Genomic DNA, 56,094 nt, shown 5'->3' on the forward strand with positions numbered 1-56,094 from the left:
GCGCCCCGCCGCGCTCGCGATGTCGTAGGGGGCGCGGCAATACGTGATCTGGCACGAGACCGTGTCGAACAGCACGAACGACGCCGAGGGATCGCCGTCGCGGGGCTGACCGACCGAACCGAGCACGGCCAGCCATTGCCGCCCGCGCAGCAGCTGGACGGGGACGTCGGTCTTCGGCACGAAGCTCGTCATCTTCGCCGTCACCGACATCGAATAGAGCGCCGGACGGTGGATGTGGCCGCAGAAGGTGACATGGGCGGGTGTCGAGATCAGGCTCTTGGCGGCATCCGCCGTCGATCGGACATAGTGCCAGCGCTGCGGGCTGGAGGCCTCCGAATGCACGAACAGGCGGTCGCTGTCCTCCACCAGCATCGGCAACTCGGCCAGGAATCGCCGCTGCGCAGCATCGAGCCGGCCGCGGGTCCATTCGATTGCGATCTGCGCCTCGGCGTTCATGGTCTCCGTCGACGAATTGACCGCCTGGTCGTGATTGCCGCGCACCGCGACGGCCCCCTGCGCGACCAGCTCCATTGCGGTATCCACCACCCATTCCGGATCGGCGCCATAGCCGACGAAGTCGCCGAGCAGGACGAACCGCTCCGCCCCCTTGGCGCGGGCAACCTTCAGGCAGGCCTCGAACGCCTGCCGGTTGCCATGGATATCCGAGAAAACAGCGAGAAGCACGCACCCTCCACCCTCGAATTCTTATTGGAGGCCGATAAGGCCAAATTGAGGGAGGTCAAGAAGATGCGCCAGCGCTGCGCCGTTTACCAGCGTAGCCCTGCGGTGATGGTGAAAGCCTATTGCTCGTCCTTGGGCGGCATTCGGGGCGGCGGAATCGGGGTGAACACCGCGCCTTGTGCGCCGGCAGGCGGAGCATTGAATTCGCCGGTCGAGGAATCGCCGCCGCTCGTCTCCAGGATCGCCTTTGGTGTCACATATTCCCGGACCATGTCGATGAGGCTGCCGTCGCCACCGCCGAAATCGGCGGCGCGGCCGCCTTGCGGATGTCCGAGCGCGATCTCGTTCTCCGCGGCGTGGGTCTTGTCGGCGAGGCTGTCGTTGTAGGGCACACGAAAGGCGCGCGGGATGCCGCTCGGGCGATTGTCCTCATCGAGCTGCTCGACCCAGAGGTAGATCGAGCCGGGATCACCGTCCAGCGAATGCGGCTCGACGATGCGGGACTTCAGCAGTTTGAAGTTAGCAGGCAGCCGGTCGGAACTAGCCCAGCCGAGCAGCCCTCGCATTTCCGTGAAGCTGACGATATAGAAGGCGCTGGTGACGACCACCGCCACCGCCTTCAGCGACCAATGCAGGCGCGCATAGACCAGCACGACCAGCAGCAGCGCGCCGATGACGGCATAGGCGACCGACAGCGTCGCGATGACCGTCTGCAGGTTACTCACGGCGAATCCTCACAGGGTTCCTGCTCACGCCGGTCTTCGGATCGACATCGGCGCCGTTGCGCCAGCTGCTGCGGAACGTCTCCAGCAGCGATTTCGGCCGTTGATCGACATTGACGACCTTGCCTTCCGCATCGATGCGGAATCGCACCGCGGTCTTCTCGTCGCCGGTGTGGTCGAGCGTGAACTTGTTGTCGAAGATCACCTGCGCGGTCGGATTGAGCTTCTGCACCTTCACATTGGCCGTCACCGGCTCGCCGGTGGTGGCGACGAAATGCGAGACATTCACCGTGTATTCGCCGGCGAGGATGCCGCGCACTGTGACGATCTCCTCGCGGATCGGCGAAGCGATCTTCTTGCCAGCGACCATGATGAAGTCGTTGGCCCCGCCACGGTCGTCGCGGTCGAGCGTGAGGAAGCCGGCCTCGCGGTGACGATACCAGGCGATGTTGCCGGCGGGATCCTGCACGAACAGGTCGAGGTCGTCGGGGTGGTTGTCCGGCCAGTCCAGCGTGATGATGAACTCGGCCTTGGAATCGATCTTGCCGTCCTTGGCATCGGGCGAGATCGCGAGCAGCGCGAGGAAGAACAGGAAGGCGATCACCTGGAGCGCCTTGAACAGCATCACGCCCAGGGGATCGAACGGCTCCTCGCGCGGATAGAGACCGAAATCATCCATCATGGCGGGGTTCCGGCACCCTTGATTGCAGCACCCTTGCGTTCCAAAACCGGCGTCACATAGGTCTCGGTCAGCACCACCGCATCCGAGAACACCCGCTGGGTCGCGGCATCCAGCATGTAGTACTGGATGCGGACCAGGATCGAGCCGACGAGGCCGGCCAGCGTCGTGTACATCGCGACCGCCATGCCGTCGCTCATCAAGCCCATCGAGGAGCGCATCGCGACCTTGTCGGCGGCATCCAGCCCCGCGATTGGTGCCAGCATGATGATGAAGCCGATGATGGTGCCGAGCAGGCCGAGCTTCATCAGCGTATCCGAAACGAAGGCGCCGAACCCGTTGGAGCCGCGCAGCCGGTCGGCCAGCGTTCGCAGCAGCAGCGTCTGGTCCACGGGGCGGTAATCCTGCGCCGCAGCCTTCGTCACCAGGCTCTCGATGTGATCGCGCACCAGCCCGCGCGGCAGCATCGCCGCGCGCGCATCCAGCGCCTTGCCGCCGTCAGGCGCGGCGAGCGCCGCCCGGCAGCGCCGCGCCGCCGCGCCTTCCCGCGCGATCGCCCGTGTACGCAGGAAGCAATGGCCGCAGGTGACGATGTAGAGCAGCGCGATGACGCTCGAAATGTAGGTGCGGTCCGAGGTCAGCATCAGATGGATCAGGCCGAAGCGCCACAGCAGCACGACGGCGAAGATCGACAGCCCGGTGAAGATCATCCAGAACAGCAGCGCGCTGCGTTCGGATGGATCCGCCGCAGACCCGGCGATCGGTCCAATCGTCATCGAGCTCATGCTGCACCGCTCCTCGCCCGTAACGATGGGCCTCTGAAGATTCCATCCCGATTAGACCAAAGCCGCGTATCAGGTCCAAAGACCCATGCCCAATCCGGCTTGGGAAATTTGCCCGAGCTGCAATCCTGCCACACCCCGCAATTGGCAAGGCGCGGCGGCGTTGTTAGGCTGACCTTACCAAACGTCGGGGGTGATCGCATGCGCCTCGTGCTTCAGCTTGTTGCCCGCCTGCTGCTCATCGTGGCGCTATGCCTGGGCGCCGCCACCGTATGGGCCACTTTCGACGCCTATCGCAGCATTGACCGGGCGACTGCCGCCTCGGCGCAGCGCGTCGCGCAGGCGCTCCAGGCGCTATACTGGCACGAGCTGTTGTTGCGCAGCAGCAGAGCGCGCGAGCACCTGCTGCCAGTTCCGGAATGGCGCACGCTGGAGACCATGAAGCTGATCTCGCCCGGGGTCTGCGTCGAGTTCCAGCCGGCGACCGCATTCGAGAAGCCGCTCTGCGGCCAGAGCGAGGGACTGGGCAAGACCCCTCCGCGCTGGTTCGCTTCGATCGTGCCGACCTTCCTGGGCAGCCATGCCGAGGTGGTACGGCCGGTCAGTCCGCGCGCCGCTGCCGCCGGCACGGTGGTGGCGACGCCCGATGCGGCTGCCGCGATTTCGCTCGCCTGGGAATACGTCCTCAACGTCATCGACGTCGCGCTGCTGATGGCCGCGGCGATCGCCCTGCTCGCCTCGCTCGCGATCGCTCACGCGCTCGCGCCGGCGCGCGCGATCGTCACCGCGCTCCAGCGCATGGCGCGCGGACAGTATCGCACAAGATTGCCGCGCTTCCGCTCGATGGAGCTCGCGATGATCGGCAGCGCCGTCGGCGAGCTCGGCGGCCGGCTGGAGGAAGCAACCGAACAGCGCGCGGCGCTGACCCGGCGCCTGATCGAGATCCGCGACGACGAGCGCCGCGCGCTCGCCCGCGAGCTGCACGACGAGTTCGGGCAGAACCTGTCCGCCATCCTCGCCTTCGCCAACACCATCGAGACGGCGAGCGCGAAGCAGAACAAGGACGATGGGATCGCACAGGACGCGCGCATGATCTCGCAGGCCACGCATCATCTGATGGCCTCGCTGCGCGATGCACTGAAGCGGCTGCGCAATCCGCTGCCCGAGGAGCTCGGGCTCGAGGCCAGCCTCGTCAATCTCGTCGACAGCTGGCGCTCGCAGAGTGCGGCGCGGCCGACCATCCAGCTCGACCTCAGGGGCGACCTCACCGACATCAGCGGCCCGGCCGCCACCACCGCCTATCGTGTTGCCCAGGAATGCCTGACCAACGCGCTGCGCCACAGCGCGGCGCGCGAGATCAGCTTGCGCGTCGAGCGGCGCGCGGGCGAGGACGATGCGCTCGTGATCCGTGTCGAGGACGACGGCGGCGGCGATGCCGCGCGCGTCGCGCAGTCGGCCGGCTTCGGTCTCACCGGCATTCGCGAACGCGTCGCGGCGGCCGGCGGATCGCTGTCGATCCTGCCTGCATCCCGCGGCCTCAGCGTCGCCGCCACCATCCCGCTCGCCGCATGAGGCCGACATGAGCGATGTCGCGGCAACAGGCGTCTCGGTGCTGCTGGTCGACGATCATCCGATCGTCCGCCAGGGCTACCGGCGCTTGCTGGAGAGCCAGGGCGACCTGCATGTCGTGGCCGAAGCCGACAACGCCGCGGATGCCTACGGCGCCTTCAAGGCGCACGACCCCGATGTCGTCGTGCTCGACATCTCGATGCCCGGCGCCAGCGGACTGGAGGCGATCCGCAACATCCGCGCCCGCAGCCCGCGGGCGCGCATCCTCGTCTTCACCATGCACAACGAGGCCGTGCTGGTGAAAGCGGCCTTCAGCGCCGGCGCCTCCGGCTTCGTCACCAAGAGCAGCGAGCCGTCCGTGGTCGTCAATGCGATCCGCAGCGTCGCCCGCGGCGAGCGCGCCATGAGCGACGACATCGCGCATATTCTGGCCGAGGACAGTTTGTCGACGGGCTCGGTGCTGGACCAACTCGGCGAGCGCGAGATCGAAATCCTGCGCCAGTTCGCCGGCGGCGCCACCACCGAAGAGATCGCCGCGCATCTCAATCTCAGTGTGAAGACGGTCCAGAACTATCACTACCTGATCAAGACCAAGACCGGCGCGCGCACGGACGCGCAGCTGGTGCGGCTCGCCGCGACGTGCGGCTTGACTAAGATCTAGCAGTGGGGCTGCCGGATTCCTCCATCGACGGGCGCTCGTGAATCTGCCGCGCGGGATGGAACGGAGGCCATCCGGCTCCGGTTAGGAGTGGAGTGGAGGAGTACATCGCCATGAGTAAGGCTCATCACAAGGCAATCGACCATCCCCCGATCATTACCGTAGGCGAGCTCATCGACGAACTTTGCCGCCTGCCCGATACGGCCGTCGTCCACTTCCGCTGCCCCATGCTCGAGCAGGAGCTGACCTTCTACCGTCTTCGGAAGCGGTCGAAAGATACAGTCGAGATCGCGGTCAATACATATCCGGAGAGCCCGCCGGTCGTGCCGGCGGCGAACGGCGCGTTTCACCCGCGCGGGCACGGAACCACTTCGCCCTCTGTTCGCGAGGGCGCCCTTCTCCACAAGGCAAGAGGCTAGATCAGGCGTCGCGGTCTAACAGGACTTCAACCCACGCAGCACCAGCGCGAGCGCCGCATCGACGCGCGCCGGTAGATCGGCGTCCTTCCATTCGTCGGCATGGGCTGGATGATGGAAGCGGCAGGTTGCATCGAAGATCGCGCGCGCGGTCACCTTGACGTCGCCCACGGCGAATACGCCCTGGCTCACGCCATCGGTCAGAATCGCCGCGATCTGGTCGATCATCGTGTCCTTGTGGCACTTGACGGCCGCACAGGCCTCGCGCGCCAGGGTCAGATAGGTCTCGAACATCTCGGGGTCGTCGAGCACGCGCGAACGCTTGGCCGCGAACAGCGTGCGCAGCCAGCGATCGAGCCGGTCAGGCGCCGGCCCCTGCTCCCTGGCGATCGCCAGGAGCGGGGCGTCGATGCGGTCGAGCCAGCGTTTGGCAACGGCCTCGCGCAGCGATGCCTTGCTCGGGAAATGGCGATAGACGCTGCCGTGGCTCACATCGAGCGCACGGGCAACGTCAACCACGGTGGCCTTGGCAAGTCCGTAGCGCCGCAAGACGTCCTCGGTGACTTCGAGGATCCGCTCCGGCGTCAGGATCACGGCTTCATTCATGCCAGCACCTTGTTCCCGTTCAGGGTTCACCCGGCGACGGCGCTGATTCCGAAGCGCCCTTCACCGGTCGTTTCGGAAAGCTCTCGCCTTAATGAGGCAGTTTTGCAGCCTGCGCCGCGATCTGGCGCGCCACCAGCAAATTGAGCCAATGCCCAATCGTTCCGGTGAAATTGAGGATTTCGGTCGTCATAGCCTTAAGTCTCCATTCGTCCACGGCGCCCACCTCCAAATTACGCCCCTGAATCCGTAGTTGTTTCGGACCTGGGGCTCCCCGGGTGGAAATAGCCGCGGGACGCCCAATCGGAGCGTCCGGAGACGGATATACACGTCTCGCTGACAGATTTCAATATCTGTCAGTCAATGATCCGTGATTGACGGTTAATATTTGCGACCTGGCGGCGCCACTCCCTGCCGGCGGGCTCGGTGGATAGCTGGGCGATCCCCCTCTCGCGGAGCCCAGACCGTTTGTTTCGCCCTGCCCGCTCTGTTAAATCACGGCGTAAAAAGCATTTTGGCCGGCGCCGCCCCTCAAGGCCGCCCGCCCACCTTCCTGGAGCCGTCAGATGATCCCCCGCTATACCCGTCCCGAAATGGCCTCGATCTGGGAGCCGCAGACCCGGTTCAAGATCTGGTTCGAGATCGAGGCGCACGCGGCGGACGCCCTCGCCGAGCTTGGGACCATCCCCAAGGAGGCCGCCAAAACGGTCTGGGCCAAGGCCAAGGACGCCACCTTCGACGTCGCCCGCATCGACGAGATCGAGCGCGAGACCAAGCACGACGTCATCGCCTTCCTCACCCACCTCGCCGAGATCGTCGGCCCCGAAGCGCGCTTCGTGCACCAGGGCATGACCTCCTCCGACGTGCTCGACACCTGCCTCAACGTCCAGCTCACCCGCGCCGCCGACCTGTTGCTCGCCGACCTCGACAAGGTGCTGGCCGCGCTGAAGAAGCGCGCCTTCGAGCACAAGATGACGCCGACCATCGGCCGCAGCCACGGCATCCATGCCGAGCCCGTCACCTTCGGCCTCAAGCTCGCCTATGCCTATGCCGAGTTCACGCGCGCCAAGGAGCGCCTGATCGCGGCACGGAGGGAAGTCGCGACCTGCGCCATCTCCGGCGCCGTCGGCACCTTCGCGCAGATCGACCCCCGCGTCGAAGAGCATGTCGCCAAGGCCATGGGTCTCGTGCCCGAGCCGATCTCGACCCAGGTGATCCCGCGCGACCGCCACGCCATGTATTTCTCGACGCTGGGCGTGATCGCCTCCTCGATAGAGCGCATCGCGGTCGAGATCCGCCACATGCAGCGCACCGAGGTGCTGGAGGCCGAAGAGTTCTTCTCCGAAGGGCAGAAGGGTTCGTCCGCGATGCCGCACAAGCGCAACCCGGTGCTGTCGGAGAACCTCACCGGCCTCTCCCGCATGGTGCGCGCCTATGTGACACCGGCGCTGGAGAACGTCGTGCTCTGGCACGAGCGCGACATCTCGCACTCCTCGGCCGAGCGCATGATGGGCCCGGATGCGACCGTCACGCTCGACTTCGCGCTGGTGCGCCTCGCCGGCCTGATCGACAAGCTCCTGGTCTATCCCGCCAACATGCAGAAGAACCTCGACCGCCTCGGCGGCCTCGTGCATTCGCAGCGCGTGCTGCTGGCGCTGACCCAGAAGGGCGCAAGCCGCGAGGACGCCTACAAGCTGGTGCAGCGCAACGCCATGCCGGTCTGGCGCGGCGAAGGCGACTTCCTTCAACTCCTGAAAAAGGACGCGGAGGTGAAGAAGTATCTCACCGATGCCGAGATCGAGGAGCAGTTCGACCTCGGCTATCACCTCAAGCACGTCGACACGATCTTCAAGCGCGTGTTCGGGGAGAGCTGAACTTCCGTCATTCCGGCGCACGCGAAGCGTGAACGATGGTGCGCGATTGCGCACCTGAGAATTTCGAGATTCCGGGTTCGATGCTTCGCATCGCCCCGGAGTGACGACAAAGCCCACAAGAAACGGATCCCCCATGCCCATCGTCAACCGCATCGCCGCCCTCTCCGACGAAATGGCCGCCTGGCGCCATGACTTCCACGAGAACCCGGAGCTGCTCTACGAAGTCCACCGCACCGCCGGCATCGTTGCCGACAAGCTGCGCGAGTTCGGCTGCGACGAGGTGGTGACGGGCATAGGCCGCACCGGCGTGGTCGGCGTGATCCGCGGCCGCAAGTCGGCTTCCGGCAAGACCATTGGCCTGCGCGCCGACATGGACGCGCTGCCGATCATGGAAACCTCGGGCGTGCCCTACGCCTCGAAGGTGCCCGGCAAGATGCACGCCTGCGGCCATGACGGCCACACCGCCATGCTGCTCGGCGCCGCCAAATATCTCGCCGAGACGCGCAATTTCGACGGCACCGCGATCATGATCTTCCAGCCCGCCGAGGAAGGCGGCGGTGGCGGCAAAGCCATGGTCGAGGACGGGCTGATGACGCGCTGGAACATCCAGGAGGTCTATGGCATGCACAACATGCCGGGCCTTCCCGAAGGCCATTTCGCCACCACGCCCGGCGCGATGCTCGCCTCCTCCGACAATATCCAGATCACCGTCCGCGGCAAGGGCGGCCATGCCGGCGCAGGTCCGCACAAATCGGTCGACAGCGTGCTGATCGGCTCGCAGATCGTCAATGCGCTGCAGTCGATCGTGGCGCGCAACGTCGATCCGCTGAAATCGGCCGTCATCTCGATCACGCAATTCCACTCCGGCACCGCCTTCAACATCATCCCCGAAGTCGCCGAGCTCGCCGGCACCGTGCGCACGCTCGATCCCGAAGTGCGCGATCTCGTCGAGCGCCGCATCAGTGAGGTCGCCGACAGCGTCGCCCGCGCCTATGGCGGCTCGGCCGAGACGAAATACACGCGGATGTATCCGGTGACGATGAACCATGCGCGCGAGGCCGGCCTTGCTGCCGACGTCGCCCGCGACATCGTCGGCACCGATCGCGTCAACGACAAGTTCATCCCGATGATGGGCGCCGAGGACTTCTCGTTCATGCTCGAAGCGCGGCCCGGCGCCATGGTGCTGGTCGGCATGGGTGACGGCAACGAGTGCCACCACCCGGCCTATGTCTTCAACGACAACATCCTCGGCCACGGCGCCTCGTTCTGGGTGCGCATGATCGAAACGCGGATGCCGGCGTAACCGACACATTTGCAGCCGCGTAACCGCAAAAGAACAGGTTACGCGGCCCCCGTCAGCGGGCCACAGAGCGCCGGCCCGTCGGCTCATCCGCCTCCAACAGGCGGGATGTGGCCTCGTCCGAGGCGAGAGGCAGGGTGAACTGAAAGACGGCGCCCCGAGGCTCGTTTGCGCCGGCCCACATCTGTCCGCCATGCGCCTCGATGATCGAGCGGCAGATGGCGAGGCCCATTCCCATGCCCGTCGGCTTGGTGGTGTAGAAGGCCTCGAACAGGGACTCGACATTCTTCGGATCCAGTCCCGGACCGGAATCCCGCAATGTGACGTGCACGCCGCTCGATACATCCCGATCGGTGCTGATCAGCAATTCGCGTTCCTCCTCGCCAACCGCGGTCATCGCTTCGATCGCGTTGACAATCAGGTTGAGCACCACTTGCTGGAGTTGAACCCGATCTGCCGGAACGGTGGGCAAGCCATCCGCAAGCTGCGTTCGTACCGAGACGCGGTTCTTGAACGCTTCGCTGCGGGTCAGCGCGATGACCTCGAGCACCGTCTGGTTGATGTCCATATCCTCCTTTTGCGGCGGCGCTTTCCTTATCAGCGCCCGGATCCGGCCGATGATGTCGCCGGCTCGAGTGCCATCGCCGGTGATCCAGCCGAACGTCTGTCGAACCCGCTCCAGATTTGGCGGCTGAGCCTCCAGCCAATTCAGTCCAGCCTCGGCGTTCGCCACGATCGCGGCGATCGGCTGGTTGACCTCATGGGCAATCGAGGCCGTGAGCTGCCCCATCGTGGTGACGCGATTTGCGTGCGCGAGCTCCATCAAGGCTTCGCGGTAAAGCCGCTCGTGTTCGCGCGCTTCGGCCTCTGCCCGCTTGAGGGCGGTCAGATCGAGGACAAAGCCGACGCCTTGATCTCCACCCTGTGCAAACATCGTCCCGCCGATCAGCACGGAGACACGGCTTCCATCCTTCCGCACATACTCCTTCTCGAACGGCTGAGCCGTCCCGACCCGTTTCAATTCCGCCACGGTTTTTGCGTCGCGGTCGCGCCATTCCGGCGGCGTGAGGTCGAAGCGATGCAGGCGCCCGGCGGCGAGATCGTCCCGGTCGTATCCGACGATGCGCAGGAACGCGTCATTCGCCTCGAGAATGCGCCCCTCGACTTCCCAGATGATGATCCCGATGATGTTGGCGTCGAACAGGCGCCGGATCTTGATATCTTGCGCTGCAAGATCGCTCTGCAGTTGAATGTTCTCCTCGGTCGCCTGTCTCCGACGCTTCGCTTCGAGCCGCGCGAGCGCCAACGCCGCTCCCGCCAGCGCGACGACGAGGACAACGGCGCCGGCAATCAGCCAGGTCCAGCGCTGCTCGAATGCTTCGGCATGCGTCTCCCGGTCGGCGAGCCGAAAGCGCTCGTGATCCACCATCTGATCGATTTGCGAGCGGATCTCGTCCATGCTGCGGATCATCGCCAGCGCCGCCTGGCCGGACGTACCGGCGGTCTTCACCATCTCGTCGATCTCACGCAGCTTTGCCGAAACGGTCAGCGCCAGATGTTGCGCGCGCAGACTCTGCAACGGGTCGTCCGCGACCAGCACGAGCAGCGCCTGCGCCTCGCGCCGCACACCTTCGTCGGAGACGCCGTAGGCTTTGAGATAGGTGGGATCGAGGGTCATTAGATACCCGCGCCGTTCGGTCTCGAGCTCGGCAGTGATCGAACGCAACCGATCGAGTGTTTCGAGGACCTGCCGGCTATGCCCAAGCAGGTTATGGGCGGCCTGCCGCTCCTGCTGATATTGCACGCCGAGAAACGCCGTCGCAGCGAACAGCGTCAGAAGCGCCACGACCGCCACGATCAGCGGACGAGCCAGCCATCGCAAAGACGGGACCACAGCAGGGACTGACATCGGCCTTGGGTCTTCTATGCTCGTGTGACCGCGCGTCTTCTGGTGTCGACGCCAGAGCATGATAGAATAATAGCATGGTTAGATGGGGTGAGAACTCGACATTCTCGCCCCAAGGTTACACCGGTTTGGCCGTCAGTCGTCGCGCTAGGGCCGCACATCACCGGTATGGCTCGTGTTGCGAATGACTGCCCGTCGCAGGGAGAGCCAACATGACGTACGCACAGAGCAGTCGAATTCGGACCAGCCGTCGCAGCTTCGTTCGGGGACTGGGGGCGGCGGGCGCTGTCTTGCCGACGCTGGCGGCGCTGCCGCGCTGGAGCTTCGCCGAGGATCGCGCGGCGACCTACGCCAACGCGAACATCGATTGGAAGCAGTTTGCGGGACAGACGATCTCTCTTTCGGGTGCGATCCATCCCTGGTCGAATGCGATCACGCCGTTGCTGCCGGAGTTCACCAGGCTCACCGGCATCAACGTCGCCATCGATTTCCAGCTCGAAACCACATTCCTCGGCGCCTTGGCGATCAAACTCGCCCGCGGCAGCGCGACGCCCGACGTCTTCATGTTCACGACCTATGGCCAGGGCATCTCAGGAGGATGGCTCGAGCCGCTGAACGGCTATTATTCCAACAGATCGCTGACCGATCTCGGCTGGTACGACGAGAACGACCTGCTCAAGACGGCACGGGCCTTCCCGCTGTGGTCCGACGGCGAACGGTACGCCATGCCGATCACCTCCGAAGCGATGACCATGTTCATCAACGCCGACGCGCTGGCTGCCAAGAGCCTGCCGGTTCCGCAGACGTTCGAAGAGCTGCTTGCGACCGCTAAAGCGCTCAAGTCCGGCGAGATGTCGGGGATCGCTATGCGGGCCCAGGCCAGCGGCAATTCCTCCCCGCCGGCCATGGGCTTCGTGTTCTCTTACGGCGGCGCCATGGTCAAGGACAACAAGGCCGTCTTCGCAAGCGCCGAAGCGATTGCGGCCGTCGAGATGTACGGACGCCTGCTCAGCCAGGCCGGGCCCGCCGGCGTCGGCAGCTATGAATGGTACCACGTGCTGGACGACTTCCTGCAGGGACGGACTGCAGTCGCGATCGACAGCAGCAATTTCGCGACCGACATCTCCAATCCCGCCAGGAGTCGCGTCGCGAAGCAGGCGGCGTTTGCGGTCTTTCCGCATCACCCGGGTCGCGCCCCAGTGCCCTTCATGTCGCACTGGCAGGCCTGCATCAATTCAAAGTCACGAAACAAGCGGGCAGCTTTCCTGTTCCTGCTCTGGGCGACAAGCAAACCGACATCGCTGCAGACTGCCGCAGCGGGACTTGCGACGACACGCGTGTCGGCGTGGTCCAGCGAGGGGTTCAAGACGGCGTTCGGCTCGCAAGCCGCCGAGGCGGCGCTGACCAACCTGCAAAATGCCGATGTCGAACGCGCCAAGGCGATTCTCTTCCATCCGCAATCGAGATCGATCCTGGATGCCTTCATGATCGGCGTCAATGAAGTGGTCAACGGCGAGAAGACGGCAAACGATGCTATGACTGGCGCCGCCGCGCAGGCCAATGCGGCGATCCGCGGCTAGCGGCAAAGCGTCGCCCAATCGGAACGGCCGGTCGACGGACAAATCACCAACTCAACCTTGCGCGGCGTTCATCCCTGATATTGCAACACGTGCATGCCGGCGTTCCAGTCGGAGACGAACATCAGCCCGTCGGGCCGGACATAGGCGTCGCAGGTCTTGGCTGCGAGGGCGATATTCGGGCGGGGGTCGACGAGCTTCTTCGGCGTCGGCGGCACCCAGTACGCGATCTCCTTCGGCGCAAAGGCATCCTTGAGGTCGAACACCCTGACGCCGGCATTGTTGTAGGTCGCGAAGATCGTCTCCTCGCTCTGGAACGAGCCCGGGCGGTTCTCGTGCAGATTATGCGGGCCGAACGTGCCGATCGTGCAGAAGTCGCGCTCGCGCGGGGTCGGCAAGGTTGCGATCGGCACCGGGTTCTCGGGCGCGCGCACGTCCAGTACGAAAGTGTGGAACAGGCCCTTGGCGCATTTCTCCGCATTCGCTTCGTCCGCGACGACCGCGAGCTGTCGCTTCGGCAGCGGCAGCGGCGTATGCGTGCCGCCGGCGAAGGGCGGCGACCAGTTGATGTGGGACAGCAGCTTTGGATTTGCGGGATCGCTGATGTCGTGGATGGTGAAGCCGCCGTCGCGCCAGGCGGCATAGCCGCGATCGCCCGCCGTTATCATGTGATGGAGCGCAAAGCGCTTGCCCTTCGGCGTCGGCGGCTCACCGGCCGCGCGGTTCATGCCCGGCAGCCACCACTTCGCAATGACTTCAGGCTTGGTGATGGTCTTGAGATCGACCACGCAGAGGATGTGGTCGGTGAAGCCGTCGAAATGCGCCGATACATAGGCATAGCGGCCGCCCGGCCACCACAGCCGGTTGATGCCGAAGCCCGGCATTTCGAGGAACGCGATCTCGCGCATCTCGCCGGGTTTCGAGATGTCATGGATCGACAGGCCGGAGCGGAATTTCTTCGCCTTGGTGATGCTGTCGACCAGGGTGTTCTCGAAATAGCCGCGCATGTTGTCGTAGGACTGCATCGCGACGATGTTGGCGCCGTTCGCAACCAGCAGCAGGTCCTCCGCCGCCTGCAAATGGTGGGTGCGGGTGTATTGCCCCGCGGTGAAGAAGTTCACCGGCTTCAGCGCACGGGGATCGGACGCGTCCAGGATCGTCACGCCGTCGCTGAACATATGTCCGACATAGACGTGCTGCCGGTTGAACATCACCTGCACACTGTCGGGGCGGCCGCCAATGTCGCTGTAGGAGATGTGCTGGATGCCTTTGCCGATGCCTTCCGGCGGAACGTCCGCCTCTGAAGCCGAGGTGGGCCTCGACCAGGCGGACAGCGCTGCGGCCCCGACCACGCCCGACAATTGCTGAAGGTGGCGGCGGCGAGAGACTTGAGGCATCGATTTCCCCCCATTTTTTGGAGGGATGATGCTCGCTTGCGCCGAGGCAAGCAAGCCTCTCGCGTCCTCAGCTACACCTGCACCACCTCGTGCCGCATCACGAACGGGGCGAGCAGCGTATGCACCTCGCCGGCGACGACCTCGCGCTGGTCCGCCGGCAAGCCCGCGAGCGTCACGGTGGCGATCGAGCCGTGGCTGCCATGCGCACCGACCTTCACCTTGCAATCGATGCCCCGCTCGGCCAGCGGGGCCAGCACCGTGGTGAACACGCGCTGAGCGGCATCCCATCGCAGTTGCGGCTTGAACACCTTGCCAACGCCCGTCACCGGCATCGGATCGATCGGGATGACTTGCACCGGAACCGCGGCACGCTCCGGCGTACGCTCGCGCACCCACGTCTCCAATTCGCCCGGCGCGACGCTGGCGCCCGGCTTCAGCTGCACGTAGCCCACGGGCAGTTCGCCCGCGTAAGCGTCGGGCTGGCCGACCACCGCGGCAAAACCCACGGCGGGATGGCGGAACATGATCTCCTCGATCGGCGCCGGATCGATGTTGTGGCCGCCGCGGATCACGAGATCCTTGGCGCGGCCGGTGATCCAGAGATAGCCGTCGGCATCGAGCCGGCCGAGATCGCCGGAATTGACCCAGACCTCGTCGACGAAGGCGCCCTTGTTGTGCTCGTCGTTGAGATAGCCGCCGAACACGCCGGGCCCGGCCATGATGACGACGCCGATCTCGTCCGGCGCACAGTCGCGGATCAGGCGGCCGTCGGCATCGAGCTGCACGATGCGCACGCGCGCGTAAGGCATGGGAAGACCGACCGAGCCGAGCCGGATCGGCCGCCCCGGATAAGCCAGCGTGTGCACGCTCGAGGTCTCGGTCATGCCGTAGACCTCGACCACGGGCAGCTTCAGCTTGTCCTGGATCGCCGAGCCCACGGCGACGGGGATCGCCGAGCCGCCGCCGGCCGCATATTTCAGGCTGGAGATGTCGGCATTGCCGGGCGGCACCGCGAGCGCGGCCGCCAGCACCGTCGGCACGCTCGAGAGCGCCTCGGGCTTGTAGCGCTCGACCAGGGCCCAGATGTTCCTCACCGAATTCGGATTGCGCCAGCCACTCGGCGACAGCACGACGAGCGAGCCGCCGGTCGACAGAGTCAGCAGCACCTGGGTCAACGATCCCCCGACGTGAAACAGCGGCATGCCGAACAGCATGTTGGCGCCGGGTTTCGACTTCAGCAACAGACCGAGCGCCCAGGCCTGGTAGACTTGGTTGGCATGGGTGTGCCGGACCAGCTTCGGCGTGCCGGTGGTGCCGCCGGTGTGGAAATAGGCGGCGATGTCGGCACTGGAAATCCTGCGCCCGCTGATAAGCCGATCCGACGGCTGCTGCTTGATCAGGTCATTGAAGGCGTAGATGCTTTTGGCCGGATCGCCGCCGCCAAACACCTGCACGATCGCCTTGAGGTGCTTCAGCTGCGGGCGGATCTGCTCGACTTTCTGCCAGATGTCGGTGCCGGGCATCGGCCCGAGCGCGACCAGGATCTTGGTGTTCGCAGCTTCCAGGATCTCGACGATCTGGTGCGGCTCCAGCAGCGGATTGACGGGATTGGCGATGCCGGCGGCCTCTGCACCGAACAGCGTCACGAAGGCATCAGGCACCAGCGGCAGCATGAAGCTGATGACATCGCCCTTCTCCGCGCCGAGCGCGTGAAACATGTTGGCGGCTTGCGTGACGCGCGCGATGAAGTCGCGGTAACTGACCACGACCGGTGTGTCGGACGGATCGGCATTCTGCAGAAACTGGATCGCCGCGCCATCGGGATTGCGCGCCGCACCAAGCTTGATGGCGTCATAAGTGCTCTCGGCCGCGACGCGGTCCGCGTAGGGAACCTGCTCGAAGGCCCGGACCTCATCGTCGGTCAAAAGCTCCGGATAGTCATTGCCGATCAGCCGATCGAGCGCATGGATGCCCGCCATGAATTTCATCCTCCCTTGGATTTCCCCGCCCCCTTGTCTTTTGACATTTTGGTTGGCGCGACCCGACCGATGGCCGGCCGAGCGGGAACACAATGAGGGATGATTTGGCGTTCGTCCATCGCCTGCGGCTGCGCCGACACGGCCCGGGGGGCGGACGTAATTTGAACCTCCATGCCCGATCCGGGGACCAAGAACTGGCGCCAGTTTCGCCCGCCAGCGTCCTGCCGCAAGACTCAAGGTGACCATGACCACGCCCCCGCGGAATCGCATTGCACCGCTGATCCTCGCGCTCGCGATGGCCGCGACGGTCCCCCTGCCCCGCGCGGCGCTCGCCGTGGACGGCCAGTTCGAGAAGATGCGCGCCAAGATCGCGGCCTTCATCGGCGACAAGATGGAGAAGCTGGGCGGCTCGCGCATCGTTTACAAAGTGGACGCCGATGGCTTGCGCGAGAGTGCCCTCACGGACCTCCGCGACGACGTCTACAAGACCGTGCGCGAGGGCAAGATCGCCTTCTCGGGCCTTGTGATCCGCGACGGTGGCGTCGAGGTCAAGATTGCGGACGCCAAAGGCCGCGAGGAACTGAAACGCAAGCTCGCGGCGGCTGCGGAGGGGTTGCCTGCGCACGCCCTCGCCGTGACCGACGGCGGCGACGGGCTGGTCAGGCTCAAGCCGACCGACGCTGCATCCGCCGCTGCACTGCACGACCTCGTCGAAGATTCCATCGCCATGATCGAGCAGCGCCTCAAGGACGCCGGCATCAAGCTCGCCAGCGCCCAGCCCGATGGCACCGACCGCATCCGCATCTTCGTCCCGGGGATGATGGAGCCCGAGCGTGTCACCGCGATCTTCGCCACGAAGGTCAAGGTCAGCTTCCGCATGGTCGATCTCTCTATGCCGGCGGAGCAGGCGCAATCCGGCACACCGCCCGCGAGCGCGGAAGTCCTGCTCGGCTTCAAGGACAACCGCCCTTATCTTGTTGCCAAGGACAGCGCGCTCGACGGCAACGACATCAGCTATGCGGGCCCGGGTTTCGCGAGCAGCACGAACGAGCCGATCGCCACGTTCCGCTTCAACGGCCGCGGCACGCGGCGTTTCGCCCACATCACGGAAGAGAACATCGGAAAGCCCTTTGCCATCGTGCTCGACGGCAAGGTGCTCTCCGCCCCGGTGATCCGCGAGCCGATCACCGGCGGCTCCGGCCAGATCTCGGGCAATTTCACTCTGGAGGAAGCAAGCAGCGTTGCCATGTTGCTGCGCGCCGGGTCGCTGCCGGGACGCCTTGGTCTCGTCGAACAGCAGGTGATCCAGCCCGCCGCCAAGCCCTGAGGCGGAAGTCGCCCCGCCTCCCCGGGGGCGCCCAGGTCCGTCCACGACGCCCAGGGCCCGTCCCCGGTCGCCCCGAATCACGGGCGCGCCGCAGCCATACGCGCAACCAACGGGCAATTGCCGAAACGCCCGATCAGGCTAAATTTGCCTCTTGCGGCATGACGGCCGAAGGCTTCATTCAAGCGGTCGTCATTCGATTTCGGCTATACGAAGACCGAGCAGGACTGAAGGCCTTACGCGGGGTTAGTACCATGCCGTCCGGCAGTGCAGACATTTCCTCGATCCTCGACCGCATCCTCGACGCGGCTACGGACAACCTCAGGATCGCCAAGATCCTGGTCCAGATGGGTCTCGATCCGAACAACGTCACCTACGACGCGATCTTCAACCGGCTGCTGGAGATCTTTGTTCACAACATCACGTTCGCCAATCTGTTCGCCGCGGTCGGCGCCGGCTTCTTCGTCGCCACCCTGCTGATGCGGACCATGGTGCCCCTGCGGGTGGCCAACATGATCGGCTGCGCGTTCTTCGCCGTGTTCGGCGCACTCTCCGCCAATGTCTCGACGTTCCTGCTTTATCTGCTGCTGCTTCCGATCAACGCGCTTCGCTTGCGGCAGATGCTCAAGCTGGTCAAGAAGGCCCGCCATGCGGCCGAGGGCGACATGTCGATCGAGTGGCTCAAGCCGTTCATGACCGAGCGCAAATATCGCCGCGGCGACACGCTGTTCAAGCTGGGCGACCCGGCCAAGGAGATGCTGCTCACCGTCACCGGCAAATTCCTGGTCAAGGAGATCAACGTCGAGATCCTGCCGGGCGCGCTGATGGGCGAGCTCGGCTTCCTGACGCCGGACAACCGCCGCACCGGAACGATCGAATGCATCGAGGACGGACAGGTGCTGACGATCACCTATGACCGGCTGCTCGAGATCTACTTCCAGGACCCGCAGTTCGGCTATTACTTCCTGGTGCTGACCAGCCAGCGCCTCCTGCAGAATATCGATCGCCTGCAGAATCAGCTGGCGACCGCACGCGCGGCAACCACGAACAAAATCGCCTGATCCGCGCTCAGCGCAGCAACAGCTCCATGCCCGGATCGCCCTTCTCCATCGCGCGCCGGTAGGCGGGACGCGCACCAATGCGGCCGAGATATTTGACCACGTTCGGACAACACGACAGATCGTAGGGCTGGAAGTAGCGCATCGTGGTGAGCGAGAACACCGTCATGATGTCGGCCGTGGTGAAGGCGCTGCCCGCCAAATATTCGGACTCGCGAAGCCGTGCGTCGAGAAGATCGTAGGCGCGGTCGAGGCGTCCCTTCATCGCGAGCAGGGTCGGGTCGTCCGCGGCGAGATCGAGCCGGCTTAGGATCATCATCCGCCCCATGCCGGGCTGCAAGGTGCCGTTGGCGAAATGAAGCCAATACAGAAACTGCGCGAAGGCGGGATCGTTGGGACCGAGCACGAGCCGGCCGTTGCCGTATTTTGCAACGATGTAGTCGACGACGGCGCCGGATTCCGCGAGCACCAGCTCGCCGTCGATCATGACCGGCGCCGTGCCGGCAGGATGCAGCGCCTTGTACTCGGCCGGCGCCAGCATGGTCATGGCATCACGCGTGTAGCGCTTCAACTCATAGGGAATTTCGAGCTCCTCGCAGAGCCAGACAATGCGTTCGGATTGCGATTTCCCGAGATGGTGGACTGTGAGCATGTTGCTTTCCCTGCGGTATCGCCTGCCGGCGAGACGCCGCCTTGTTCCGCGGCTTGGGTGAGCTGTCAACCTGCGCGTGGATGCCCGCTTGCCGCTTCTGCACCCCGATGGCGACTATCGCATGAAGCTGGAAATCCGGCGTTCCGACCTGCGATACCCAGCCCCCCGCCGCAAAATCGCCCCAAAAACCGAATGGTAACCATGACGGGCTAGGGTAGTGACGTGACCAATTCCCCGACGATCCTGGTATTCGATTCCGGCCTTGGCGGGCTCACGGTACTCCGTGAGGTCGTGGCCGCGCGCCCGGACGTCCATTACGTCTACGTCGCCGACGACGCCTTCTTTCCATATGGCCACCACAGCGAGGACGAGATCATCGCCCGCGTCGTGCCGCTGATGGGGGAGCTGATCGGCACGCACGATCCGGACCTCATCGTCATCGCCTGCAACACGGCATCCACCCTGGTCCTATCGCACTTACGCGCCGCCTATTCCCTGCCTTTCGTCGGCACGGTGCCGGCGATCAAGCCGGCCTGCGCGCAGTCGAAGACCCGCCGCGTCTCGGTGCTCGGCACCAAGGGCACGGTGAAGCGGGAATACACCAAGGCGCTGATCCGCGATTTCGCGCAAGGCTGCGAGGTGACGCTGGTCGGCTCGCCCGAGCTCGCCTCGCTGGCTGAAGCCGAGCTGAGTGGCACGTCCGTCAGTGACGACGCCATCCGCGCCGAACTCGCGCCCTGCTTCGTCGGCGATGCCGAGGATGCGAGTACCCGCACCGACACCGTGGTCCTGGCCTGCACGCATTATCCGCTGTTGCTCGATCGGTTGACCAGGCTCGCGCCCTGGCCGGTCGACTGGATCGACTCGGCACCGGCGATCGCGCGCCGCGTCTCGGACCTGCTGGGCGCGCCGATCCGTGGCATCGCGGAGGCCGGCGCAGAGATGATCTTCACCTCGAACCGCGTGCATGGCCTTTCCGCCACGCTGACGCCGTTCTTCGGCGGCCGCGCACTGGCCTGATCTTGCGCCGCGGCGACGCGCTGCTAGGCTCCGCCGTCGTCATTGCCGCGCAGGTCATCACATGTCGGTCCCCGCCAAGCCGCTCAATCGCCTTCGCCAATTGTGGAGCGAGGGCCGCCCCGCCTTCGGCGCGATCGCGACCATCCCGAGCGTGCAGATGGTGCAGATCATGGCGCGCTCACTCGACTGGATCATCGTCGATCTCGAGCACGGACCGATCGGCCTCACCGAAGCGCATGCGATGATCGCGGCGACGACGGGCACGCCGTGCACGCCGCTGGTGCGGATCGCGGCGAACGAGCCGTGGCTTGCCAAGGCGCCGATGGACATCGGCGCCTTCGGCATCAACTTCCCGATGATCACCAATCGCGCCGAGGCCGAGAAGGCCGTGCGCAGCGTGCGCTACCCGCCGCGCGGCGACCGGCTCTGGGGACCGTTCCATGCGCCCTTCCGCTGGGGCCAGTCGATGCCTGATTACATGGCCTCTGCCGACGACGAGATGATCTGCATGGTCACCATCGAGCATGTCGAGGCCGTCAACCGCATCGATGAGATCATGGCGACACCCGGCATCGACGTCGCGGTGATCGGCCCCGGCGATCTCGCCACCTCTATCAACAAGCGCGGCCAGATGGACGATCCGGACTTGCTGGCGCTGATCGCGCGAGCAGAGGCCGGCATCCTCAGAAGTGGCGTGCCGATCGGCGGCGTCGCCCGCACCGCCGACCAGGCCAACGCGCTGATCGACCGCGGCTACCGCGCGATCGCGCTCGGCTTCGACTGGTCGCTGTTCCAGCGCGGCATCATGGCCTCGTTCGACGGGATCAGGCGCTGAGCAAGCCGATCGCCACCTTGCCGGGAACCGCCGGGCTGCTAGGGTCGGCGGCTCAAGGGAGGAAAAACCATGCTCAAAAAGACTTTGCTCGCTCTGTCCTTCGTAGGCTTGGCCTTTGCGGCCTTCGCCCAGCAGCCCGGCATTAAGCGCACCCCGCTCCAGAAGTTCGAATTCCCGGACGGCTACAACACCATCACCGCGATCGCAGAAGTCCCGGCGGGCGGCTCGGCCGGACGCCACACGCACCCCGGAATTGAGACCGGCTATGTGCTGGAGGGCGAGCTCAGTCTCCTGATCGACGGCCAGCCGGACAAAACTCTGAAAGCCGGTGATTCCTACCAGATCCCCGCCGGCGTCGTGCACGACGCCAAGGCTCATGGCGACAAGGCCATGAAAGTGCTCGGGGTTTACGTCGTCGACAAGACCAAGCCGCTGGCCTCGCCGGCGCCCTGATTGCGGCGAACCGACCGATCCTAAAGGCGTTGGTTCGTGCTAAAGCGGGCAGCGAGCTGGACCCCGCTCGCTGCCCATATTTTCATCCGCGGGAACCGAAAGAGCGATGCGCGGGACACCCAAGACCATTTCGCTGCCGCGTCGCCTGATTTGCGACCTCATGCGCGCCTCGATGGACGTGCCATTCGTTTCGCTCTCCCGTTCGCTCGATATCCGTTCCCTGCTGGAGGCCCGTGCCGGCGCGCTCGCGCCCGCCGGCTGGGCGGCGATGTTCGTCAAGGCTTTCGCCCTGGTGGCCCGGGACGAGCCGGTGCTGCGCACCGTCTACGCCAAATGGCCCTGGCCAACGCTCTATGAGCTGCCGAGGAGCGTGGCGCTGGTGGCCATTGCCCGGGTCGAGGATGGCGAGGAATGCGTGTTGCCGCAGCGAATCTCAGCCCCCGACACCCTGCCGCTGGCCCGGATCGACGCCGAGATCCGGCGCGCCAAAACGGCACCGATCGCAGACGTCCCGATGTTCGGCAAGATCATGCGGGCCACCCGCCTGCCGCTGCCGCTTCGGCGCCTGGCCTGGGCCGTGGGGCTCAATTTCGGCCGGCAGCGCGGCAACTGGTTCGGCAGCTTCGCGGTCAGCTCGGTGGCCGCCTATGGCGGCGGCGAGCTGCATCCCGTCACACCGGGCCCCTTTATCGTCAGCTATGGGGTGGTCGAGCCCGACCAGACCATCCATGTCGTGATCCGCTGGGATCACCGGGTTACCGACGCGGCCCCCATCGCCCGGGTTCTGACACGGCTGGAACATGTCCTGAACGCTGAAATCGCCGCCGAATTACGGGCGGCCGGGCCAAAGCCGATCCGGGCGGTCAGGACTTGATTCCGGGCCCATTCTCATTGACAGCGAACCCCGAACTCCCCTAAAAGCCGCCTGCTCGCGGGCCGATTTCGGCCCGCGAAGCGTTTCGCGACCCGTGGTCGGCTCCCTCCAGCTTTGGGGATCGGACCTGTCGGTGCCGGGCCTGGCCCGTCACACAGGAGGGCGCGTTTCCTCAAACCATGCAACCGAAGAGGACGCGATGACTAAGCGCAGTGAGGCGAAGTACAAGATCGATCGCCGTATGGGCCAGAACATCTGGGGCCGCCCGAAGAGCCCCGTGAACCGTCGTGAATACGGTCCCGGCCAGCACGGCCAGCGCCGCAAGGGCAAGCTCTCCGACTTCGGCGTGCAGCTGCGCGCCAAGCAGAAGCTCAAGGGCTACTACGCCAACATCTCCGAGCGCCAGTTCCACGGCATCTATGTCGAGGCGAGCCGCCTCAAGGGTGACACCGGCGAGAACCTGATCGGCCTCCTCGAGCGTCGACTCGACGCGGTCGTGTACCGCGCGAAGTTCGTCTCGACGATCTTCGCCGCCCGCCAGTTCATCAACCACGGCCACATCAAGGTGAACGGCCGCAAGGTCAACATCTCGAGCTACCAGCTCAAGGTCGGCGACGTGATCGAGGTCAAGGAAGCCTCCAAGCAGCTCGCCCACGTGCTCGAAGCCAGCCAGCTCCCGGAGCGCGACACTCCCGACTATCTCGAAGTCGACCACGGCAAGATGACCGCGAAGTACACGCGCATCCCCGGCCTCTCCGACGTGCCGTTCCCGGTGCAGATGGAGCCCCATCTGGTCGTCGAATTCTATTCGCGCTAAGATCTGAATATCGAAAGGCCCCGGTTCGCCGGGGCCTTTTTGCTTAAGAGCCACACTTCAGTGGCCGCAATGCTCTAGGAGCCGTCGCATGCTCTACACCCCTCCCCCCATCGATCCCAAAGCGCCGCCGGTACGCATCAATCTGCTGTCGGACACCCAGACCAGGCCGACGGCGGGAATGCGCGAGGCGATGGCGCGGGCCGAGGTCGGTGACGAGCAGGTCGGCGACGATCCGACCGTGAATGCGCTGTGCGAGCGCGTGGCCGATCTGCTCGGCAAGGAGGCCGCGGTCTACATGCCCTCGGGCACGATGTGCAACGTCACCGCGACGCTGGTGCATTGCCGTCCCGGCGACGAGATCCTGGCGCATGAGACCGCGCACATCATCGCCCGCGAAGGCGGCGCGCATGCCGCGATCGGCGGCTTCCAGGTGACGCAGCTCAAGGGCCCGGACGGCCAGTTCACGCCGGAGACGTTCCGGAAAGCGCTGCATCCGCGCACCCGCTACCAGCCGCCGCAGACCGTCGTCAGCGTCGAGCAGACCGCCAATATCGGCGGCGGCACGATCTGGAAGAAGGCAGCCCTCGACGAGATCGTGGCGATCGCCAGGCAGCACGGCCTCATCACCCACATGGACGGCGCGCGCCTGCTCAACGCCACCGTCGCCAGCGGCATCTCTCCGCGCGACATGACCGCGGGCTGGGATTCGGCCTGGATCGATTTCTCCAAGGGCCTGGGCGCGCCGATCGGCGGCGTGCTCGCGGGCTCCCGCGAATTCATCGACGCGGTCTGGCAGTGGAAGCAGCGCCTCGGCGGCTCGATGCGGCAGGCTGGAATCTGCGCCGCCGCCTGCATCTACGCACTCGATCATCACGTCGAGCGGCTTGCCGACGACCACGCCAATGCACGCGCGCTCGCCCGCGGCCTGTCGCAGATCTCAGGCATCGAGGTGCAGGAGCCCGAGACCAATCTGGTGTTCTTCAAGCCCGACGCCGCCGGCATTGCCGGCGACAAGATGGTCGCAGCGCTCCGCCAGCGCGGCGTGACGCTGGCGATGATGGACGGCCGCATCCGCGCCTGCACCCATCTCGACGTCAATGCGGCCCAGGTCGAGGAGACCATCGGCTACGTGCGCGAGATCGTGCGCGGGGCGTAAGGTCCGTAGCCCCGATGGAGCGCCGCGAAATCCGGGACAGTCTTTCGTCGGCGCGAATCCCGGATTGCGCTACGCGCCATCCCAGCTACGAAAACGGCGAGAACGCTACCGCCCCATCGCCTGATAGATCAGCGTCTTCAGCGCGAGCTGAATCCGGCCGCGTTGCGATGGGGTCTGCACCATGAAGATCCCGAACAGATCGTCCTCGGGATCGATGAAGAAGAACGTGCCGCCAACGCCATCCCAGCGGTATTCGCCCAGCGGCCACGAGGTGCCTGATGGCACCGACGTGCGCACCGCGAAGCCGAGCCCAAAGCCGGAGCTGCTGCCCGGATAATAGTTCTTGTCGCGCGCGATCTTCGTTTCCGGTCCAATATGATCCCTGGCCATCAGCGCGATGGTCTCGGGTTTGAGATAGCGCCGGCCTTCAAAGGTGCCGCCGTTCAGCAGCATCTGCGAGAAGCGCGCGTAGTCGCCGACCGTCCCGACCAGGCCGCCGCCGCCGGACTCCCATTTCAGCGGTTGGCGGGGATCGCGAACCTGCGTCATCGGGCTGATCGCACGATCCCCAGGCATCGGCTCGGCGATGCGCAGCCACTTGGCCGGATCGGCGACATAATAGGCAGTGTCCGTCATCCCAAGCGGATCAAGCAGCCGCTCCTTCTCGAACTGGAACAGCGATTTCCCCGAGATCACCTCGATGATGCGCCCGAGCACGTCGGTGGAGAGACCGTAGTCCCAGATCGTGCCGGGCTGCTCGGCGAGCGGCAGCGTGGTGATCTTCGCGACGAGCTCGGCGTTGGTCAAAGCCTTGTTGTCGAAGAGACCGGCGTCGGCATAGAGCTTGTTCACCGGGCCCCCGCCGTAATAGCCGTAAGGAAGCCCGGCGGTGTGCCGCATCAGATCCTTGATCGTCACGGGACGATCGAGCGGCTCGAGCTCCAGCGAAACCTTGTCGTCCTCGGCCTTCTTCTCGACACCGACCCTCATCGCGCCAAAGGCCGGAATGTACTTTGCGACAGGATCGTCGAGCGAGAGCTTGCCCTCCTCGACCAGCATCATCGCCATGACTGTCGTGACCGGCTTCGACATCGAGTAGAGGCGAAAGATCGTGTCCGCGCTCATCGAGAGCTCGGTCGCGACGTCGCGAACGCCGAAATTCTCGTAATAGACCGGCTTGCCGTGCTGCTGCAGCAACAGGATCGCGCCCGGGAACGTTCCGGCGACGATCTCCTTCCGGATGTAGTCGGAGACCTTTGCGAGACCTTCAGGCGAGAAGCTGCGCGCGGCACGCCCTTCTGCGCCCGCCTGCACGCCGATTGCGCTGGACAGAAAAAAGAGCGCCGCGAGCAGCGCACGGCGCCCACTCATGTCAGTTCTCCATGGCTTCGTAGACCAGCAGCTTCAGCGTCCGCTGCACGCGCTGGCGCTCGGTCGGGGTCTGCTCCAAGAGGACGAAGAACATGTCCTGCTTGGGATCGATCACGAAATAGCAGCCGGAGGCGCCGTCCCATTTCAATTCGCCGAGATCGCCGGGCGGCGGCGGCTTTGCATTGCCGGGGTCGGTGCGGACCGCAAGTCCGAGGCCGAAGCCGAAACCGTCGCCGGGGAAGTAGAAATAGTCGCGATCGACGCCGGAGCCCGGGCCGACCTGATCGGTCGTCATCAGCTTGAACGTCTCGGGCTTGAGGATGGTCTTGCCGTCGAGACTGCCGCCATTGAGCAGCATCTGCGCAAAGCGCTTGTAGTCCGCCATGGTCGTGACCATGCCGCCGCTGGCGAACATGATCTTCTTGACGACGGTCGGATCGTTGATGCGGCCGACGCGGAAATCGGCGTCATTCGGCACCGGCTGCGCCAAGAGCTTCTGCTTCTCGGGGTCGGTGACGAAGAAGCCGGTATCGACCATGCCGAGCGGGATAAGCAGCTTCTCCTGCATGATGTCGATCAGCGGCTTGCCCGCCGCAATCTCCATCACGCGCGCCAGGACATCGGTGGAATGGCCGTACTGCCACAGCGCACCCGGCTGGTTGTGCAACGGCAGTTTTGCGATGCGCTCGGCGAACTCGGCAAGGTCGAAATCGCCGGCATAGATGTTGGCGTCGCGATAGGCCTTGCGCACCAGGCTGTCGCCATAGAAGCCATAGGTGATGCCGGAGGTGTGACGCATCAGATCGAGCACGGTGATCGGCCGCGTGGGGGGCACGAGCTCGAGCGACTTGGTGCCGTCCTCGGCCTTCTTCTCGACGCCGACTTTCACATTCGCGAAGGACGGAATGTATTTCGAGAGCGGATCGTCGAGCTTGAGCTTGCCGTCCTCGATCAACTGCACCGCGACGACGGACGTGATTGCCTTGCTCATCGAGAACAGGCGGAAGATGGTCTTGTCCGTGATCGGCGCCTTGCTGGCGACGTCCTGCACGCCGAAGGCTTCGTGGTAGACCGGCTTGCCGTGCTGCTGGATCAGCACGGTTGCGCCGGCGATCTTGCCGGTCGCGACCTCGTTCTTGAAGAACTCACTGATCCTCAAGAGCTTGTCCTGGTTGAAATGCGCGCCGGCTGGAATTTCGTAGGTGCCTTCCGCACGCGCCAGCGATAGCACGCCGAGCGACAGCAATGCGCCGTAAGCAAATGAGCGCAGTCCAAATTGAAAAATCATATCCCCTCCCCGGAACACGGCCGCGCGGAGTGTACCGACCGCATCATCAGGCACAAGAGCCGCCGTGTCGCGCAAGCGCTTCGGCGTGGAGCTTGGCGCTCGGCTCAGCGAAGCAGCAGAACACCACGCGAGTGATGGACGGCGCCGCAGCGAGTCCTTCGATGGTCGTGCGCACGGCGATATCGGCTGCCCGGTCGGCCGGAAAGCGATAAATGCCGGTCGAAATCGCGGGCAAAGCCACCGAGGTCAGCTTGTGCTTGCCGCACAGCTCCATTGACCGACGATAGCAAGAGGCAAGCAGGTCGTCCTCGCCGTGGGTCCCGCCGTTCCAGACCGGACCGACCGTATGAATCACATGGGCGGCTTTGAGCCGGTAGCCCTTGGTGATCTTGGCGTCGCCCGTTTTGCAGCCGTGGAGCATACGGCATTCGGCAACCAGATCCGGCCCGGCCGCGCGATGGATCGCGCCATCCACGCCGCCCCCGCCAAGGAGCGACGTGTTGGCCGCGTTGACGACGGCGTCAACGCTCAGTGTCGTGATGTCGGCAACGACGATTTCGAGCTCCGCGCCACCAATCCGGCGCGACAGCGTAGTCACGCCCTTAGGCCGCGACGACGACGCCCTTCTCGGAGAAGAGCTGCTGCAATTCGCCGGCCTGGAACATCTCGCGGACGATGTCACAGCCGCCGACGAACTCGCCCTTCACATAGAGCTGCGGGATGGTCGGCCAGTTCGAATATTCCTTGATGCCGTTGCGCAGCTCGGCGGATTCGAGGACGTTGAGGCCCTTATAGCCGACACCGATATGGTCGAGAATCTGAACGACCTGGCCGGAGAAACCGCACTGCGGAAATTGCGGCGTACCCTTCATGAACAGAACCACGTCGTTCGACTTCACTTCATTGTCGATGAATTCCGCGATGCTCATATCCGTGTCCTTCTGGGGCAGAGCCCTCACCAATTGCTTCGGGCCGGCTCAGCCGATCTAACCCGATACCTGCCTATATATGTAGCCCAAACCGTTGTGCATCCAAAGTAAAATGGCGGCGAACGGTCTCTGTCCCGGGCTTCTTCCGGCCTTGGACGGCCGCCCCCGACAGCGCCGGGCCATTGCATGATGCCACGAATATCATCACGGGGGAGGACTTTCATACCGTAACGGAGCCCCTATCTAGGACGAACCTTGGTTTTGGAACCGGGCAACGCCAACAACGTTCTCTTGTCCTGTCTGGAGAAAAACGTGACGAAACCAGCCTCCGCCACGGCCGCCCCCGCGCTTTCGTCACCATCCTCCGAGGAGGACAGCCTCGCCCAGCGGCTGGAAGCGGCGTTTCTCGCGGTTCGCAACGAGACCGAACGCCGGGCTGCGCCGCTGTCGCCCGAAGACCAGCAGATCCAGTCCATGCCCGATGCGAGCCCCGCGAAATGGCATCGGGCCCATACCACCTGGTTCTGGGAGCAGTTCTTGCTCGGCGAGCACGCCCCCGGATACCGGCCCTTTCACCCCGATTTCGCGTTCCTGTTCAATTCCTATTATGTCAGCGCCGGCCCGCGTCATGCCCGCAACCATCGCGGCGATATCACCCGTCCGAGCGCAGACGAGGTCGGCGCCTATCGCAGATATGTCGATGCCGCCGTCGTCAAATTCTTCCGCGAAGCGAGCGATGACAAGCTCGCAGCCCTGGCGCCGCTGGTCGAGGTCGGGCTCAACCACGAGCAGCAGCATCAGGAGCTGATGTTCACCGACATCCTGCACGCCTTCGCGCAGAATCCGGTCTATCCGGCCTACGACCCGAACTGGCGCTTCCCGTTGGCGACGCGCGCCGGCGACGACTGGCTGAAGCTCAACGAAGGCATCCACACCGTCGGCCATGTCGACGACAGCTTTCATTTCGACAACGAGAAGCCTGCCCATCGCGCCCTCGTCGGCCCTGTCAAGGTCGCCCGCAATCTCGTCACCAATGGCGAATGGCTCGCCTTCATGCGCGACGGCGGCTACGCGAAAGCAACATTGTGGCTGATGGACGGCTTTGCCGCCGCCAGCAAGGACGACTGGCAGGCGCCGGGGCATTGGCGCGAGGTCGACGGCGCATGGCAGGTGATGACGCTTGCCGGTCTCAAGCCGGTCGATCCCGACGCACCGGTCTGCCATGTCAGCTATTACGAGGCGGATGCGTTCGCGCGCTGGGCCGGCAAGCATCTCCCGACCGAGATGGAATGGGAGGTCGCGGCCCGCACCGGGCAGCTCAACCACGCCTTCGGCATCGTCTGGCAGTGGACCCGCAGCTCCTATTCACCCTACCCCGGCTATCGCGCCCTCGAAGGCGCGCTCGGCGAGTACAACGGCAAGTTCATGATCAACCAATTGGTTCTGCGCGGCTCCTCGCTTGCAACTCCGGAGGACCACAGCCGTATTACCTATCGCAACTTCTTCTATCCGCACCATCGCTGGCAGTTCACCGGACTGCGGCTCGCCGATTACGTCTAGTCTTTAATCCGACGATAGATGCGCGCCGGACAGCGCGTTCAGGAGAGTATCATGAATGTGCACGCCAGCGCTTTGGCCGAAGCCCATCTTCCCGACGAGCAGACCACCGCTTTCGCCCGCGAGGCCATCGAGGACCTCTCGCAGCAGCCGAAAAAGCTGTCGCCGAAATACTTTTATGACGCGGCCGGATCGGAGCTGTTCGAGGCGATCACAAAGCTGCCGGAATATTATCCGACCCGCACCGAGCTATCGATCCTGAAGGAGCGCGGCAGCGAGATCGCGAAGATCATCCCCGAGCATGCGGCGCTGGTCGAGTTCGGCGCCGGCGCGACCACGAAGGTCCGCCTGCTGCTCAGCCACTGCAAATTCGCCGCCTATGTGCCCGTCGACATCTCCGGCGATTTCCTGGCGGCGCAGGCCAACGGCCTGAAGCGGGATTTCCCCTCGCTCGGCATCTATCCGGTCGCCGCCGACTTCACCACGCCGTTCGAGCTGCCGAAGGCGGTCGCATCCATGCCCAAGGTCGGTTTCTTCCCCGGCTCGACCATCGGCAATTTCGAGCCGCATGAAGCGCAGGCCTTCCTGAAGAGCGCCCGTACAATTCTGGGCCGGGGTGCGCAGATGATCATCGGCGCCGACCTCGAGAAGGACGAGCGCGTCCTGCACGACGCCTACAATGATTCCGCCGGCGTCACCGCGCGCTTCAACCTCAATGTGCTGGTGCGCATCAACCGCGAGCTCGGCGGCAATTTCGACCTGTCCGCCTTCACACATCGCGCGATCTACAATCGCGAGCGGCACCGCATCGAGATGCACCTGATCAGCAGGAAGAGCCAGACCGTGCGCCTGCTCGGCACCAGCTTCTCGTTCCGCCCCGGAGAAAGCATCCATACCGAGAACAGCTACAAATACAGCATCGACCGCTTCGCCGCGCTGGCGCAAGGCGCGGGCTGGAAGGTCCGCGAAAGCTGGACAGACGCTGCGAAGATGTTCTCGGTGCACGCGCTGGAAGTTGCAGAGTAGACGCGCCGGGAGCTCAATGCTCAGCGGCCTCCTCGCCCTTCGATCCCAGCGACACCGACTCCCACGCCGCGACCACGATCAAGATCACGCCGGTCGCGGCCGAGAGCCAGAGCGGCGACAGATCGGCTGCGAACCACCACAGCACCGCGAGCGCGATGATGCCGATGCCGTGCGAGAGCTGGAGGAAGCCGCGGATCGAATGCTTGAACAGGATGGTGCCGACCAGGAACACCATGGGACCGCCGATCGTGCTGACGATGGTGCGGATGTCGGAATGACCGGTCGGGTGTTTCAGCACCAGTTCGTCCGAGACCGCGGTCAGGATGATGCCGGCGACGATCGGCATGTGCAGATAGGTGTAGGCGAGCCGTGCCAGCCGGCCGGATTCGCTGGATTTCGAGATCCGCTCGGAGCCGGCCTCGGCGCCCTTGTGGAAATAGACCCACCACATCGCGATGCTGCCGACCAGGCACGAGACGAAAGCCGCAATATTCGCGGCCGTCCACTCCAGCTCGGCAAAGGTCGCGCCGTTGACCACGACGGCCTCGCCCAGCGCGATGATGATGAAGCCGGCGCAGCGCTCGGCCATGTGGTTGCCTTCGACCGCCCAGGCCTCGACCGACGAGAAACCCAGCTTCGGGACCCAGAACCGGACTGCGGGCGAGACATACTCCCAGCTGACCGCTGCGATCCACAGCCATAGCCGGGTCTCTCCCTCGGAAAGACCGCCCGCGATCCACAACACCGCCGAGATCGAGAGCCATGTCAGGATGCGGATCGCGTTGTGCCGCACCGCCGTGCGATGGCGCGGGGTCGCGAGCAGCCAGAATGCTGTGCGTCCGACCTGCATGGCCGCGTAGGCGATCGCGAACCACAGGCCCCGCCCCTCGAAGGCGGTCGGGATGGTCGTCGACAGCACGAGGCCGCCGAGCATCATCAGGAAGATCAGGATGCGGACCGGCGTCAGATCGGGATTGAGCCAGTTGGTGACCCAGGCGGTGTAGACCCATACCCACCACACCGCGAGAAACAGCACGGTGACATGCACAGCGCCAAGCAGCGTGAAATGGTGCAGCAGCGTGTGCGAGATTTGCGTGACGGCGAAGACGAAGACGAGGTCGAAGAACAGCTCGGCATTGGTGACGCGGCTGGGCTGGTTCGGCGTGATGACGCGAAACATCGCGCCGCGCGAGTTCTCGGCAGCCATCGTCGTCTCCCGTCGCGCTTATCAGGTCAGGTGCCGGGTACGCCGGTTTGCAGCGCCAGCGCATGCAGGACGCCGCCCATCTGGCCGCGCAGGGACTGATAGACGATCTGGTGCTGCTGGACGCGGGACTTGCCGCGGAAGGATTCCGAGATCACGGTCGCGGCATAGTGATCGCCGTCGCCGGCGAGGTCACGGATGGTCACCTCGGCATCGGGGATCGCTGCCTTGATCATCGCCTCGATATCGTGGGCGTCCATGGGCATTCGGGTCTAGCTCCTTAATCTCGGCTGCCAGGCAGCCTCGTCGTCGAATCGCTCGCCGGGGTCCGGATCTGCAAAGATAAGCTGGCCGGCGAGCCAAACTTAGCGTGAACGGCCTTCTACGTCACGCATTCCGGCACTATATCCCTGATCGCATCGGCACAAAGGCACGACAAAGTGCCGCGCGCGGCAGATCGATCGGAAAGGCGTGAAATCATGAAGCTTCCAGGGCCGGACCACCCCATCACGATCACCCCGAACCCGCGGCGTGTCCGCGTCACGGCGGGCGACGTCGTGATCGCCGAGACCAGCAAGGCACTGACCCTGAAGGAGGCCAAGTATCCGGCGGTGCAATATGTACCCCGGGAGGACGCCAACATGGCCCTCTTGGAGCGCACCGACCGCGTCACCCATTGCCCCTACAAGGGGGATGCGAGCTACTACAGCGTCAAGGCCGACGGCAAGACGCTCGACAACGCGATCTGGACCTACGAGACGCCCTTCCCCGCCATGACCGAGATTTCCGGCCACCTTGCCTTCTATCCGGACAAGGTGAAGATCGAGGAAGTGGGGTAATTTTGAATGCCGTCATTCCGGGGCGATGCGGAGCATCGAGCCCGGAATCTCGAGCTTCCGGGTCTGGTGCTAACGCACCATCCCGGAATGACCCAAGCGGCTACGCCCTGAAGATCGTCAGCCCCAGTATCAGCAGCGCCAGGAAGATCGCGACGAAGACGTAGAACAGGAAGCGCGCAATATCGGCAGAGGCCGCCGAGATGCCGGTAAAGCCGAACACGCCGGCCACGATCGAGACCAACAAGAAGATCAGTGCCCATTTCAGGATCGTCATCACCAGCTCCGAAATTGGTTCGCCCGTTTGCGCGAACGCTAACTTTGCTGCGCGGACCTGGTTCCTGATCGTCCCGAGATCGTCGTAGGGTTCACACAACCCTTGCTGAATCCGGTTCCGGGCGGCACAGTCCGTCCCCGGGACAGGAGCGCAATCGGGGCGACCATGACGACGATGTCACATACAGCGACGATCGGCCCGGAAGCACATGCCGCGCCGAAAGCCAAGGCGCGCAACCTGTCGCTCGATCGCGCCCGCACCTTCCTCACGCTCGTCGTGCTGCTGCACCATGCGGTGATCCCCTACACCCATTTCGGCCACACCGATCCCACGTCGTGGGCCGGCTTCGACGTGATCGTCCTCGCCACCGACAGCTTCTTCATGGCGATGTTCTTCTTCCTGTCGGGTCTGTTCACTTGGCCCGGCATCGCGCGCAAGGCGCCATCGGTCTTTCTGCGCGACCGTCTCTTGCGCCTCGGGCTGCCATTCGTGGTGGCGGCGTTCACCGTCATCCCGCTCGCCTATTACGCGATCGCGCTGCGGCACGATCCCGCGCTGAGCTTCGCTTCATTCTGGTGGAAGACGGTCACCGTTGGGCCGTGGCCGAGCGGCCCGATCTGGTTCGTGTGGGTGCTCCTGGCGTTCGACCTGACCGCGAGCCTGCTCTACCGGGTCTCGGCGCATCTGGTCGATCCCGGCAACCGCATTTCGCTGCGCGGATTTGAGCAGCCCACCGTGTTCTGGCTGGTGCTCGCCGCCGTGAGCGTCATCGTCTATCTGCCGGCGCTGGTCTATTTCGGCACCAACAAATGGTTCGAGTTCGGGCCGTTCTCGGTGCAGGCGAGCCGCATCCTGCTCTACTTCGCCTATTTCTTCATTGGCGCCAGCGTGGGAGCGGCGAATTTCGATCGCGGCATCCTCAGCCCCGAGGGCCAATTGCCGAAGAGCCGCTGGCAATGGGTGATCATCACGCTGATCCCGTACTGCCTGATGTGGTGCATGATCTACGTCAAGCGGGAGATTCTCGGGAATCCCGATCACCTGCCGCACTGGTACCACGTGTTCTACGGCACGTTCTTCGTGCTGTTCTCGGCCTCGATCCTGCTGGCGATCCTCGCCTTCTTCCTGCATTCGAAGGCGCCGGGACCGAACCTGCTCGACCGCATGCAGGCGGATGCCTACGGCATGTTCCTGGTGCACTACCCGATCGCGCTATGGATCCAGTATGCGCTCTATGACTATTCGTGGCCCGCGATCGTAAAGGCCGCGATCGGCTTCGTGCTCACGGTGATCCTGAGCTGGGGCCTGACGGCGGCCTTGCGGAAGATTCCGGGAGCGTCGCACGTGTTGTGAGGAGCCTTGCTACGAAGCGATCCAGACTGCCTCAACGGCAAGATTCTGGATTGCTTCGCTAGGCTCGCAATAGCAATGGCGGAGTGCGTGGCCGCAGCTCAGGCCGCCTTGCCGCCCATATATTCCGGCAGCCAGCGCTCGAACGACTTGCGCAAGCTGTCGATCGCAACCGGCGCCTCGCCGGCGATCGCGATCGCATCGCCGCCGGTGGTGCCGATCCGCACGCAGGGCACCTCGCAGCCGCGCATCTTGGCGAGCACGCGGCCGGCCTCGGTTTCCGGCACGGTCACGAGATAGCGCGCCTGGTCCTCGCCGAACCAATAGGCCTGCGAGACGAGCGACGTCGGCGCCGCCAGCAGCTTTGCGCCGATGCCGCTCGCGATCGCCATCTCGGCGAGCGCGATCAGCAGACCGCCGTCGGAGAGGTCGTGCACAGCGGTCGCGGTGCCCGCATGGATCATGCCGCGCACGCAGTCGCCGTTGCGCTTCTCGGCGGCGAGGTCGACCGGCGGCGGCGCGCCCTCCTCGCGACCGCAGATGTCGCGCAGGTACACGGACTGGCCGAGCCAGCCATGGGTCTCGCCGACGAGCAGGATCGCCTCGCCCTCCGCCTTGAAGGCCAGTGACGCAGACTTGGTGAAATCGTCGAGCAGGCCGACGCCGCCGATCGAGGGCGTCGGCAGGATCGCGCGGCCGTTGGTCTCGTTGTAGAGCGAGACGTTGCCGGAGACGACCGGGAAGTCGAGCGTGCGGCAGGCTTCCGAGATGCCTTTCAGGCAGCCGACGAACTGGCCCATGATCTCGGGACGCTCGGGGTTGCCGAAATTGAGATTGTCGGTGATCGCGAGCGGCTTGCCGCCGACCGCGGTGATGTTGCGCCAGGCTTCGGCCACCGCCTGCATGCCGCCTTGATAAGGATCGGCCTCGCAATAGCGCGGCGTGACGTCGACGGTCAGCGCGAGCCCCTTCGGCCCGTCCTGCACGCGTACCACGGCGGCATCGCCGCCGGGCCGCTGCATGGTGTTGCCGAGGATGACGTGGTCGTACTGCTCCCAGACCCAGCGCTTAGAGCACATGTCGGGCGTGCCGATCAGCTTCTCCAGCGCGGCGCCGAGGCCCATCGGCGCGACCACGTCGCGCGCGTGCACGACCGGCAGCGCGGCGGAGGCGACATGCGGGCGGTCATAGACAGGCGCCTCGTCGCCGAGCTCCTTGATCGGCAGATCGGCCATGACGTCGCCGCCGTGCTTGACCACGAAGCGCTTGCTCGGCGTGGTGTAGCCGACAATCGCAAAATCGAGCCCCCACTTCGTGAAGATCTCCTCGGCTTCCTTCTCCTTCTCGGGCTTGAGCACCATGAGCATGCGCTCCTGGCTCTCCGAGAGCATCATCTCGTAGGCGCTCATGCCGGTCTCGCGGGTCGGCACCGCGTCGAGATCGAGATCGACGCCGAGGTCGCCTTTGGCGCCCATCTCGACCGCGGAGCAGGTCAGGCCCGCCGCGCCCATGTCCTGGATCGCGATGACGCAGCCCTTCTCCATGATCTCGAGGCAGGCTTCCAGCAGCAGCTTTTCGGCGAAGGGATCGCCGACCTGCACGGTCGGGCGCTTCTCCTCGGACTTGTCGTCGAACTCGGCCGAGGCCATCGAGGCGCCGTGGATGCCGTCGCGGCCGGTCTTGGAGCCGAGATAGACGATCGGCATGTTCACGCCGGAGGCGGCCGCATAGAAGATCTTGTCGGCATCGGCGAGGCCGACCGCCATCGCGTTGACCAGGATGTTGCCGTCATAGCGGGTGTGGAAGCGCACCTGGCCGCCGACCGTCGGCACGCCGAAGGAATTGCCGTAGCCGCCGACGCCGGCGACGACGCCGGAGACGAGGTGCCGGGTCTTGGCATGCTCGGGCGCGCCGAAGCTCAGCGCGTTCAGGCAGGCGATCGGACGCGCGCCCATGGTGAAGACGTCGCGCAAGATGCCGCCGACGCCGGTGGTCGCGCCCTGGTACGGCTCGATGTAGCTCGGATGGTTGTGGCTCTCCATCTTGAAGACCACGGCCTGGCCGTCGCCGATGTCGATCACGCCGGCATTCTCGCCGGGGCCCTGGATCACCCAGGGGGCCTTGGTCGGCAGGCCGCGCAGATGGATGCGCGAGGATTTGTACGAGCAGTGCTCGTTCCACATCGCCGAGAAGATGCCGAGCTCGGTGAAGGTCGGCTCCCGCCCGATCAGCTTCAGGATGCGCTCATATTCGTCGGGCTTGAGCCCGTGGGCGGCAACCAGTTCGGGGGTGATCTTGGGTTCGTTCTTCATGGATTCGGGGCTTTCGGCGGCGGTTTGGCCGTTCTTAGGAACATCGGGGGCCTTGGAAAAGCCCTTTATGGCGCATTTTCCCGCTGTCCCACGTTTTGCGGTCGGGGGCTGCGGGAACGGGAATTGCACGGCGCGGACGGATCGGATTTAAGGGCAAAAGACCCGTAATTGAAGGCCCCTTTCCTTGCACGAACTGACCAAAATGGCCGCTTCGCCACGCCCCGAGCTGCATGTCGCGACCGAGGGCGAATTCCAGGGATGGCAGACTTGGATCCGCGACAGCTTTGAGAACCATATCGGCCCCTTCTGGCACCGCCTGGAGGCGGACGGCAGCGTCCGCTGCGCCTTCCGGGTCGAAAAGAAGCACCTGAACGGCTCCGGGAACGTCCATGGCGGCTGCTTCATGGCCTTCGCCGATTACAGCCTGTTCGCGATCGGCCGCCACGCCCTGAACGGCAAAGGCGTGACCGTCAACTTCGGCTGTGAATTCCTCGACGCGGGCCATGAGGGCGAGCTGATCGAGTGCACCGGCGAGGTCACCCGCGCCGGCAAGTCGCTGATCTTCCTGCGCGGGCAGATGACCTCTGGCGAGCGTCTTCTGTTCACCTTCTCCGGGACGATCAAGCGGGCGAAGTGGAAGTCGCTGCCTCAGCCGAACGCATAGCTCGACGCCTTCCTTTTTCCACTCCCCTCGCCCAGACTTGGGTCGAGCGCGTTCGCGCCGGGGAGCAGAAACAAGGTGCCGCAGAGCACATCGCCAACGGGTCGCACGACGGCCTCCGTCGCATCGCCATTGCCATCCATGCCCGCCACTGGCGCGCGCAACTGGCGCGACTATGCGCTGCTGCTCGCGCTGGCCTGCTGCTGGAGCTCGACCTATCCGCTGGCCAAGCTGGCGCTCGACACCATCCCGCCCATCACTTTCATCTCCGCGCGCTCGCTGATCGCGGCCGCCTTCCTGTTCGCGATCCTGTGGATGCGCGGCACCAGAATTCCCACCGACGCCAAAGCCTGGAAGCTGTTTGCGACCCAGCAATTGATCAACTCGACCTTCCCGTTCCTGATCATCACCTGGTCGCAGCTCTATGTGCCGGCATCGAACACGGTGGTGCTGGCCTCGACCACGCCGATCTTCGCCTTCCTCATCACCTCGCTGATCACGCGGCACGAGCCGGCGACGCTGCTGAAGCTCGCCGGTGCGATTTTGGGGCTCGCCGGCACCGTCGCCATCGTCGGCCTTGATGCGCTGCGCGGCTTCGGGAGCGAGATCGTCGCGGAGATCGCGATCCTGCTCGCCACCATCTCCTTTGCCTGCGCGACCATCTTCGGCCTGAGGCTGTCCGACTACGACCCGATGGTGGTGGCAGCCGGTTCGCTCTTGTTCGGCGGCCTCGTGCTGCTGCCGCCCGCGCTGATCATCGATCGGCCCTGGACGTTGCATCCGACGTTTCAGGCCATCGTCGCCACCATCGTCATGGGCATCGTCTCCAGCGCATTGGGATTGATGCTGTTCTATGTCTGCCTCGGCCGGCTCGGCACGCTCACCACCAACGCGCAAGGCTATTTGCGCATCCCGATCGGCGTAGGGCTATCAGTGCTGCTGCTCGGCGAGACCGTGCCGTCGAACCTGGCGCTGGGCCTGCTGCTGGTGATGGCCGGCGTTGCCGCGATGACGGTGCCGGCGGAGAGGTTCAAGCTGCGCTAGCGGAATGAGATTTGGTTGGATTGGTGCGAGCCGAGATCAACGTCGCGATGGCCCGGCTGCTACTGTTTGGCGTCGTCCGCCAGCATCTTCCGGTACTTCTCGACGTCGCGCGTCACCAGTTGCTGCAGCAGCTCCGGCGTATGCTCGTTGTCATCGGGGGCGACGGTCGAGAGCTCGGCAAAGCGCTTCTTCACTGCGTCGGTCTCGACCGCGGTGCGCGCCGCTGCATTCAGCTTGGCGACAATGACCGGCGGCGTGCCCTTCGGCGCGAACAGGCCGTTCCAGCCCTGCGCTTCGAACTCCGGCAGCCCGGCTTCGGACGACGTCGGCAGCTCCGGCAGCGTCGCCAGCCTTACGGTCGAGCCGACCACGAGGCCCCTCACCAGCTTCTCGTTGATCGACTGCGAGACTGAAGCCGCCGCATCGCAGACGCCGTCGATCTGGCTGCCGACCGCGTCCGTCAGCGCAGGGGCTGCGCCGCGATAGCCGACCAGCGTCGCATCGATCCCGGCGGCGGTGACGAAGCTCTTGCAGATCAGGTAGTTCGACGAACCGACGCCGGCATGGCCGAGATTGATCTTGCCGGGATTGGCCTTGGCGTAGGCGATGAACTCCTTGAGGTCCTTTGCCGGAAAATCCTTGCGCAGCGCGATGATGCCGAACGTCTTCGCCACCATCGCAATCGGCACGAAGGAGTCAGGCGTGAACGGCAGCTTTGGATAGATCGTGTAGGTCGCGGCATTGGTGCCGGCATTGCCGATCGCAATGGTGTAGCCGTCAGGCTCGGCACGGGAGGCGCGCGCCAGCGCGGTCGAGCCACCGGCACCCGCGACGTTCTCGATCACGATGGTCTGGCCGAGCGCGATGCCCATCTGCTCGGCGACGGTGCGCGCGATCACGTCCGAGGTGCCGCCCGCCGCGAACGGCACGATCATGGTGATCGGACGCTTGGGATAGTCCTGCGCAAACGCGGCACTTCCCAACGAAAGTGTTGCGAACGTCAGCGCCGCGATCGCGGCGAGCGCGCGCTGCATTGCGAACGAGATCACGCGGCCTTGTCCAGATGCTGGGCGAGGCCGGCGAACAGGCCGCGGCCGTCGGTACAGCCCATGATGTCTTCGACGTGGTTTTCCGGATGCGGCATCATGCCAAGCACGTTGCCCTCGTCGTTGACGATGCCGGCGATGGAATGCGCGGCACCATTGATGTTGGCGGCCTCGTCGACCACGCCATCGGCCGAGCAATAGCGATAGAGCACGCGCCCCTCGCCTTCGAGCCGCTTGATGGTCTCTTCATCGGCTTCGTAATTGCCCTCGCCATGGGCGACCGGCACGCGGATCACCTGGCCGGCATTGTAGCCGCGCGTGAACGGGGTGTCGGAACGCTCGACGCGCAGATGCACATCCTTGCAGATGAATTTCAGCCGCGCATTGCGCATCAACACGCCCGGCAACAGGCCGGATTCGCAGAGGATCTGAAAGCCGTTGCAAACGCCGAGCACGAGGCCACCCTTGGCCGCATAATCGCGCACCGCACCCATCACCGGCGCACGCGCGGCAATTGCGCCGCAGCGCAGGTAATCGCCATAGGAGAAGCCGCCGGGCACGACCACGAGATCGGTGCCTGATGGCAGCGACGTCTCGGCGTGCCAGACCATCGCCGGCTCGCTGCCGGAGATCAGCCTCAATGCGCGCGCCATGTCGCGCTCACGGTTGATTCCGGGAAAGACGAGGATGGCGGCTTTCATGTTCGGGTTCCGACGGTGACGGGAATCGGGCTGGCCAGAGGGCCAATTCGTCAGGAGACATAGCCATTTGACGGGGATTTTACCAGTGCTAGCCTTGCCGGGCGGCCTTGTACACAGGCCATAGCCACGGCGCCTGGCGCCGCGATTTTTTACCCCGGGATTGAAGCCATGAATGTCCCGTCGCGGCCCGCATCTCCCTCCGAGCCGGTATCCGCCGAAGGTGTCGTCGCTGCCGGCGCCTATGTCGACGGAAGGCGCATCGCCAACATTGCCGTCAGCGAAGCGTCGAGCTGGCGGGCCAAGCCCGGCCACGTGGTCTGGATCGGCCTGCACGAGCCCGACATGGCGCTGCTCGGCGCGGTGCAGAAGCAGTTCGACCTGCACGAGCTCGCGATCGAGGACGCCAACCACGCCCATCAGCGGCCCAAGATCGAGCAATATGGCGAGGCCCTGTTCATCGTGGCGCGAACGGCGCAGTTGATCGAGGGCCGCATCGCCTTCGGCGAGACCCACATCTTCGTCGGCGAGGGCTATCTGGTCTCGGTGCGCCACGGCGCCTCGACCTCCTACACGCCAGTGCGCGAACGCTGCGAAAGCTGCCCGCGGGCGCTCGCGCGCGGCGAGGACTACATCCTGTACGCCATCCTCGATTTCATCGTCGATAATTACTCACCCGTGCTGGAGAGCATTCACGAAGAGGTCGAGGAGATCGAGGACAACGTGCTCGCCCACGCGATCACCAGGGCGCAGATCGAGCGGCTCTACATGCTGCGCCGTGACCTGCTGCGGCTCCGCAATGCGATCGGACCGCTGGTGGAGGTCTGCCGCCGGCTGGAGCACGACGAGCTGTCGATGGTCCGTGCGACGATGCAGCCCCTATTCCGCGACGTCACCGACCACGTCAGGAACATCCAGGAGCGCATCGATTCCATGCGCGAAGTGCTGGCCTTCGCCTTCGAAGCGAGTCTGCTGGTCGGCCAGGCGCAGGAGACGGCGGTGTCGAAAAAGCTCGCCTCGTGGCTCGCGATTCTCGCTGTCCCCACTGCCCTTGCAGGCATTTACGGCATGAACTTCAAGAACATGCCGGAGCTACAATGGGAGTACGGTTATCCCGTGCTTCTGGGCGTGATGGCCGTTTCGTGCATCGCGCTCTATTGGCGCTTTCGTCGCGTCGGGTGGCTGTGAGCGCCGGCCCGATATTATCGGACTGGCACGTCCTTGCGCTCAAGCCTACGCTCGATACGATCGAGCCTGCCCTCATGCCTCACCAGCGTGGCATGGACGCCGGCGATCTCCTGAAAGACACTTTTGACGTCCTGGCGAGCCGCGTATTGGGATGTCCGCAACGCAAGTATTGCCTGCTTCATTTCATCGATCTTGCCATCGAACCTGTGCGAGCCGCGCCTGGATCGATTGCGACACCTCGAACATCAGCTCGGGCGTCACATCGGACATTTCACCTACCCTTATGCTTTCATCTCGATAGCATAATTCTCGATCACGGTGTTCGCCAGCAGCTTGTCGGCAGCTTCCTTCAGCGCGGCTTGCGCCTTGGCCTTGTCGGAGCCGGCGAGTTCGATGTCGAACACCTTGCCCTGGCGGACGCTGGCGACGCCGTCGACGCCGAGCGACTTCAGCGCGCCTTCGATGGCCTTGCCCTGCGGATCGAGGATGCCCGTCTTTAGGGTAACGGTAACACGTGCCTTCACGTCTATATCCCTCTTAGCTCTTCACCAGCACCGGGCCCGTGCCCTGCGGACGCTCGTTCTCCATGAGGATGCCGAGACGCTTTGCGACTTCCGTATAGGCCTCCAGCAGGCCACCGAGATCGCGGCGGAAACGGTCCTTGTCGAGCTTCTCGTTCGACTTGATGTCCCACAGACGGCAGCTGTCCGGCGAGATCTCGTCGGCGACGATGATCCGCATCATCTCGTTCTCGAACAGGCGGCCGCACTCCATCTTGAAATCGACGAGCCGGATGCCGATGCCGAGGAAGAGGCCGGTGAGGAAATCGTTGACGCGGATGGCGAGCGCCATGATGTCGTCGATCTCCTGGGGCGTCGCCCAGCCGAAGGCGGTGATGTGCTCTTCCGACACCATGGGGTCGTTGAGCTGGTCGTTCTTGTAATAGAATTCGATGATCGAACGGGGCAGCTGCGTGCCCTCCTCGATGCCGAGGCGCTGCGACAGCGAGCCGGCGGCAACGTTCCGCACCACCACTTCCAGCGGCACGATCTCGACCTCGCGAATCAACTGCTCGCGCATGTTGAGGCGGCGGATGAAATGGGTCGGTACCCCGATGTCGTTGAGGTGCTGAAACAGGTACTCCGAGATCCGGTTGTTGAGGACACCCTTGCCCTCGATCACCTGATGCTTTTTCGCATTGAACGCGGTGGCGTCGTCCTTGAAGTGCTGGATCAGGGTGCCGGGCTCCGGGCCTTCGTAGAGAACCTTTGCCTTGCCTTCATAAATGCGACGCCGACGGCTCATGGGGATGTACCGTGTTTTGTTGAAATCCATGAATTTGGTGTGCTCCGGTTGACTAGGATTACGACCCACAGCGGAGCTGCCGTGAACGGCCCGGAACCCATCCATAACCCAAGGAAACTCCATGGAAACAGAACGGGAACCAAACCTTTAGGCAACCTATCCGATTGGCTGTCCGAGCACAATCGATCCGGCCGTCCGGCGCCAACTTATACCGTCTTGCCTGCGGCTTAACGGCTCGTTGTTTTGCCGATTCGTGCTCCTTATCTAGGCATGCGCCGGGGCCATCGCAACGAGGGTCGCCGGGTCCAGTCAGCAGGGAATTGGAAGAGGCATGAGCGAAATCAACAAGCGCGAGGAAGGTTTCGAGAAGAAGTTCGCCCTCGACGAGGAGCAGAAATTCAAGGCGGAGGCCCGCCGCAACCGTCTGCTCGGGCTGTGGGCGGCCGAAAAGCTCGGCATTTCGGGCGAAGCCGCCACCGCCTATGCCAAGGAAGTCGTCGCGGCCGATTTCGAGGAGGCCGGCGATGGCGACGTTCTGCGCAAGGTCATGGCCGATTTCGCCGGCAAGAACGTCGTCGTCACCGAACAGGCGATTCGCGCCAAGATGAGCGAGCTGCTCGCGGTCGCCGCCGCCGAGGTAAAGGCAGGGAAATAAAACGTTCAGGCCCGACGCCGGCGCGCAACGACCTTGCGCGCCGGCGATCTTTTTCGGCCTCCGCGGATGTTCGAGACGTCGGCCCTGGCGTAGTCGCGGCGGATGGTCTCGAGCAGGCGCAGAGCGGCAGCGCTGAGGAAGCCGCCGCGACGCGTCACCAGCACGATATGCTGGTCCGCCGCCAGATCGCCCACAGTGATCGTCGAGATCGCTCCCGCACGCAGTTCCTCCGCCACGTGGCTCTGCGCCAATAGCGCAAGGCCGAAGCCCGCCTCCACGAGCCGCTTCTGGGCGGTAAGGCTGTCCACCGCCGTCCACTCCACGCCCCCGAGACCTTGCGTCAGGAACAGCGCGAACACGTGAGCTGCCGCGATCTCGCGGCGGCCGCGTGTTTCCGGGAACGCGATCCAGCGCTCGCCGCGCAGTTCGGCAAGCCGCTTCACGCGCTTGCCGGCAAGTGGATGATCGGACGCACAGACCACCTGCAACGCCTCGCGCAGCACCAGCTCATAAGCGAGATCGTCGGCACGGTCGGCGTTGTAACGCAAGCCGATCGTGGCCTCGCCGCGCCGGATGAGATCAGAGACCTCCGCGCTGGTCGCGGTCCGCAAGGCGAACGCGACGGCGGGATTTTCCGCGACAAACCGCTTCATGATGCCGGACAGGCGGCCGTCGGCGAGCGTGCCGGTCACGGCCAGCGAAACCGGCCCCGAATTCTGCTTGGTCAGCGCGCGTATCGCCTGCTCGGCGTCCTGCGCCGCCGCGACGGCGCGCTCGGCATAGGGGATCAACACGCGCCCGGCATCGCTGAGCCGCGTGCGGCCCGCGATCCTCTCGAACAGGGGCACGCCGAGCTCCTGCTCCAGCAGCGCGATGCGACGGGAAATCGCCGGCTGCGAGCGATGCAGGAATTTCGCTGCGTTCGAGATGCCGCCGCGCCGGTGCACGACCAAGAACGTGTTCAGCGCGTCGCTGTCCATGCCGGACCTCATGCAAAAAGCTGATGATATCGACAGAAATAACAAATTTGTCTGATGCAGAAAACCGCCCTATCGCTGCTGCAGCAATAGCAGACCGAAGGAGCCACCATGCGTAGCCAGGCCGACAAGGCAGCACGATTTCGCGAACTGCATCAGCGCCCCGGCGCCTTCATCATCCCGAACCCCTGGGATGCCGGCACCGCAAAACTGCTGGCGTCGATGGGGTTCGAGGCGCTGGCGACGACGAGCCTTGGCCTTGCCAACACCCTCGGCAGCACGACCGTCAACCTGGATGCCATCCTTGAAAACTGCCGGATCATCGCCGAGGCGACCGATCTTCCCGTCAATGCCGACCTCGAAAACTGTGGCGCCGACGACCCGAAGACCGCGGCAAGGGCCATCACGCGCGCCGCGGAGGCCGGCTGCGTCGGCGGCTCGATCGAGGATTTTACCGGCGATCCGCGCAAGCCGATCTACGAATTCCAGCTCGCGGTCGAACGCGTGCATGCCGCCGTCGAGGCGGCACGCACGCTCCCCTTCCCGTTCACGCTGACGGCCCGCGCGGAGAACCTGCTGAAGGGCAATAGCGATCTCGACGACACGATCCGGCGGCTTCAGGCCTTCGAGGCCGCCGGCGCCGACGTGCTGTATTCACCGGGGGTGCACGACATCGAGACCATCCGCACCGTGGCCTCGTCGGTCAAAAAGCCCTTCAACCTGGTGATGGGCTTTGCCGATCCGACGCTGACCGTCGAGCAGATTGCCGCTGCCGGCGTCAAGCGCATCAGCGTCGGCGGCGCGATGGCGCGTTATGCGCTGGCGGCGTTCCTGAAGAGCGCACACGAGATGAAGGAGAACGGCTCCTTCACCTTTGTTCGCGAGATGGCGCCGATCAAGCAGGTGCGTGACGCCTTCGCGTCGCTCAGCCCTCCTTGAAGCCGTACTCCGGCACGTTGCCGCTGGCGCCGTAATATTTGTACGGCAGGAACTTGCCGCTCATGGTGATCTTGACGCGGTCGCCCTTCGGATTGGCGACCCGCTCGATGCCCATGTCGAAGTCGATCGCCGACATGATGCCGTCGCCGAACTCTTCCTCGATCAGCGCCTTCCAGGCCGGGCCGTTCACCATCACCATCTCGTAGAAGCGATAGATCAGGGGATCGGTCGGCGGCATCGGCGTGCCGGTGCCGCGCATCGGCACCTCGTTGAGCATGGCCGTCTCGGTTTTCGACAGGCCGAACAGCTCGCCGGCGTTGGCCGCCTGCGGCTTCGTCAGCTTCATCTGGCCCATGATCGCGCCGACGATCAGCACCTCGGAATAGCCGCCGATCTTCTCGCAGATATGTTTCCAGCTCCAGCCCTTCTCGCGCTTGATGTCGAGCAGTTTTTCGGTGAGGTCTTCGCGTTTCATGTCAGTGTCTCCTCGTTAGGCGGTCAGTCCGGGATTGGTCCCGGGTGTCCAGGTCTGTCGTTGCTCTTCACCGCTGGATGCGATCGAGAGGCCAGGCTTGCCGATGCGCACCACGGGCACGTTGCGGGGATCGTGATCCGGTGTCTCGGCGGCGAAGGTCTTGCTGCGCGTCACCAGGAAATCGATGATGTGGTTGCGCAGTGCGTAGTAGAGCGGATGGCGGTGCAGGTCGGTGCGGCCGCGGTCCCTGGGCAGCGGATTCTCGACGACCTCGGCCAGCACCGCGCCGGGACCGTTGGTCATCAGGAAAATCTTGTCGGCGAGATAGATCGCCTCGTCGACGTCATGGGTGATCATGAACGCGGTCTGCCCGGTCTCCAGGCAAATCCGCCGCACCTCGTCCTGCAGCGTGCCGCGCGTCAGCGCGTCGAGCGCCGAGAACGGCTCGTCCATCAGCATCATCTTCGGCGTGATCGACAGCGCCCGCGCGATGCCGACGCGCTGCTTCATGCCGCCCGACAGTTCTGACGGCCGCTTGTGCTCGGAGCCCGTGAGGCCGACGAGATCGATGAATGTCTGCGCGTGCGCCTTGACCTTGGCGCGGTCCCAGCTCCGCCATTTCGAACTCACGGCATAGGCGACGTTGCCGAGCACGGTGCGCCATGGCAGCAGCGCGTGGCTCTGGAAGATCACGGCGCGGTCGAGGCTGGTGCCCGAGATCGCCTGGCCGTCGACGATGACGGCGCCCTCGGTCGGCGCATCGAGGCCGGCGAGGATGTTGAGCACCGTGGTCTTGCCGCAGCCGGAATGGCCGATCACGCAGCAGAACTCGCCGCGCGCCATCGAGAGCCAGAGGTTCTCGAACACGGTGGTCGTCGCGCCAGCGGCGCCGGGATAGCGCTTCGCAATGCCTTCGATCGAGATGAACTTGTCGGACACAGGCTTTACTCCGGAAACGTGACCATGCGCGTGAAGCGCGCCAGGATCTGGTCGAGCAGCATGCCCACGATCCCGATCAGGAGGATCGCGATGATCACGTTGGTGATCGAGAGGTTGTTCCACTCGTTCCAGACGAAGTAGCCGATGCCGGTGCCGCCGACGAGCATCTCCGCCGCGACGATCACGAGCCAGGCGATGCCGATCGAGATGCGCATGCCGGTCAAAATCGTCGGCGCCGCTGCAGGCAGGATCACGGTGAAGGCGCGCCTGATGGTGCCGACCTCCAGCGTGCGGGCGACGTTGATCCATTCCTTGCGCACGCTGGCGACGCCGAACACGGTGTTGAGCAGCATCGGCCAGATCGAGCAGATGAAGATCACGAAGATCGCGGAGACCGAGGAATCCTTGATGGTGTAGAGCGCCAGCGGCATCCAGGCGAGCGGCGAGATCGGCTTCAAGACCTGGATGAAGGGATCGAGCGCCTTGCTGAGCAGCGGCGACATGCCGATGAGGAAGCCGAGCGGGATCGCGACCAGCACCGCGAGCAGATAGCCGGTGCCAACGCGCGCAATGGAGTAGGCGAGCTGGATGCCGAGCCCCTTGTCGTTCGGCCCGTTGTCGTAGAACGGCCGCTTGAGGTGCTCCCAGAGTTTTGCACCGACGTCGAGCGGGCCCGGCATGGCGGATTTGCCCTGCGTCGCTGTGAGGCCCATCAGCTTGGCGTATTCCGGGCTCATCGTCGCCACCGGGGCCGTCGAGCGCGTCGCGAGATGCCAGATGCCGAGGAAGGCGGCCAGCAGCACGATGGAGACGAGGCCGGCGCGAAAGCGAAGGGAGGATGTCATCGCTTCACGACGCCTTCCTGATCTTGAAGCTGGCGAGGTAATCCTCGGGCTTGGCCGGATCGAAAGTCTTGCCCATCACCGCGAACGACTTGTAGCTGCTCGCCGGCGGCGACAGGCCCATCTCGGTCATCAGCTTCTTGGTGTCGGTCGCCAGATAAACCTGCTCGGCCACCGCCTTGTAATCGACATCGCCCTTGATCTGGCCCCAGCGCTTCATCTGCGTCAGCATCCACACCGCAAAGGACTGCCAGGGGAACGGATCGAAATCGACACGCTTTGCATCGGTCTTCACCCCGCCAAGGCCGTCGGCATAGGTGCCGGTCAGCACCTGCTCCAGCACCGTCACCGGCGCGTTGATGTAGTTGGCCGGCGCGATCGCTTCCGCGATCTGCTTGCGGTTCTCCGCCTTCGACGCATAGGCGGTGGCATCGACGATGGCGCGGGTCAGCGCGGCAAAGCTGTTCGGCGCTGATGTGATGAACTCGCGGCTGGCGGCAAAGCTGCAGCAGGGATGGCCGTCCCAGATCTCCTTCGACAAGAGATGCATGAAGCCGACGCCGTCATAGATCGCGCGCTGGCAGATATTGTCGGGCGCGAGGAAGCCGTCGATGTTGTCGGCGCGCAAATTTGCCACCATCTCCGGCGGCGGCACCGAGCGCAGCTGCACGTCGGTATCTGGGTCGAGGCCGTGCTCGGCGAGATAATAGCGCAGCAAATAATTATGCATGGAATAGTCGAAGGGGATCGCGAATTTCAGGCCCTTCCAGTCCTTCGGATCGCGCTTGTCCTTGTGCTTGGTCGCCAGCACGATGCCCTGCCCGTTGATGTTCTCGATCGCGGGCACCGCGAACGGAATGGCATTGGCACCGAGGCCGAGCGAGATCGCAATCGGCATCGGCGCCAGCATGTGGGCGGCGTCGTATTCCTTGTTGATGGTCTTGTCGCGGATCACGGCCCAGCCCGCGGTCTTCACCACTTCGACATTGAGGCCGTGCTTGGCATAGAATCCCATCGGCGCCGCCATGATGATGGGCGTCGCGCAGGTGATCGGAATGAAGCCGACCTTGAGGTCCTTCTTCTCGGGCGCACCGGTCTGCGCAAACACTTCGGTCGCGGTCTTGAGCGGGAAGAACTGCGAGAGTGCCGCGAGCGCGGTGGACGCGCCCACCGATTTCAGGAACGCGCGCCGCGCCACGTCCTGCGGAAACATCGCGCGCATCACCGCGGAAGCGACGACGCCCTCGTAGCGCTTCTCCTCGCTCGCGACGGGATCGCAGCGCAGGCCGGTGGCCTGCTCGTGCTCGGCCGCGGATTGATGCTGGCCGCAGACGCAGCCGGCTTGAAGGTTGCGATCGGGATCAAACGGATTGTCGAAAGTGGACATCGGGCCCTCCTGCGCGTCATTGCTGGGGGGAATTACGCAAGGAGCATGCCACCGCCGTCAGGCCAGCCAGTGCCTTGATGACGCAGCACTTTCGCCCGCGCTTGGCCACTACGAAAACTCGTGATAAACGAGATTTCGTAGTTCAATGACGAGATTTCGTAATGGCAACGACGCCGATGCCCGCCCCCGACGATGTGGCTCCCGCCATCGATCCGCGCATCACGGCGTTCGAATCCTCGGTCGAGGCGACACTGCTGGTCGATCCCTTCAGCGATCAGATCGTCGATGCCAATCCCGCCGCCTGCGCCCTGCTCGGCTATGACCGCGCCCTGCTGCGGCAAACGAAGGCGAGCACGCTCCACGCCGGCGAGCTTCCCGCGCTGACCGTCTTCACCCAGGCCGTGCTGCACAAGGGGGCCTACTGGACCACTTCGCTCAATCCCCGCCATGCGACGGGGCAAAATCTCCAGCTCGAATATGCCGGCTGCCTGCTGCCGCATGACGGCCGCTCGCTGCTGCTGCTGACGCTGACCGATCTCGAAGCCCGCCGCCGGCGCAATGTCGATGCCGCCGCCGAAGACCACATGCGCGGCGGTATTTCGACCTGGCAGCGGGTCGAGCGCGTGTTCCAGGACATCGAGCGCGAGAACCAGCTGATCCTGCGCGCGGCCGGCGAAGGCATCTACGGCGTCAACGCGGAAGGCAAGACCACCTTCGTCAATCCCGCCGCGGAACGGATGCTGGGCTGGACCGCCGAGGAGCTGGTCGGCAAGGAGATCCACCCGATCATGCATCACACCCATCACGACGGCCGCCACTATCCCAACCACGACTGCCCGATCTATGCGGCGTTCCGCGACGGCGCCGTGCACCAGGTCGATGGCGAGGTGTTCTGGCGCAAGGACGGCTCGCCGGCCTGGGTCGAATACACCTCCACGCCGATCCGCGATCGCGGCGTCGTGGTCGGCGCCGTCGTCGTGTTCCGCGACGTCAGCCAGCGCCGCGAGGCCGACGAGAAGCTGCATGCGGCCCTCGCCGAGGTCGACCGCCTGCGCGAGCGGCTGGAGCTGGAGAACGCTTATCTGCAGGAGGAGATCCGCATCGAGACCAATCCCCGCGGCATTATCGGTGGAAGCGAGGCGATCCAGAAGACGCTGCGCCAGGTCAAGCTGGTGGCGCCGACCACCGCGGCGGTGATGATCACAGGCGAGTCCGGCACCGGCAAGGAGCTGATCGCGCGCGCCATTCACGAGGATTCCACCCGCAGCGACCGGCCGCTGATCCGCGTCAACTGCGCAGCGATCCCGCGCGAATTGTTCGAGAGCGAGTTCTTCGGCCATGTCCGAGGCGCCTTCACCGGCGCAACGCGCGACCGCATCGGCCGCTTCGAGCTCGCCGACGGCGGCACGCTGTTCCTCGACGAGGTCGGCGAGATCCCGCTCGAGCTGCAGGGCAAGCTGCTGCGCGTATTGCAGGAGGGACATTTCGAGCGCGTCGGCCAGGAGCGCACTCGCGCGGTCGACGTCCGCGTCATCGCCGCGACCAACCGCGACCTCAAGCAGGAGGTGCAGCGCGGCCGCTTTCGCGAGGACCTGTATTTCCGCCTCAACGTATTCCCGATCGAGACCGTGCCCTTGCGCGAACGGCGCGAGGACATTCCCCTGCTCGCCCAGCATTTCTTGACGCGCGAGGGCAAGGCGCTGAAATCGAATTTGCGCCTGTCGGAAGGCGATGCGCGGCGGCTGACGCGCTACGACTGGCCCGGCAATGTCCGCGAATTGCAGAACGTGATCGAGCGCGCCGCGATCCTGTCGCAGAACGGCCGCCTGCGCATCGACCTGCCGGACACCGCCGGCGCGCAGGCACCGAGCGGCGCCGCCCGCCAGAAGGCCGATGCGCGCCCCGCCGTCATGACGTCAGCTGAAATGCGCGACCACGAGCGCGCCAACATCCTCGCCGCGCTCGAGGCCTGCGCCGGAAAGGTCTTCGGCCCCGGCGGCGCGGCCGAGTTGCTCGATCTCAAGCCGACCACGCTGGCCTCGCGGATCAAGGCGCTGGGAATCGCACCCCGGCCGCGAGCCATGTGATCGCAGTACTCACGCCGCCTTGGTCGTCACATCAGATGCAATCGGCAGACCCTGCTCGATCGGCAGCGACGGATCGCGCGACCATTCGTTCCAGGAGCCGAAATACATCCGCACGTCCTTCACGCCGGCGTTCTTCAGCGCCAGGAACGTGTTCGAGGCCCGCGCGCCCTTGAAGCAATAGAGATAGACCGGCGTCGTCTGAGAGATGCCGACGGTGGCGCATTCCGCCAAAATCTCGTCCTTGGACTTGAAGCGCGGGCCCTCGGCGGTCGGCTTCATCATGCGGTACCATTCCAGCCAGACCGCGCCGGGGATGCGGCCCTTGCGCGGGCAAAAATCCTTCCCGTAAGGCGAAGAGCTGTCGCCGATCCACTCGTCGACATCGCGCACGTCGAGGATGGCGATGCCGGGCTTGCCGACCGCGCCCAGCATGGTCTTCGCGTCGATCAGGATCTCGCCGGCTTCAGGCACGATGGCGAACGAAGCCTTGGCCGGCGTCGGCACGTCCGTGGTCACCGGGAAGCCCGCGGCCGACCAGGCGTCGAAACCGCCATGCAGCACCTTGACCTTGGGGTAGCCAAGCATGGTGAGGAGATAATAGCCGCGGCAGGACTGGCCAAAGCCTGAGTTCATCGACTGCTCGTAGATGACCGCCGTCTCCTTGCCGGAGAGACCGGCGCCGCCGAACGCATCGGCAAATTTCGTCTTCAGCTCGGTCATGCCCTCGGGAGTCGATGTCGCAAGGAACGTGAAGATCTCATGCACGTTCACCGCGCCCGGCAGATGGCCCGCCGCGTAGGCATCGGGATTGCGGGTGTCGATGACGACACACGGTTCGCTCTTCAAGAGATCGGCGAGTTCGACGGCAGTGATCAGAACGTCAGTCATGGCAGCCTCTCCGTTGAGGTTGGGGGTCTTCAGGTGGACTCGTTGAACTCAAAGACTTGGAACTCAGGAATCGGCGAGCATCCTGCGCAGCTGCTTGGTGGCCGGCGTGACGATCGCGACGAAATAAGCCTCGCGCAGGCGCCGCTGCGCGCGGTGGCTTTTGAGGTAGCCGCGCGCGCCACAATGCAGCATCGCCGCATGCGCTGCCGCGACGCTGGCTTCGCCCGCACGCAGGCGCAGCGCGATCACCTTGCGCCAATAGGTCTCCTCCTCGTTGTAGGGATCGCGCGCCAGCACCATGGTCTCGGCCTCGAGCTCGGCGGCGAGATCGCGGAAATGCACCGGCTGCTGCGGCAGATAGCGGTTGATGTGGCCGAGCGGGCCATCGACCTCGTCCATGATGTTGATGCAGTCGCGGATGACGCCAAGCGCCATGCCGGCCTGCAGCAGGATGAAGCCGGCGCGGATCTTCTTGACGAAGGGCGCGGCGGGATCGGCGAGGATCAGTTCATCGGGCACGAAGACGTCGCGGAACTGCACGCCGTAGGTGCCGGTGCCGTCCATCGCGAGGAACGGCTTGCACGGCGTCAACGTGATCGCGGGGTCCGAGCAATCGGCGAGGAACATCACGGTGCCCTGGTCGTCCTCGCGCTCGAAGATCGTGCCGAAGAAATGATCGGGGCCGAGATTGGAGACCCAGGGCAGCGCGCCGCGCACGATGTAGCCGCCCTCGACCTTCCGCCCCTTCAGCTTGAGCTTCTCGATGCCGAAGAAGCTCTTCATCGGATTGGAGAGGCCTGTGCCCCCGAGCACGCGTCCGGTCGAGAACGCATCGCCAAAGCGCCTCGCCAGCTTCAGATTGGTCGAATTGGCGGCGTACCAGACCAGCGTGTTCTGACACCACGCCATGAAGGCCGTGGCGCCGCAGACCTCGCCGATCACAGCCATCGACTCGATCGCGCAGCGCAAATCCGCAGGTCCGTCAGAGGGCACATGACTGCCCCAGGCGCCGACCGCGCCGAACGCGCGCAGCACCTCGGCCGGATAGACCGAGCCGTCGTCGATGCCGGCGGCGAGCGGCGCGAGCTGCTCCCGCGCGATCCGCGTCACCTCCCCTGCAATGGACGGTGCGGGCTGATCCAGAACTTCGACCCGCGATAAAGCCAGTGAACCCATGATCGTCTCCCGCACCGTTGTCCCCGTTGCTGTTGCTAGATGCCGACCTCGAGATTGACCGGGCGGGTGAAGGTGTTGGCGACCGGCGACCATTTCTTCACATGGGCGACCAGCGCGTTGATCTCGTCCGGCGGGACGCCCTCGCACTCCATGTCGACCTTGACGCGCACGTCGGTGAAGCCGACCGGCTTGTCGGACGTATCGCCGGTGCCCCAAACCGCGGTGATGTTGAGGTCGCCCTCGAGCTCGAGCTCGAGCTTGTTGACGATCCAGCCGCGATGCACGGCGTTGGCGTGCAGGCCGACCGCAAGACAGGAGCCGAGCGCGGCGAGCGAGGCCTCCGACGGATTGGGCGCGGTGTCGTCGCCCAAAAGCCCTGGCGGCTCGTCGACGATGTAGGGCGGCAGGTTGCGGATGTAGTTGGCGTGGCGGAACTTGCCTTCCGCGACCGTCTTGCACTTCAAGGTCTTGATGACCTTCGGATTCGCCTTGCCGCTGGCGATCAGTTGCTCGAGCCCGTTCTTGTCGATGGGCGCAAGGCACCCCGTCAGCACTGTCTTTTGAACGACGGCAGTCATCAATCTTCTCCCTGGCAGAAGTGGACATCGGTAGGATACCGAACGGTCTGTTTCCTTGCATGGAGCGTGCCAGAGCCTGCCGAAAACAAAAGGCGAAGCATTGGAGCCGCTTAAGCCTCCCTGCCTGCGGATTGATCAGCCGGTCCTTGCTCAAAGGCGATGCAGATGGTCTGGTCTTTGCGAATCTTTTCAGCGCGGAACAGATGCGGCTTGCTGATGCGGCGCGGCTGCGGGTAAGTTTGCCGCCATGGCCAAGCCCTTACTGAACAAGACGTCATCGAAGAAGACCTCGCCCCACGCCGCCGCAGGCGAAGACGAATCCGCGCGCGGCCGCCTCCTGAGCGCCGCGACGCATCTGTTCTGCAAGAACGGCATCAACGCCACCGGCATCGACGCGATCATCGGGGAAGCCGGCACGGCGAAGACGACGCTCTACAAATTGTTCGGCTCCAAGACCAATCTCGTCAACGCGGTGCTCGAGAGCGAAGGCAAGCAGTGGCGCGAATGGTTCATCGGCGCCATGGAAGCGGGTGGCGGCGACGCGCAGGCGAAGTTGACGCGGATCTTCCCGGCGCTGAAGAGCTGGTTCGCCGAAGAGCGCTTCTACGGCTGCCCCTTCATCAACGCCGTCGGCGAGCACGACAAGGACGCAAAACAATTCCGCAACATTGCGCTGAAGCACAAGAAGATCGTGCTCGGCCATATCGAGAAGCTCGCCGGCGAGCTGGGTTCGAGCGAGCCCGCGGTGCTGGCGCATCAGCTCGGCCTCATCATCGACGGCGCCATCGTCGCGGCGATGATCTCGCGCGATCCGGGCGTCGCCGATACGGCAGCACTCACGGCCGGCCCCCTGCTCGGCCAGTCCAGGGCGAAGAAGAAGCGCGCGGCGGATCAGCTCGAGGCGGTGTGACCGCGCTGGTCTTGTAGCCCGCATGCAGCGAAGCGACATGCGGGACTTTTCCCTGGATATCGCTTCGCTCATCCAGGCGAGGAGACCAAATCCGATGCCTCAGATCATCATCGCCAGGCGCTTCTGCGGCCCTCCGAACTCCGGCAACGGCGGTTATGTCTGCGGCCGGCTCGCCCGTCACATTCCCGAAGCCGCGGAGGTGACGCTACGTGCGCCGCCTCCGCTGGACACGCCGCTCGATGCGGTCGCGGCCATCGACGGCTCATGGGAGCTTCGCGATGGCGCCAAGGTCGTGGCGACCGCACAAGCGGCGAGCGTCGAGCTCGCGCAGCTCGAGACAGCCAGCTTGCAGGAAGCACGCGCCGCCGAACTGCTGATGCTGTTCGAGCCGCACGAGCATCCGCTGCAGAACTGTTTCGTCTGCGGTCCCGCGCGTGCGAAAGGCGACGGCCTGCGCATCTTCACCGGGCCGCTCAAGCGTCGCGCGCAGAACGCCGTTCTCGCGGCGACCTGGACGCCCGATGCGGAGCTGGCCGCCGAGGATGGCCGCGTCGCGCCGGAATTTCTCTGGTCGGCACTCGATTGTCCCACCGGCTTTGCCTGCAATTGCAATCAGCAGAGCGGCACCTACGAAAGGACGCCGCTCCTGCTGGGACGAATGTCCGCCCGCATCGAGGCCCGCCCGCGCCCCGGTGAGCCCTGCATCATCACGGCCTGGCCGACCGGCCGCGACGGCCGCAAGCGAACAGCCGACGCCGCGCTCCATGATGAAAGTGGAACGTTGCTGGCCGTGGCGAAGACGACCTGGATTGCAGTCGACCGCGACGTGCTGCTCGGGCGCACTTCGTAGGCGGGATTAGCGGAGCGTAGTCCACCACGTTGGTCTCCCCGCGAGAACAGGTGGTTACGCCGAGCGGACTGCGCTTTCGCGCAGCCGCATGGCTGATCCACCCTACGACACTACGCGCCCTGCTCGATCATCCCCTGCAGCCGCACCAGCTCCGCCTCGAGATCGCGCTCCACATCGGCCGCGCGGATGTCGAGCACCCGATAATCGCGCGCCTCGAGCCAGGTGCGCCGCCCGGCGCGGTCGGCGGCTATGGCTTCGCCCTCGCCGGGATTGACCAGCTCGATTGCGATCCGGTGCGGGAACGAAACGAAGTCCGGGATGTGCCGCCCCACAGGGGTCTGGCGCTTGAACTGACCTGCGAAGCGGCGGTCGCGGGTGAGCGCCTGCCAGAGCAGGCGCTCGGCGTCGGTCGGGTTGCGGCGGAGCAGGCGGGCGAGGCCGCGCACCGTGGAGCCGCTGTCGGACACGCCGCCACCCTGGCCGTGCTCGGCCAGCAAGCCGCGCAGGCGCGTCGCCTGCTCGCCGTCGAGCACGCCGCCCTTGGCCGGCCCCTTGCGCCCCTCCGCGATCGCCATGACGACGCCATGGAGGGTGTGCATGTCCTGCTTTGTCGGCTCCATCCGGCTGAAGATGTTGCGCAGGTTGACCAGCATGGTGTCGCGCTTCTCGGCCGGCCGCAGGAACTCGACCTTGTCGAGCTCGCGCACGAGATTGTCGAAGAAGGCCTGCATCTGGTGCTGCGAGGCGCGCTCGGACCGTTCGGGCATGGCGTGCGGCAGTTCGCCGGACGTCGCCCGCTTGAACCATTCATAGCCGACCAGCAGCACCGCCTGGGCGAGGTTGAGCGAGGCAAAGCCCGGATTGACCGGGAAGGTGATGATGCGGTTGGAGAGCCCGACCTCCTCATTGGTCAGACCCCAGCGCTCGCGGCCGAACAGGATGCCCGCCTTGCCGCCGGTCGCGACAT

At 64.8% G+C, this 56,094-nt stretch carries 56 protein-coding genes (1 of these 56 cut by a window edge); 26 read left to right on the forward strand and 30 right to left on the reverse strand.

All coding sequences use genetic code 11. The features are described from left to right. From A5906_RS38975 to A5906_RS38990, 4 genes are all read right to left on the reverse strand, one after another. A partial coding sequence (locus A5906_RS38975; RefSeq protein WP_245327136.1) for a metallophosphoesterase family protein occupies positions 1 to 684 on the reverse strand: 684 nt, incomplete at its 3' end. A gap of 116 nt (positions 685 to 800) precedes the next feature. Beyond that, entirely contained in the window at positions 801 to 1,406 is a 606-nt protein-coding gene (locus A5906_RS38980; protein WP_080140368.1) for a hypothetical protein, read from the reverse strand. Continuing rightward, complete coding sequence (locus A5906_RS38985; protein WP_080140369.1) at positions 1,399 to 2,085, reverse strand: DUF2135 domain-containing protein; 687 nt, start codon at positions 2,083 to 2,085, stop codon at positions 1,399 to 1,401. Before A5906_RS38985 ends, A5906_RS38980 begins: the two co-directional genes overlap by 8 nt. Beyond that, complete coding sequence (locus A5906_RS38990) at positions 2,082 to 2,867, reverse strand: MotA/TolQ/ExbB proton channel family protein (protein ID WP_080140370.1); 786 nt, start codon at positions 2,865 to 2,867, stop codon at positions 2,082 to 2,084. Before A5906_RS38990 ends, A5906_RS38985 begins: the two co-directional genes overlap by 4 nt. Before the next feature lie 198 nt (positions 2,868 to 3,065). Here A5906_RS38990 and A5906_RS38995 point away from each other — a divergent pair, with 198 nt between their 5' ends. The 3 genes from A5906_RS38995 (at position 3,066) to A5906_RS39005 (ending at position 5,510) form a co-directional block, all read left to right on the forward strand. Then, a complete protein-coding gene (locus tag A5906_RS38995) occupies positions 3,066 to 4,436 on the forward strand; it encodes a sensor histidine kinase (protein WP_080140371.1) in 1,371 nt (456 codons plus the stop codon). Between the two features lie 7 nt (positions 4,437 to 4,443). Continuing rightward, on the forward strand, positions 4,444 to 5,094 hold the full coding sequence (locus tag A5906_RS39000; RefSeq protein ID WP_080140372.1) for a response regulator: 651 nt from the start codon (positions 4,444 to 4,446) through the stop codon (positions 5,092 to 5,094). A 110-nt stretch (positions 5,095 to 5,204) separates the two neighbouring features. Beyond that, the gene (locus A5906_RS39005; protein ID WP_080140427.1) at positions 5,205 to 5,510 is read left to right on the forward strand and encodes a hypothetical protein; all 306 of its coding nucleotides are present in this window, start codon (positions 5,205 to 5,207) and stop codon (positions 5,508 to 5,510) included. A 15-nt stretch (positions 5,511 to 5,525) separates the two neighbouring features. Here A5906_RS39005 and A5906_RS39010 read toward each other — a convergent pair whose 3' ends face one another. Then, the gene (locus A5906_RS39010; RefSeq protein WP_080140373.1) at positions 5,526 to 6,113 is read right to left on the reverse strand and encodes a TetR/AcrR family transcriptional regulator; all 588 of its coding nucleotides are present in this window, start codon (positions 6,111 to 6,113) and stop codon (positions 5,526 to 5,528) included. Positions 6,114 to 6,676: 563 nt separating this feature from the next. Between A5906_RS39010 and purB the strand changes: the two genes are divergently transcribed. Together purB and A5906_RS39020 are read left to right on the forward strand one after the other, a co-directional pair. After that, the gene (gene purB / locus A5906_RS39015) at positions 6,677 to 7,984 is read left to right on the forward strand and encodes an adenylosuccinate lyase (RefSeq protein WP_080140374.1); all 1,308 of its coding nucleotides are present in this window, start codon (positions 6,677 to 6,679) and stop codon (positions 7,982 to 7,984) included. A gap of 133 nt (positions 7,985 to 8,117) precedes the next feature. Beyond that, positions 8,118 to 9,287: a M20 aminoacylase family protein gene (locus tag A5906_RS39020; protein ID WP_080140375.1), complete on the forward strand. Its 1,170-nt coding sequence runs from the start codon at positions 8,118 to 8,120 to the stop codon at positions 9,285 to 9,287. Positions 9,288 to 9,339: 52 nt separating this feature from the next. On the opposite strand, the gene A5906_RS39025 is transcribed toward A5906_RS39020, so the two are convergent. Continuing rightward, positions 9,340 to 11,193, reverse strand: coding sequence for an ATP-binding protein (locus tag A5906_RS39025; protein WP_080140376.1), 1,854 nt, complete (start codon positions 11,191 to 11,193; stop codon positions 9,340 to 9,342). Between the two features lie 209 nt (positions 11,194 to 11,402). Between A5906_RS39025 and A5906_RS39030 the strand changes: the two genes are divergently transcribed. Further along, a complete protein-coding gene (locus A5906_RS39030; protein WP_080140377.1) occupies positions 11,403 to 12,770 on the forward strand; it encodes an ABC transporter substrate-binding protein in 1,368 nt (455 codons plus the stop codon). A 68-nt stretch (positions 12,771 to 12,838) separates the two neighbouring features. Here the strand turns inward: A5906_RS39030 and A5906_RS39035 are convergent, their stop codons facing one another. Both A5906_RS39035 and A5906_RS39040 read right to left on the reverse strand, forming a co-directional pair. After that, positions 12,839 to 14,164, reverse strand: coding sequence for an LVIVD repeat-containing protein (locus tag A5906_RS39035; protein ID WP_080140378.1), 1,326 nt, complete (start codon positions 14,162 to 14,164; stop codon positions 12,839 to 12,841). A 71-nt stretch (positions 14,165 to 14,235) separates the two neighbouring features. Then, a complete protein-coding gene (locus tag A5906_RS39040) occupies positions 14,236 to 16,143 on the reverse strand; it encodes an acyl-CoA synthetase (protein WP_080140428.1) in 1,908 nt (635 codons plus the stop codon). Between the two features lie 244 nt (positions 16,144 to 16,387). On the opposite strand from A5906_RS39040, the gene A5906_RS39045 reads away from it, so the two are divergent. Continuing rightward, complete coding sequence (locus tag A5906_RS39045) at positions 16,388 to 17,470, forward strand: SecDF P1 head subdomain-containing protein (RefSeq protein ID WP_080140429.1); 1,083 nt, start codon at positions 16,388 to 16,390, stop codon at positions 17,468 to 17,470. 251 nt (positions 17,471 to 17,721) lie between these two features. Further along, positions 17,722 to 18,528 (forward strand): Crp/Fnr family transcriptional regulator, encoded by an 807-nt coding sequence (locus A5906_RS39050; protein WP_080140379.1) that lies wholly within the window; start codon positions 17,722 to 17,724, stop codon positions 18,526 to 18,528. Between the two features lie 7 nt (positions 18,529 to 18,535). Here the strand turns inward: A5906_RS39050 and A5906_RS39055 are convergent, their stop codons facing one another. Further along, positions 18,536 to 19,177, reverse strand: a complete 642-nt coding sequence (locus A5906_RS39055; RefSeq protein ID WP_080140380.1) for a glutathione S-transferase family protein — start codon at positions 19,175 to 19,177, stop codon at positions 18,536 to 18,538. A gap of 222 nt (positions 19,178 to 19,399) precedes the next feature. Here A5906_RS39055 and murI point away from each other — a divergent pair, with 222 nt between their 5' ends. From murI to A5906_RS39085, 6 genes are all read left to right on the forward strand, one after another. Next, positions 19,400 to 20,197 (forward strand): glutamate racemase, encoded by a 798-nt coding sequence (murI, locus tag A5906_RS39060; protein WP_080140381.1) that lies wholly within the window; start codon positions 19,400 to 19,402, stop codon positions 20,195 to 20,197. Positions 20,198 to 20,258: 61 nt separating this feature from the next. After that, a complete protein-coding gene (locus A5906_RS39065; protein WP_080140382.1) occupies positions 20,259 to 21,032 on the forward strand; it encodes an HpcH/HpaI aldolase family protein in 774 nt (257 codons plus the stop codon). Positions 21,033 to 21,101: 69 nt separating this feature from the next. Continuing rightward, positions 21,102 to 21,485 carry a cupin domain-containing protein gene (locus A5906_RS39070; protein ID WP_080140383.1) on the forward strand — a complete coding sequence of 128 codons (384 nt, stop codon included), beginning with the start codon at positions 21,102 to 21,104 and terminating at the stop codon, positions 21,483 to 21,485. A 106-nt stretch (positions 21,486 to 21,591) separates the two neighbouring features. Then, positions 21,592 to 22,359, forward strand: coding sequence for an acyltransferase (locus tag A5906_RS39075; protein WP_080140384.1), 768 nt, complete (start codon positions 21,592 to 21,594; stop codon positions 22,357 to 22,359). A 199-nt stretch (positions 22,360 to 22,558) separates the two neighbouring features. Beyond that, positions 22,559 to 23,176, forward strand: coding sequence for a 30S ribosomal protein S4 (gene rpsD, locus A5906_RS39080; protein WP_080140385.1), 618 nt, complete (start codon positions 22,559 to 22,561; stop codon positions 23,174 to 23,176). Between the two features lie 88 nt (positions 23,177 to 23,264). Then, entirely contained in the window at positions 23,265 to 24,332 is a 1,068-nt protein-coding gene (locus A5906_RS39085; protein WP_080140386.1) for a threonine aldolase family protein, read from the forward strand. Between the two features lie 105 nt (positions 24,333 to 24,437). On the opposite strand, the gene A5906_RS39090 is transcribed toward A5906_RS39085, so the two are convergent. The 4 genes from A5906_RS39090 to grxD are packed head-to-tail and all read right to left on the reverse strand — an operon-like array spanning position 24,438 to position 27,920. Next, positions 24,438 to 25,703, reverse strand: a complete 1,266-nt coding sequence (locus A5906_RS39090; RefSeq protein ID WP_080140387.1) for a serine hydrolase domain-containing protein — start codon at positions 25,701 to 25,703, stop codon at positions 24,438 to 24,440. 1 nt (position 25,704) lies between these two features. Next, positions 25,705 to 26,991: a serine hydrolase domain-containing protein gene (locus A5906_RS39095; RefSeq protein WP_080140388.1), complete on the reverse strand. Its 1,287-nt coding sequence runs from the start codon at positions 26,989 to 26,991 to the stop codon at positions 25,705 to 25,707. Between the two features lie 46 nt (positions 26,992 to 27,037). After that, a complete protein-coding gene (locus A5906_RS39100; RefSeq protein WP_080140389.1) occupies positions 27,038 to 27,589 on the reverse strand; it encodes an O-acetyl-ADP-ribose deacetylase in 552 nt (183 codons plus the stop codon). Between the two features lie 4 nt (positions 27,590 to 27,593). Next, a complete protein-coding gene (gene grxD, locus A5906_RS39105; RefSeq protein WP_080140390.1) occupies positions 27,594 to 27,920 on the reverse strand; it encodes a Grx4 family monothiol glutaredoxin in 327 nt (108 codons plus the stop codon). A gap of 261 nt (positions 27,921 to 28,181) precedes the next feature. Between grxD and egtB the strand changes: the two genes are divergently transcribed. Together egtB and egtD are read left to right on the forward strand one after the other, a co-directional pair. Beyond that, a complete protein-coding gene (gene egtB / locus A5906_RS39110) occupies positions 28,182 to 29,480 on the forward strand; it encodes an ergothioneine biosynthesis protein EgtB (protein ID WP_080140391.1) in 1,299 nt (432 codons plus the stop codon). Positions 29,481 to 29,531: 51 nt separating this feature from the next. Next, positions 29,532 to 30,503: an L-histidine N(alpha)-methyltransferase gene (gene egtD / locus A5906_RS39115; protein WP_080140430.1), complete on the forward strand. Its 972-nt coding sequence runs from the start codon at positions 29,532 to 29,534 to the stop codon at positions 30,501 to 30,503. A gap of 13 nt (positions 30,504 to 30,516) precedes the next feature. Here egtD and A5906_RS39120 read toward each other — a convergent pair whose 3' ends face one another. Both A5906_RS39120 and A5906_RS39125 read right to left on the reverse strand, forming a co-directional pair. Continuing rightward, a complete protein-coding gene (locus tag A5906_RS39120) occupies positions 30,517 to 31,710 on the reverse strand; it encodes a low temperature requirement protein A (RefSeq protein ID WP_080140392.1) in 1,194 nt (397 codons plus the stop codon). Positions 31,711 to 31,736: 26 nt separating this feature from the next. Then, positions 31,737 to 31,973 carry a BolA family protein gene (locus tag A5906_RS39125; RefSeq protein WP_011088461.1) on the reverse strand — a complete coding sequence of 79 codons (237 nt, stop codon included), beginning with the start codon at positions 31,971 to 31,973 and terminating at the stop codon, positions 31,737 to 31,739. A 213-nt stretch (positions 31,974 to 32,186) separates the two neighbouring features. Here A5906_RS39125 and A5906_RS39130 point away from each other — a divergent pair, with 213 nt between their 5' ends. Then, a complete protein-coding gene (locus A5906_RS39130; RefSeq protein WP_080140393.1) occupies positions 32,187 to 32,546 on the forward strand; it encodes a DUF427 domain-containing protein in 360 nt (119 codons plus the stop codon). 100 nt (positions 32,547 to 32,646) lie between these two features. Here A5906_RS39130 and A5906_RS39135 read toward each other — a convergent pair whose 3' ends face one another. Further along, positions 32,647 to 32,820: a DUF1328 domain-containing protein gene (locus A5906_RS39135; protein WP_080140394.1), complete on the reverse strand. Its 174-nt coding sequence runs from the start codon at positions 32,818 to 32,820 to the stop codon at positions 32,647 to 32,649. A gap of 165 nt (positions 32,821 to 32,985) precedes the next feature. Between A5906_RS39135 and A5906_RS39140 the strand changes: the two genes are divergently transcribed. Next, positions 32,986 to 34,173 (forward strand): acyltransferase family protein, encoded by a 1,188-nt coding sequence (locus A5906_RS39140; protein ID WP_080140395.1) that lies wholly within the window; start codon positions 32,986 to 32,988, stop codon positions 34,171 to 34,173. A gap of 98 nt (positions 34,174 to 34,271) precedes the next feature. Here the strand turns inward: A5906_RS39140 and purL are convergent, their stop codons facing one another. Continuing rightward, on the reverse strand, positions 34,272 to 36,482 hold the full coding sequence (gene purL / locus A5906_RS39145; RefSeq protein WP_080140396.1) for a phosphoribosylformylglycinamidine synthase subunit PurL: 2,211 nt from the start codon (positions 36,480 to 36,482) through the stop codon (positions 34,272 to 34,274). A gap of 184 nt (positions 36,483 to 36,666) precedes the next feature. On the opposite strand from purL, the gene A5906_RS39150 reads away from it, so the two are divergent. Together A5906_RS39150 and A5906_RS39155 are read left to right on the forward strand one after the other, a co-directional pair. Beyond that, positions 36,667 to 37,146, forward strand: a complete 480-nt coding sequence (locus A5906_RS39150; protein ID WP_080140397.1) for a PaaI family thioesterase — start codon at positions 36,667 to 36,669, stop codon at positions 37,144 to 37,146. Positions 37,147 to 37,221: 75 nt separating this feature from the next. Continuing rightward, positions 37,222 to 38,187: a DMT family transporter gene (locus A5906_RS39155; RefSeq protein WP_080140398.1), complete on the forward strand. Its 966-nt coding sequence runs from the start codon at positions 37,222 to 37,224 to the stop codon at positions 38,185 to 38,187. Positions 38,188 to 38,246: 59 nt separating this feature from the next. Here A5906_RS39155 and A5906_RS39160 read toward each other — a convergent pair whose 3' ends face one another. Together A5906_RS39160 and purQ are read right to left on the reverse strand one after the other, a co-directional pair. Next, positions 38,247 to 39,221, reverse strand: a complete 975-nt coding sequence (locus A5906_RS39160; RefSeq protein WP_430642449.1) for a tripartite tricarboxylate transporter substrate binding protein BugD — start codon at positions 39,219 to 39,221, stop codon at positions 38,247 to 38,249. An 11-nt stretch (positions 39,222 to 39,232) separates the two neighbouring features. After that, entirely contained in the window at positions 39,233 to 39,934 is a 702-nt protein-coding gene (purQ, locus tag A5906_RS39165) for a phosphoribosylformylglycinamidine synthase subunit PurQ (RefSeq protein ID WP_080140400.1), read from the reverse strand. 168 nt (positions 39,935 to 40,102) lie between these two features. On the opposite strand from purQ, the gene corA reads away from it, so the two are divergent. Beyond that, positions 40,103 to 41,119: a magnesium/cobalt transporter CorA gene (gene corA / locus A5906_RS39170; protein ID WP_080140401.1), complete on the forward strand. Its 1,017-nt coding sequence runs from the start codon at positions 40,103 to 40,105 to the stop codon at positions 41,117 to 41,119. Between the two features lie 281 nt (positions 41,120 to 41,400). On the opposite strand, the gene purS is transcribed toward corA, so the two are convergent. Next, on the reverse strand, positions 41,401 to 41,643 hold the full coding sequence (gene purS / locus A5906_RS39180; RefSeq protein ID WP_080140402.1) for a phosphoribosylformylglycinamidine synthase subunit PurS: 243 nt from the start codon (positions 41,641 to 41,643) through the stop codon (positions 41,401 to 41,403). A 13-nt stretch (positions 41,644 to 41,656) separates the two neighbouring features. After that, a complete protein-coding gene (gene purC / locus A5906_RS39185; RefSeq protein ID WP_172782948.1) occupies positions 41,657 to 42,424 on the reverse strand; it encodes a phosphoribosylaminoimidazolesuccinocarboxamide synthase in 768 nt (255 codons plus the stop codon). 331 nt (positions 42,425 to 42,755) lie between these two features. On the opposite strand from purC, the gene A5906_RS39190 reads away from it, so the two are divergent. After that, positions 42,756 to 43,079 (forward strand): DUF1476 domain-containing protein, encoded by a 324-nt coding sequence (locus A5906_RS39190; protein ID WP_080140403.1) that lies wholly within the window; start codon positions 42,756 to 42,758, stop codon positions 43,077 to 43,079. 5 nt (positions 43,080 to 43,084) lie between these two features. Here A5906_RS39190 and A5906_RS39195 read toward each other — a convergent pair whose 3' ends face one another. Continuing rightward, positions 43,085 to 44,059, reverse strand: coding sequence for a LysR family transcriptional regulator (locus A5906_RS39195; RefSeq protein ID WP_080140431.1), 975 nt, complete (start codon positions 44,057 to 44,059; stop codon positions 43,085 to 43,087). A 108-nt stretch (positions 44,060 to 44,167) separates the two neighbouring features. On the opposite strand from A5906_RS39195, the gene A5906_RS39200 reads away from it, so the two are divergent. After that, positions 44,168 to 44,995, forward strand: a complete 828-nt coding sequence (locus tag A5906_RS39200; protein WP_080140404.1) for an isocitrate lyase/PEP mutase family protein — start codon at positions 44,168 to 44,170, stop codon at positions 44,993 to 44,995. Here the strand turns inward: A5906_RS39200 and cynS are convergent. The 4 genes from cynS to A5906_RS39220 are packed head-to-tail and all read right to left on the reverse strand — an operon-like array spanning position 44,982 to position 48,638. After that, complete coding sequence (gene cynS / locus A5906_RS39205; protein ID WP_080140405.1) at positions 44,982 to 45,470, reverse strand: cyanase; 489 nt, start codon at positions 45,468 to 45,470, stop codon at positions 44,982 to 44,984. The genes A5906_RS39200 and cynS overlap by 14 nt on opposite strands. Before the next feature lie 15 nt (positions 45,471 to 45,485). Further along, on the reverse strand, positions 45,486 to 46,409 hold the full coding sequence (locus A5906_RS39210; RefSeq protein ID WP_080140406.1) for an ABC transporter ATP-binding protein: 924 nt from the start codon (positions 46,407 to 46,409) through the stop codon (positions 45,486 to 45,488). Positions 46,410 to 46,414: 5 nt separating this feature from the next. After that, positions 46,415 to 47,254, reverse strand: a complete 840-nt coding sequence (ntrB, locus tag A5906_RS39215) for a nitrate ABC transporter permease (RefSeq protein WP_080140407.1) — start codon at positions 47,252 to 47,254, stop codon at positions 46,415 to 46,417. 4 nt (positions 47,255 to 47,258) lie between these two features. After that, positions 47,259 to 48,638, reverse strand: coding sequence for a CmpA/NrtA family ABC transporter substrate-binding protein (locus A5906_RS39220; RefSeq protein ID WP_080140408.1), 1,380 nt, complete (start codon positions 48,636 to 48,638; stop codon positions 47,259 to 47,261). A gap of 161 nt (positions 48,639 to 48,799) precedes the next feature. Here A5906_RS39220 and A5906_RS39225 point away from each other — a divergent pair, with 161 nt between their 5' ends. Beyond that, positions 48,800 to 50,725, forward strand: coding sequence for a sigma 54-interacting transcriptional regulator (locus A5906_RS39225; RefSeq protein ID WP_080140409.1), 1,926 nt, complete (start codon positions 48,800 to 48,802; stop codon positions 50,723 to 50,725). A 9-nt stretch (positions 50,726 to 50,734) separates the two neighbouring features. Here the strand turns inward: A5906_RS39225 and A5906_RS39230 are convergent, their stop codons facing one another. From A5906_RS39230 to A5906_RS39240, 3 genes are all read right to left on the reverse strand, one after another. After that, positions 50,735 to 51,613, reverse strand: coding sequence for a sulfurtransferase (locus tag A5906_RS39230; RefSeq protein WP_080140410.1), 879 nt, complete (start codon positions 51,611 to 51,613; stop codon positions 50,735 to 50,737). A 63-nt stretch (positions 51,614 to 51,676) separates the two neighbouring features. Further along, entirely contained in the window at positions 51,677 to 52,789 is a 1,113-nt protein-coding gene (locus A5906_RS39235) for an acyl-CoA dehydrogenase family protein (RefSeq protein ID WP_080140432.1), read from the reverse strand. 35 nt (positions 52,790 to 52,824) lie between these two features. Further along, positions 52,825 to 53,367 carry an OsmC family protein gene (locus A5906_RS39240; RefSeq protein WP_080140411.1) on the reverse strand — a complete coding sequence of 181 codons (543 nt, stop codon included), beginning with the start codon at positions 53,365 to 53,367 and terminating at the stop codon, positions 52,825 to 52,827. Between the two features lie 247 nt (positions 53,368 to 53,614). Between A5906_RS39240 and A5906_RS39245 the strand changes: the two genes are divergently transcribed. Next, a complete protein-coding gene (locus tag A5906_RS39245; RefSeq protein ID WP_080140412.1) occupies positions 53,615 to 54,277 on the forward strand; it encodes a TetR/AcrR family transcriptional regulator in 663 nt (220 codons plus the stop codon). Positions 54,278 to 54,371: 94 nt separating this feature from the next. After that, positions 54,372 to 55,127, forward strand: a complete 756-nt coding sequence (locus A5906_RS39250) for a hotdog family protein (protein WP_080140413.1) — start codon at positions 54,372 to 54,374, stop codon at positions 55,125 to 55,127. A gap of 110 nt (positions 55,128 to 55,237) precedes the next feature. Here the strand turns inward: A5906_RS39250 and A5906_RS39255 are convergent, their stop codons facing one another. Next, on the reverse strand, positions 55,238 to 56,094 hold the 3' portion of the coding sequence (locus A5906_RS39255) for a TrmJ/YjtD family RNA methyltransferase (protein WP_080140414.1). Its footprint extends 343 nt past the window's final position; 857 of the gene's 1,200 nt are visible here — the last part of the coding sequence; its start codon lies beyond the right edge, outside the window — the gene reads right to left on this strand; it ends in the stop codon at positions 55,238 to 55,240.

The sequence above is a fragment of the Bradyrhizobium sacchari genome, assembly GCF_002068095.1.
Classification (GTDB): Bacteria; Pseudomonadota; Alphaproteobacteria; order Rhizobiales; family Xanthobacteraceae; genus Bradyrhizobium; species Bradyrhizobium sacchari.

Bases quoted from the DNA above. Each gene is read 5' to 3' on its own strand.
- A5906_RS39090 (WP_080140387.1), bottom strand. From the start codon at position 25,703: ATGAGTGGGCGCCGTGCGCTGCTCGCGGCGCTCTTTTTTCTGTCCAGC.
- A5906_RS39120 (WP_080140392.1), bottom strand. From the start codon at position 31,710: ATGGCTGCCGAGAACTCGCGCGGCGCGATGTTTCGCGTCATCACGCCG.
- cynS (WP_080140405.1), bottom strand. From the start codon at position 45,470: ATGAAACGCGAAGACCTCACCGAAAAACTGCTCGACATCAAGCGCGAG.
- ntrB (WP_080140407.1), bottom strand. From the start codon at position 47,254: ATGACATCCTCCCTTCGCTTTCGCGCCGGCCTCGTCTCCATCGTGCTG.
- corA (WP_080140401.1), top strand. From the start codon at position 40,103: ATGAATGTCCCGTCGCGGCCCGCATCTCCCTCCGAGCCGGTATCCGCC.
- egtD (WP_080140430.1), top strand. From the start codon at position 29,532: ATGAATGTGCACGCCAGCGCTTTGGCCGAAGCCCATCTTCCCGACGAG.
- A5906_RS39190 (WP_080140403.1), top strand. From the start codon at position 42,756: ATGAGCGAAATCAACAAGCGCGAGGAAGGTTTCGAGAAGAAGTTCGCC.
- purC (WP_172782948.1), bottom strand. From the start codon at position 42,424: ATGAGCCGTCGGCGTCGCATTTATGAAGGCAAGGCAAAGGTTCTCTAC.
- A5906_RS39225 (WP_080140409.1), top strand. From the start codon at position 48,800: ATGGCAACGACGCCGATGCCCGCCCCCGACGATGTGGCTCCCGCCATC.
- A5906_RS39075 (WP_080140384.1), top strand. From the start codon at position 21,592: ATGCGCGGGACACCCAAGACCATTTCGCTGCCGCGTCGCCTGATTTGC.
- A5906_RS39035 (WP_080140378.1), bottom strand. From the start codon at position 14,164: ATGCCTCAAGTCTCTCGCCGCCGCCACCTTCAGCAATTGTCGGGCGTG.
- rpsD (WP_080140385.1), top strand. From the start codon at position 22,559: ATGACTAAGCGCAGTGAGGCGAAGTACAAGATCGATCGCCGTATGGGC.
- A5906_RS39000 (WP_080140372.1), top strand. From the start codon at position 4,444: ATGAGCGATGTCGCGGCAACAGGCGTCTCGGTGCTGCTGGTCGACGAT.
- purB (WP_080140374.1), top strand. From the start codon at position 6,677: ATGATCCCCCGCTATACCCGTCCCGAAATGGCCTCGATCTGGGAGCCG.
- purQ (WP_080140400.1), bottom strand. From the start codon at position 39,934: ATGAAAGCCGCCATCCTCGTCTTTCCCGGAATCAACCGTGAGCGCGAC.
- A5906_RS38990 (WP_080140370.1), bottom strand. From the start codon at position 2,867: ATGAGCTCGATGACGATTGGACCGATCGCCGGGTCTGCGGCGGATCCA.
- A5906_RS39230 (WP_080140410.1), bottom strand. From the start codon at position 51,613: ATGACTGACGTTCTGATCACTGCCGTCGAACTCGCCGATCTCTTGAAG.
- A5906_RS39055 (WP_080140380.1), bottom strand. From the start codon at position 19,177: ATGCTCACAGTCCACCATCTCGGGAAATCGCAATCCGAACGCATTGTC.
- A5906_RS39245 (WP_080140412.1), top strand. From the start codon at position 53,615: ATGGCCAAGCCCTTACTGAACAAGACGTCATCGAAGAAGACCTCGCCC.
- A5906_RS39085 (WP_080140386.1), top strand. From the start codon at position 23,265: ATGCTCTACACCCCTCCCCCCATCGATCCCAAAGCGCCGCCGGTACGC.
- A5906_RS39010 (WP_080140373.1), bottom strand. From the start codon at position 6,113: ATGAATGAAGCCGTGATCCTGACGCCGGAGCGGATCCTCGAAGTCACC.
- A5906_RS39160 (WP_430642449.1), bottom strand. From the start codon at position 39,221: ATGCAGCGCGCGCTCGCCGCGATCGCGGCGCTGACGTTCGCAACACTT.
- A5906_RS39020 (WP_080140375.1), top strand. From the start codon at position 8,118: ATGCCCATCGTCAACCGCATCGCCGCCCTCTCCGACGAAATGGCCGCC.
- A5906_RS39065 (WP_080140382.1), top strand. From the start codon at position 20,259: ATGTCGGTCCCCGCCAAGCCGCTCAATCGCCTTCGCCAATTGTGGAGC.
- A5906_RS39005 (WP_080140427.1), top strand. From the start codon at position 5,205: ATGAGTAAGGCTCATCACAAGGCAATCGACCATCCCCCGATCATTACC.
- A5906_RS39200 (WP_080140404.1), top strand. From the start codon at position 44,168: ATGCGTAGCCAGGCCGACAAGGCAGCACGATTTCGCGAACTGCATCAG.
- A5906_RS39045 (WP_080140429.1), top strand. From the start codon at position 16,388: ATGACCACGCCCCCGCGGAATCGCATTGCACCGCTGATCCTCGCGCTC.
- A5906_RS39030 (WP_080140377.1), top strand. From the start codon at position 11,403: ATGACGTACGCACAGAGCAGTCGAATTCGGACCAGCCGTCGCAGCTTC.
- grxD (WP_080140390.1), bottom strand. From the start codon at position 27,920: ATGAGCATCGCGGAATTCATCGACAATGAAGTGAAGTCGAACGACGTG.
- A5906_RS39050 (WP_080140379.1), top strand. From the start codon at position 17,722: ATGCCGTCCGGCAGTGCAGACATTTCCTCGATCCTCGACCGCATCCTC.
- A5906_RS39220 (WP_080140408.1), bottom strand. From the start codon at position 48,638: ATGTCCACTTTCGACAATCCGTTTGATCCCGATCGCAACCTTCAAGCC.
- A5906_RS39135 (WP_080140394.1), bottom strand. From the start codon at position 32,820: ATGACGATCCTGAAATGGGCACTGATCTTCTTGTTGGTCTCGATCGTG.
- purL (WP_080140396.1), bottom strand. From the start codon at position 36,482: ATGAAGAACGAACCCAAGATCACCCCCGAACTGGTTGCCGCCCACGGG.
- A5906_RS39195 (WP_080140431.1), bottom strand. From the start codon at position 44,059: ATGGACAGCGACGCGCTGAACACGTTCTTGGTCGTGCACCGGCGCGGC.
- A5906_RS39095 (WP_080140388.1), bottom strand. From the start codon at position 26,991: ATGATTTTTCAATTTGGACTGCGCTCATTTGCTTACGGCGCATTGCTG.
- A5906_RS39240 (WP_080140411.1), bottom strand. From the start codon at position 53,367: ATGACTGCCGTCGTTCAAAAGACAGTGCTGACGGGGTGCCTTGCGCCC.
- A5906_RS39125 (WP_011088461.1), bottom strand. From the start codon at position 31,973: ATGCCCATGGACGCCCACGATATCGAGGCGATGATCAAGGCAGCGATC.
- A5906_RS39250 (WP_080140413.1), top strand. From the start codon at position 54,372: ATGCCTCAGATCATCATCGCCAGGCGCTTCTGCGGCCCTCCGAACTCC.
- A5906_RS38995 (WP_080140371.1), top strand. From the start codon at position 3,066: ATGCGCCTCGTGCTTCAGCTTGTTGCCCGCCTGCTGCTCATCGTGGCG.
- A5906_RS39140 (WP_080140395.1), top strand. From the start codon at position 32,986: ATGACGACGATGTCACATACAGCGACGATCGGCCCGGAAGCACATGCC.
- A5906_RS39235 (WP_080140432.1), bottom strand. From the start codon at position 52,789: ATGGGTTCACTGGCTTTATCGCGGGTCGAAGTTCTGGATCAGCCCGCA.
- A5906_RS39040 (WP_080140428.1), bottom strand. From the start codon at position 16,143: ATGGCGGGCATCCATGCGCTCGATCGGCTGATCGGCAATGACTATCCG.
- A5906_RS39130 (WP_080140393.1), top strand. From the start codon at position 32,187: ATGAAGCTTCCAGGGCCGGACCACCCCATCACGATCACCCCGAACCCG.
- A5906_RS39025 (WP_080140376.1), bottom strand. From the start codon at position 11,193: ATGTCAGTCCCTGCTGTGGTCCCGTCTTTGCGATGGCTGGCTCGTCCG.
- A5906_RS39070 (WP_080140383.1), top strand. From the start codon at position 21,102: ATGCTCAAAAAGACTTTGCTCGCTCTGTCCTTCGTAGGCTTGGCCTTT.
- A5906_RS38985 (WP_080140369.1), bottom strand. From the start codon at position 2,085: ATGATGGATGATTTCGGTCTCTATCCGCGCGAGGAGCCGTTCGATCCC.